Origin of the sequence: Kribbella sp. NPDC048928 (assembly GCF_043197975.1) — a bacterium.
Lineage (GTDB): Bacteria > Actinomycetota > Actinomycetes > Propionibacteriales > Kribbellaceae > Kribbella.
In genome coordinates, this window is the sequence record NZ_JBICUC010000006.1 from 1 (window position 1) to 57,671 (window position 57,671).

Below are 57,671 nucleotides of genomic sequence, written 5' to 3' on the forward strand. Positions count from 1 at the left end.
GCGACCGGGAGGTCGTGGGAGAGTAGGACGCCGCCGGACATTCACACTGTTAAGGGCCACCCCCACGGGGGTGGCCCTTAACATTTCCCCCCACAAACACCACCCCACACCAGCACCCCGGCACCAGCATCCCGCGCCAGCATCCCGCGCCAGCATCCCGGGCCAGCATCCCGGGCCAGCGCCAGCATCCCGCGCCAGCATCCCGGGCCAGCGCCAGAAGCCGGGCCGGCGCCAGCAGCTGGGCCGGCGCCAGCAGCTGGGCCGGCGCCAGCAGCTGGGCCGGCGTCCGTAGGCGCGGGCCAGTCAGCGATCGGCCGGCCGCGACCGCCGCCGGCAATCAGCCGGTGGTCAATCAACTGCTGGGAATCAGCTGGTGGCAATCGCCCGCGGGCAGCCCCGGAAATTGGTCCCGCCGCCGCTCGCCCGCGGTGAGGCCCGGTGGTGAGACCCGGTGGTGAGACCCGGCGATGAGACCCGGCGATGGGCGGACCGTGGCGGTCACCGCCTCAACGGACACCCATCGCAGATCCAGCAGGCCCCTTGGCGCTGCCCGTCGAGAGTGAAACCCTGAGGTAATGCCCGCCACCTACTAGACCGTCCGCGCTGATGCCAGCTCTACGCCCGGCGCGAGACCCCTCCTCGGCGAGTGCAGCCCACCCGACGCCATCCCTCGCGAGCTTCCTCTGCATGGATGACTACGGATGGCTCTGGCACCTGCTCCCATCCGCACCGCCAGGCCAGCCCTAGTTCGACGTACGCGATCGACCGCCAGACTCTCCCTGGATGACCGGGCTAGGCCGACGCAACAGCAGTCGATCCACGACCAATGGCCGCCACGAACGCGGTCGCCCTCGCGACCCACCGCGGCCGCCTGCGCACCAGACCACTTAGCCGCAACGACCACGGTGGTGCCGCACGGCCGGATCGGCCGCAGTGGGCGACCACGTGCCGCGATAGCGCAGGAGTCTGCACGTGCTTACGCACATCGCCGCGCTGCTGACTACCTACACGCCATCCACCCGTGCAGGGATCACTGGGCCAGGCCCTGGCGCGCCTGCCTACCCCACGCGTACCGCTAAGGGCCTACCCGCCCGTGTCTGCCTCCACGCGCAATACCCCGCCCAGCAGTACCTTCGCCCAGCCTGAGCCATCCACCTGTGCGCGGAATGCCGGACACGGCTGGCTCGAACCGCGGGATGCATCGCACCCGCTGCGGGCCTGGTGACCTGCGTTGCCAGCACAACCGCGGGCGCCTCGCCGCCCAACAGGCCTTGGACTGCGAACGCGGCCAGCTCGAACTGCATGACCCTCCCGGCCGCCGTCGACGCCTCCCAGGTCGATCGGCATTCCCGCGGGCCATCGCCGATGTCGCTGGCATGCACCGCGCAACCGGCACGTCCGACCCGGACCAGCGCTTGGAGCAGTTCGCACGACCTGGACGAATACTCCGAGCCTGCCGCGGCGACCGCTTCCTCGTGCACGACGATTGTGCGACTCCACCACGCCACCACCGAAGACTCAACTACCACCCCGGTGACACCACCACATCCGCGCACGACCCCAAGCCCGCACCCGCTCCAAGCCCGCACCGCTCCAAGCCCGCACCGCTCCAAGCCCGCACCGCCCCAAGCTGCAACGACCCGAAGCCCGACCACCTCAAGCCCGAACGACCCCGACCCGCTACTACGTCAGGTCCGCGTGGGCTGGCACCTACCTCGAGCGCGGCGTGCTGGGTGGCGTGAGTCGTGGAAATCGGCTGCAAATCCGGCGATTCCTCAGCCAAAACCCGCGACTCGACAGGCGGCTGGTCGTCGGCTCCGTCGAGTCGTGGCGGATGGTTCGCGGGGCTGGCCTCGAGCCGTGGAAATTGGTTCTGAAAGGCGACCAAATTCCACGACTCGAGGGGGCAGGCTCGCCTCTGGTGGATTGTGGCGATTGGGGTTGGGGTGGCCTGGGAATGTCGGGCTCGGGCTGCGCTGAGGAGTGAGGGGCGACGGCTCGGGCAGTGGCTGATTCACGGCTTGAGCAGTGGCTGGCTTGAGCAGGCGCTGATCCGCGGGTAGGGGGTGCTGCTCGACGAGGCGGAGGGTCGGGCAGGTTGGCAGGCGGCCTGGTGGCGGCTCGTCGTCGGGTTGGCTGTGCCGGTTGGCCGGTTGGCCGGTTGGCCGGTTGGCCGGGTTGCCGGTTGTCGGGTTGTCGGTCGGGTTGGCTGTGCTGGTTGCTGGTTGCTGGTTGCTGGTTGCTGGTTGCTGGGTGGTGGGTTGGGGTGGGGAGCTTGGGGCTGGTGTGGGTGGTGGGGTGGGTGGGGAGTGGGAAGTACTCGATGCGGTGGATCGTTGTGGGGGACGGTAACGTTTGTCCGATTACTGATCTTCAGCATCCTTAGGAGTCACCGTGGCGACGCCACCTCGCAATTCTTCCTCCGGCTCAGGGGACCGTCGCGGTTCCTCCGGAGGCGCCGGCCGTTCCGGCCGTGCCGGTGGTGGACGTTCCGACTCCGGCAATCGCTCGGGTTCTGGGCGCTCGGGGTCCGGTGGATCTGGGGCCGGTGGGTACGGCCGGTCTGGTTCTGGGAGCGGCGGTTCCGGTTCGGGAGCTGGGCGCTCGGGGGCTGGTCGTTCCGGGTCTGGGGGCGGTTGGTCCAAGTCGGGCGGTGGCTCGGGGCGTAGCGGGTCGGGTTCTGGTTATTCGGGCTCGGGCGGTGGCTACTCGGGGTCGGGCGGTGGGCGCTCGGGCTCTGGTGGTGCGCGTGGGGCTGGTGGCGGTGCCGGGCGTTCCGGCGGGTCGTCGGCGCGGCCCAGTGGGTTTGCCGGTGGACGGTCCGGTGGCGGTGGGCGTTCGGGTGGTTCGTCGTACGGCGATCGTGATGGGAGCTCGTCCGAGAACAGGCGCGGGTTCGCCGGCTCGCGTGGGGATGACAAGGGACGGCGCGATCCGTTCGGCGGGCAGCAGGTGTCGGAGGGGCGTGGCGACCGGTCCGGTTACGGGCGGGATGATCGTGGCGGCTCTGGGCGTGGGGCTGGTGCGGGTCGCGGTACGGGCGGTTCTCAACGGGGCGACCGCGCGGGGCGCGACGACCGTGGTGGATACCGCCGGGACGAGCGCGACGGCGACAGCCGCGGTGGGTACGGACGCGACGATCGTGGCGGTGAAGCCCGCGGTGGATATCGACGCGACGATCGTGGTGGTGAAGCCCGCGGTGGGTACCGACGGGATGATCTTGGTGGTGACGATCGCGGTGGGTATCGGCGGGACGACCGTGGTGGTCAGTCTGCTGGTGGGTACGGTCGCGATGAGCGCGGCCGTGACGACCGTGGCGGGTACCGGCGTGATGATCGTGGCGCTGACAGCCGTGGTGATCGTGGTGGGGACAGCCGTGGTGGGTATCGGCGTGATGACCGGGGCGGCGATGGTCGTTCGGCGTACGGCTCGGATGAGCGCGGTGGTCGGCGGGACGAGCGTTCGGGCGGGGACCGCGGTGGGTTCCGGCGCGATGAGCGGTCCGGGGATCAGCGTGGTGGGTATCGGCGGGACGACCGGTCGGGGGATGACCGGGGTGGGTTCCGTGGGGACTCGCGTGGGCGTGGGCCGGCTTCGGCCGGTGGGCCTGGGCGGGGTGAGCGTGGTGGATTCCGGCGCGATGAGCGTGGCGGGGATCCTCGCGGGCGTGGAGCGGGCGCGGACTCGCGTGGGCGTACCGGCGCGGGTGATTCGCGCGGCGGTTCAGGAGCTGGCGATTTCCGTGGGCGTTCTGGATCGGGTGATTCCCGCGGGGGCGATTTCCGTGGGCGGTCTGGGGGAGCGGACTCGCGTGGGCGCGGCGGTGCCGGGGATTCTCGTGGGCGGGATGATCGGCGCGGTGGGTTCCGGCGGGAGGAGCGCGAGGAGAAGGTTGGGCCTCGGCGCGACGACCCGAAGATTCCGGAAGGGATCACCGGAGCTGAGCTCGATCGTGGCGTGAAGGCGGAGCTGCGTTCGTTGCCGCGGACGCTGGCAGATCTGGTGGCGCAGCACCTGGTGGCGTCGGGGCGGTTCCTCGACGACGACCCGGAGCTCGCGTACCAGCATGCGCGGGTCGCGCGGCGGCTCGCGGCGCGGCTTGGTGGAGTGCGTGAGGCGGTCGCGATCACGGCGTACCTGGCTGAGCACTTCGATGAGGCGCTCACCGAGTTCCGTGCCGTACGGCGGATGACCGGGAACCACGAGGTGCTCGCGATGATGGCCGACTGCGAGCGTGCGCTCGGGCGGCCGGACAAGGCGCTGGCGCTGGCGAAGGACAAGCACGTTCGCGACCTGTCGGAGCCGACGCAGATCGAGCTGCTGATCGTGGCGGCCGGAGCTCGGCGGGACAAGGGGCAGACTGCGGCTGCGGTGCAGATGTTGGACGTACCGGAGTTGACGAAGCGGACTCGGGCGGACTGGTTGCCGCGGCTGCGGTACGCGTACGCCGATGCGCTCGCGGAGGTTGGCCGGACCGAGGACGCGCTCGTGTGGTTCCACCGGGCGGCTGGCGTCGACGGTGATGGTGCGACCGGGGCGGCTGAGCGTGCGGCGGAGCTCGAGGGGCTCGAGTTCACCGACCTCGACGGAGACGACGAAGCCGAGGACGACGAGGACCAGTACGTCGATGAGGCAACGGACTCTGAGGCGGACGCTGACGACGAGGCCGACGATGAGGACGATGAGGACGCCGACGACTTCGAGGATGAGTACGTCGACGGGGAAGCCGACGACGAGGACGTCGACGCTGACGACGCGGACGACGCGGACGGCGACGACCTCGACGACGAAGACGAGTACGCCGATGGGGAAACCGACGCGGATGACGCCGACGCCGACGCCGACGACGCCGACGCCGACGACGCGGATGACGCCGACGCTGACGACGTGGGCGGGGAAGTGACCGCGGAGGTCGATGATCTCGCCGACGGGGATGTTGCCGGCGAGGGTGTTGATGGGGGAGCGGGCGTCGGGGGCGATGCGGCGGACGTGGATGGTGGCGCTGAGGTTGGCGATGGTGTTGAGCGTGCGGTGACGGGGGACGAGGAGTAGGCCGTGGGGTTTGGGGGGCGGGGACTGACGGCGGCGGACCCTGTTGGTGTGTTGGTGGCCGCCGCGCTGGTGCAAGGAACGCGGCGGCTGGAGAAGTCGGTCGGGATGGTGGCGAACGGTGAGGACGACGCGATCCACCAGGTACGGGTGTCCTGCCGGCGGTTGCGGAGCGATCTGAAGCTGTTCCGCAGACTGCTGGCGGGCGACTGGGCGACCGAGCTGCGATCCGACCTCGCCGCGCTCGCGCAGGCGTGTGGTGAGGCGCGGGACCTCGAGGTGATCGCGGCACTCGTCCGCGAGTCGATCACCAGCGAGGACAACGAGGAGCACGTCGACACGATCCTGACCGCCCTCACCGCCGGGCTCGACCGCGCGGCGGGCCGCTCCGCCGACGTCGTACTGGGCGACGCCACCAAGGACCTGATCGCGACGCTCGACGCGATCGCCGCGGCGCCGGACCTAAAACCCAAAGCAGACAAGCCCTGCAGCGAGGTGCTGCCGCAACTGCTGCAGTCCGCCACGGAGAAGTTCACCCAGCAGGCCGACCGGCTCAAGCCGTGGTCCGCGGACGACGACTGGCACGAGGTACGGCTGCTGGCCAAGCGAGTGCGGTACGCCGCCGACACCAGCGCCTCCGTACTGGGTGACGAAGCGAAAGCCACCGCGGCCCACGCAGCGACGTACCAGGAGCTCCTGGGCCAGCACCAGGACCACTGCGCTGCAGCAGACGCTCTGACGGCCATGGCGGACGACGCGGCCGCTCAGGACGACCCTGAGCTCTCGTTCACGCTCGGACGGCTCACAGAGCGCCACAGGGCCGCACGGAAGCCACTGCGTGAGCAGTTCCTCAGCCTGTACCACCGGCCCTGAGCCGCACGAGCCCTCGAAAACCAACTGACCTGGCTACGCCCCGCGACTAGGGTCGCGAGGATGAGGGACGAACCCGCCGACATCTCGTGTGACGTGGTGACCGCAATCCTCAGCGAGCACTGGGAGTTCCAGGCTGCCGGCGTGACGTACGCGCCGGTCGGATTCGGCAGTCACCACTGGATTGCCTCCGGTCCGGACTGTCCGCGCTGGTTCGTGACCGCGGATCGGCTCGACCCGCGGGGCAACTGGCTTGGTTCGACCGCTGAGCAGGTGAGAGGCGCGATCGAGGCGGCCGCGGACGTGACGGTTGAGCTGGCGGACCGCGGTAATGAGTTTGTCGTCGCGCCGTTGCCCGATCGCACCGGTCGGGCTGCCCGCGAGGCGTTGCCGGGATGGATGTTCGTGGTGCTCCCGTACTTGCAAGGCTGGAGTACTCAGGACGGTGCCTGGGACGACCTGGCGGAGCAGGCGCAGGTCGCCGGACTCCTCGGCCGCTTGCACACGGCGACTCCTCCGGAAGCCTTGCAGCGCTGGGACTTCGCCGTCCCCGACCGCGACGCCTTACTGGCCGCACTGGCCGATCTCGACCGGCCGTGGTCCACCGGGCCGTACGCCGAACCCACTCGACTCCGGCTGGCCGGGGCGATCGATCATGTCAACGAGCGGCTGGCGCACTACGACGCGCTGGTCCGTGAGGTCGAGGCGTCCGACGAGCCGTGGGTGGTGACCCACGGCGAGCCGCACAGCGCCAACGTCCTCCGCACGACGGACGGCCTGCGGCTGGTCGACTGGGCCACCGTGCAGCTCGCGCCGCGAGAGCGTGACCTGGCCGCGGTCCTCGGTGGCACGACTGACGTGCTGCCGGCGTACCAGGCGGAGGCCGGTCCGGTCGGCCCGCGTCCGGCGGCTACCGAGCTGTTCCACGTCTGGTGGTCGCTGGCCGAGATCGCCTCGTACGTCGAGCTGTTCCGGAACCCGCACTCCGAGTCCGAGGACAGCGAGGAGTCCTGGCGGACCCTGACGATGTACGTACCGGGCTGACCCCTCGACCTACAGCGTCCGGAACAGCAGCCCTACCCGCGGCTTGGGCCCGAACGACGTGGCTTTCTGCGGCAGTACGACTCCGTGCGCAGCGGAACGCAGTACCTGGTCCATTGTGGGCGCTGTGAGCTCCACCGCGAGCTGTTGAGCGTCAGCACGCGCCAGTGCGTCGTCCAGCGTGTGGTGGAAGCTCAGGTCGTCCTCAACGGCTCCCCACGCCGGCAGGAGCTGCTCGTGCAGCAGGGAGACCGTAGGTGCGTCCGACGCAGCGTGCAGCGTCAACCAGCTGGAGCCGTCAGTCACGGAGATGCGGTTCGGGTCGCCCTCTACGCGACCAGGCTGCATCGCAAAGCCCGACGGCGTACGCAGCTGCACCGTCGCCAGGTCCAGCCCCGGTACGACGCGGTGGATCGGGTCCAGCGTCAGCGGGTGCCGTGCGTAGTCCACCAGCATCGCCAGACCGACCTCTGCGCTCTGCCGGTACGGCTCGCGGAGCTGGCGTTCCAGGTACGCCGCGTACCGGTGGTGGCCGTCCGCAATGACCGCCTCATGCTTCGCCAGCTCCGCCTCGATGGCTGCCAGCACCTGTGGGTCGCTGATCCGCCAGATGCGGTGCTCGGCGCCGTTGTAGGTCTCGGCCTCCAGCCACGGCTCCCCGGACCGGGCCGTGTCCACTGCGTCGCTGGCCACACCACCGTCCGCGTACGCGAGCAGAATCGGCTCCAGGTCCGCGTCCGTCGCCTCCATCAGCCGTAGCCGGTCGTCGACCCAGTGCGGCATCACGTTCTCGTGGGGAAGTACTACGTGCCGTGTCGGGTCCAGGTGGAGCGAGCCGACCAGTCCGCACAGTACGGCGGCTCCCAGGCGCTGCTCGTAGACGTACAGAGCAGGCTGCTCGTCCTGCACCACAACACCGTCCCGCTGCCACCCGGACAGTCGCTGCGCGGGTTCGTCGTACCGGGCGGGCCCGAGGTCCGGATCGCGTGGAAGGATGAGCCTCACCATGTTGTGCAGATCAGAGTCAGTCAGCCGCCGGACGATGGCGGGTTCCAGCACGTCGTACGGCGGTGACGTGACGGCGCCCAGCGCGCTCACCTTGCCCGCCACGAACCGCCAGGCCCGCAGGGGATCGAGTCTCAGCACCGCATCCGGCATGCGCGGAATCGTACGGGGTGGAGCATGAGCAAGGAACGAACTGCGCCGGAACCGCTGTCGGCGTGTGACGAAGCGCTCGCGACCCGGTACGACGTGGCGCTGCTGGACCTCGACGGCGTCGTGTACGTCGGTCCGGACCCGGTGCCGGACGCTCCGGAGTACCTGCGCAAGGCGGCCAAGGAAGGCATGCGGATCGGCTTCATCACGAACAACGCGAGCCGGCCGGCGCGGGTCGTTGCCGAGCACCTCTCGTCGTTCGGGCTGGACGTGCTCCCGGATGACGTGGTCACGTCCGCGCAGGCCGCGGCGAAGCTGGTCGCGGCAGAGTTCCCGAAGGGTTCGCCGGTGCTCGTGGTCGGCGGTGAGGGGCTGTACGTCGCGCTCGAGGAGTACGGGCTGACGCCGGTACGCAGCAGCGACGGGCACCCGGTCGCGGTCGTGCAGGGCTTCGACCCGGACGTGAACTGGGTGATGCTCGCGGACGGGGCGCACGCGATCAACGAGGGCGCGAAGTGGTTCGCGACCAACATGGACGAGACGATCCCGACCGCGGCCGGCAAGGCGCCCGGGAACGGCACGCTGGTGCAGGCGATCCGGGCCGCCGTCGACGTCGACCCGGTGGTCGCCGGCAAGCCCGAGCCGCCGCTGCTGGAGACGAGCATCGAACGGCTGGAAGCCAAGCACCCGTTGATGATCGGGGACCGGCTGGACTCCGACATCGAGGGCGCGAACGCGGTCGGGATCGCGAGCCTGTGGGTTGCGACCGGGGTGCACGACGCGTACGACCTGGCGCGGGCGCCGAAGAACCAGCGTCCGACGTACGTCGCGGCCGGGCTCGGTGCGCTCGCGGAGAAGCAGCCGGGGGTGACCGTCGACGGCAGCAAGCACAGCTGTGCGGGCTGGACGGCCGAGATCGTGAACAACGCCGTCTCGGTCAAGGGCGAGGGCGAGCCGTACGACGGGTTGCGGGCGATCCTGTCCGCGGTCTGGACCGCCGTCGATGCGCCCGCCGAGCCGGTCAAGACCGCAAAGGCGACCGCCCGCGGCCGCCGTCCGCGCCCGAAGCCGGCGCCGACAGCCGATGCCATCGCCCTCGACGGCGCCCTGCACCGCATCGGCCTCGCCAACTAGCAACAATCCGACACCAGCTGTCCGGCGCCAGCCACCCGGCACCAGCTACCTGGCACCAGCTACCTGGCACCAGCTACCTGGCACCAGCTACCCGGCACCAGCTACCCGGCACCAGCTACCCGGCAGCCGCCGGTCCGACTCGAGTGGATATCCACTCGAGTCGGGGGTTCTCCCCTCGCATACCAGTGCAGAACCCCCAACCGCGGTGGATATCCACTCGTGTGGTGGGGGCGGGGGGCTGGGTTTGGGTGGGGTGGGTGGTGTTTGGGTGGGGAGGCGATACCGTTGCGGGGGACGATGCTAGGAGGCAGTCATGGTGATGGACGCACTGCGCGGCTACGTACAACTGGCGAACGGGTTGACCGAGGTCACCAGGCAGAAGGCCCAGTCGGCTGCGAAGGCGCTGTTGCAGCAGACGGGGGCGGACTCGCTGACGACCAGGGTGGGTGACCTGGCTGACGAGATCGTTGCCACCAGCAAGAGCAACCGTCAGCTGCTGCAGGCGATCGTGGCGAACGAGGTCGAGGGCGCGGTCGCGCGGCTCGGGTTTGTCCGGACCGAGGAGGTTGCGGCGCTCACCCGGCGGGTGAAGACGCTCGAGACCGAGCTCGCTGATGCACATGCCGCCGCGGCGGAGCGCGTCGCTGAGCCGGATCCGTTCGCGGACGATGTCGTCGATGCGACGGTGGTCGATGAGGCGCCGGCGCCGGTCAAGAAGGCTGCCGGGAAGAAGGCTCCTGCAAAGAAGGCTCCTGCGAAGAAGGTTGCCGCCAAGAAGGTTGCCGCCAAGAAGGCTGCGCAGACGGCTGCGCAGACGGCTGGGCCGGCCAAGAAGGCGGCTGCCGGGAAGGCTGTTGCGAAGAAGGCGGCCAAGAAGGCACCGGCGAAGAAGACTGCGAAGAAGGCCTGAGATGACTGAGCATCCCGGCGAGCAGTTCCCACCGGACGTGGACCCGGACGTCGAGCCGGGCTTCGACCCGTACGAGTCCGAGGAGACGCAGGCTCACCCCGACTACGACACCGAGCCGGGCGCCCAGGACCTGGGACAGGACCTGGACCACGAGGCGGGGCACGAGGCGGGGCAGTCCGGGGAGCATGTGGATCCGGCTGCGGTGGAGTTCGGGCCGGAGTTCGCTCGCGCTCCCGGCGAGGAGCACGAGCACCCATTCGAAGCCACGTCGGCCGAGGACGTCGCCCACGCCGAGGACGTCGCGCAGGCCGAGGGCGTCGCGCAGGAGGATGGGGCGGGTTCGGAGGGTGGGCATCCGTTGGTTGAGGAGACCATGGGGCGGCTGGGTGAGTTGCGGGATCGGCCGGTGAGCGAGCACGGTGAGGTGTACGCCGATCTGCACGAGCGGCTGCAGACCGCGCTGGTCGAGGCCGACGCCGAGCAGAGCGACCGGGCCTGATCGGCTAAAGGCATGCCTCCTGATCTCCCGCCTACTGCGCGGCGCCCGGCACGGCACCTCGCCGTACGGGTGCAAAGGCCACGATGCTCCGCATCGAGACCTTCGCCCCCGCGCGCCGAGCTACCGCACCGAGCACCTGCTCGCTACGGCAGGAGATCAGGAGGCATGCCCTAGTGGCCAAAGGGGTCAAGCGGTCGCGGCTCGACGCTGAGCTGGTACGTCGTGGTCTGGCACGCTCGCGCGAGCACGCGAGTGAGCTGATCGCGGCCGGCAAGGTGAAGGTGTCCGGCACCGTGGCCGGTAAGCCCGCGACCGGAGTCGGTGCGGACGCTCCGATCGTCGTCGACACCTCCGAGCACGAGGACCCCGGGTACGCGAGCCGCGGCGCGCACAAGCTGATCGGCGCGCTCGAGGCCTTCCCGGACGTCCGCGTGCAGGGTCGCCGTACGCTCGACGCGGGCGCCTCCACCGGCGGCTTCACCGACGTACTGCTGCGCAACGAGGCGGCGCACGTGATCGCGGTCGACGTCGGGTACGGCCAGTTGGTGTGGGCGTTGCAGACCGACGAGCGTGTCACCGTGATGGACCGTACGAACGTCCGGACGCTGACGCTCGAGGACATCGGCGGCGAACCGGTCGAGCTTGTCGTCAGCGACCTGAGCTTCATCAGCCTGACGATCGTGCTGCCCGCGCTGATCGGCGTGGTGCGGCCGGACGGCGACCTGATGCTGATGGTGAAGCCGCAGTTCGAGGTCGGCAAAGAGCGGCTGGGCAAGGGCGGCGTGGTCCGAGACCCGGAGTTGCGGGCGGACGCGGTACGCCAGGTCGCCGCCAAGGTGCACGAACTGGGGTGGGGAATCGCCGGCGTGGCGGCCAGCCCGTTGCCTGGCCCGTCAGGAAATGTCGAATACTTCCTGTGGATACGGCGGGAGGCACCGGCTCTCGATGAGACGATGCTCCGGAGTGCCATCGAGAACGGACCGCAGTAGTCGGTCCGGACCGTGACTAGGGAGGCTGGGTTGGCTGAGCACGAGCCACGGCGCGTGCTGCTGGTGACGCACACCGGCCGCGAGCAGGCGGTCGAGGTGGCGCGCGAGGCGCACCGGCTGCTGACCGGCGCCGGGATGCAGGTCCGCCTGCTCAGCGGCGAGGCCGAGGAACTCAAGCTCGACCCGGTGGAGATCGTCGACGACGCGGACAAGGCGGCGAACGAGGTCGAGCTGATCATGGTGCTCGGCGGCGACGGCTCGATCCTGCGCGGCGCCGAGCTGGCCCGCCCGCACGGCACTCCGGTGCTCGGGGTGAACCTGGGCCATGTCGGATTCCTGGCCGAGGCCGAGGTTGACGACCTGGAGCGGATCGTCCAGGTGGTGGTCGACCGTACGTACGCGGTCGAGGAGCGGATGACGCTGGCCGTCGACGTGCGGCTGGACGACGACCTGATCTTCGAGACCTGGGCGCTGAACGAGGCCAGCGTCGAGAAGGCCGCCCGGGAGAAGATGCTCGAGGTCCTGGTCGAGGTCGACGACCGGCCGCTGTCGCGCTGGGGCTGTGACGGTGTCGTGGTCGCCACTCCGACCGGCAGCACGGCGTACGCGTTCTCGGCCGGCGGGCCGATCGTCTGGCCCGAGGTCGAGGCGATCCTGCTGGTGCCGCTGAGCGCGCACGCGTTGTTCTCACGGCCGATCGTGGTGGCGCCGACGTCGCAGCTGTCGATCGAGCTGGTGCCGTCCTGGCACGGACGCGGCGTGCTGTGGTGTGACGGCCGGCGGATGGTCGAGGTGCCGCCCGGTGCCGAGATCCAGGTTCGGCGGGGTTCGGTGCCGGTCCGGCTGGCCCGGGCCCACGAGGCACCGTTCACCGACCGGCTGGTGGCGAAGTTCGACCTCCCGGTGCTCGGCTGGCGTGGAGCCGCCGAGCGCAAACGCAACGGACAACAGGAGTCCTAGATGCTCTCCGAGATTCGTATCACCGGGTTGGGCGTGATCGAGGACGCGACGCTGGACCTCGACCCCGGCTTCACCGCCGTCACGGGCGAGACCGGGGCCGGCAAGACGATGGTCGTGACCGGGGTGAACCTGCTCCTCGGCGGCCGCGCGGACTCCGGTCTGGTACGGCACGGGACGCGCCGCGCGCGGGTCGAGGGGCGGGCGAGCGCCGTTCCGCGGGCGATCGTGCAGCAGGCTGAGGACCGCGGCGGCGAGCTGGACGACGACGAGCTGCTGATCGCGCGTGAGCTGTCGTCGGAGGGCCGTTCGCGCGCGTTCCTCGGTGGCGCGTCCGTACCGGTGTCCGTGCTCGGTGAGGTGTCGGGCGACCTGGTCGCGATCCACGGGCAGGCCGATCAGTGGCGGCTGCTACAACCCGCACGGCAGCGCGAGACCCTGGATACCTTTGCCGGCAAGGCGGTTCTCGTACCGCTGCAGGAGTACTCCGCGGCGTACAAGCGGCACCGTGAGGTCGAGGCGGAGCTGACCGAGCTGACCACCCGCGAGCGTGATCGCCTGGCGGAGGCGGATCTGCTGCGCTTCGGTCTGAACGAGGTCGCGAAGGCGGAGCCGCTGTCCGGTGAGGACACCGAGCTCGCGGCCGAGGAGGAGCGTCTCGCGTACGCCGACGGTCTGCGGACCGCGGCGACGTCCGCCTCGGATGCGCTTGCCTCAGAGGACCTCGATGCCACCCGGCCGAGTGACGTACTCGGCCTGCTGGGGTTGACGAAACAGGTCCTCGACGGCGAGCGCGAGCACGACCCGAAGATCGCCGAACTGGCCGATCGTGCGGGCGAGCTCAGCTACCTGGCGGCCGATCTGGCGCAGGAGTTGTCGTCGTACGCCGCCGACGTCGAGACCGATCCGGCGCGCATGGCCGTGGTGAGTGACCGGCGCGCGCTGCTGCACGGGCTGGTCCGCAAGTACGGCGCCGAGCAGGGCACTGTCGACGAGGTGCTCGAGTGGGCGAAGCGGTCGGCGACCCGGCTCGCCGACCTGGACGGCAGCGATGAACGTGTGGAGCAGTTGACGGCCGAGCTGACGGAGCTGGATGCGCAGCTCGCGGACCTCGGCCGGCAGATGCGCGACGCGCGGATCGAAGCATCCGAACGCCTTGGCGTTGCGGTGTCCGAGGAGCTGACCGGCCTGGCGATGCCGCACGCGAAGCTGACCGTCGAGGTGCACGAGACAACTGCCGGGCCGTTCGGCATCGACGAGGTCGAGTTCTGCTTCGCGGCGAACCCGGGCAGCCCGGCGCGCCCGCTGCAGAAGGCCGCGTCCGGCGGTGAGCTCTCGCGGGTGATGCTCGCGCTCGAGGTGATCCTGTCCGACACGCATCCCGTGCCCACATTGGTGTTCGACGAGATCGACGCCGGGATCGGCGGCCGTGCAGCGGTCGAGGTCGGCAAGCGGCTCGCGCGGCTGGCGGAGAAGGCGCAGGTGATCGTCGTCACCCACCTGCCACAGGTCGCCGCGTTCGCGGATCGTCATGCGGTCGTACTGAAAAGTGACGACGGATCGGTCACGACCAGCGGTCTGGTCGCCCTGGACGACGACGCCCGCCTGAAGGAACTGTCCCGGATGATGGCCGGCCTGGAGAATTCCGACGCCGCACAGGCCCACGCCGAGGAACTCCTGGCCCTGGCGGCGGAGCGTCACAAACCGCGGAAGAAGCGTCGTTCAAAAGGATGATTTGACGCACAGTCACCTTTATTTCAATGCGTGAACGATCCCCGGGCCGGGTAAATGACCGGGGAAGGGGCTCTTGACATGGCAGGATGAGGGTGCGATGAAACTGCCCAGCCTGCGGAGAGCGCGTACCACTGAACTGCCCGGAGTGACCGGCGTGGTCCGGCTGGATCGACGTACCAAGAATCTCACCAAACGGCTGAAGCCGGGCGAGATCGCGGTCATCGACCACGTCGACCTGGACCGGGTGAGCGCCGAGGCGCTGGTCGACTGCAAGGTCGCCGCGGTGGTGAACGTGGCCGATTCGATCAGCGGCCGGTACCCGAACCTCGGGCCGGAGATCCTGGTCGAGGCCGGCATCCCGCTGGTCGACGGCGTCGGCCGGGAGGTGTTCTCGGTCCTGCACGAGGGTGAGCAGGTCCGCCTCGACGAAGGCACGCTGTACCGCGGGCACGAGGCCGTCGCGAAGGGGCTCGCGCAGGACAGCAAGTCGGTCGCGGAGCTGATGGACGAGGCCCGGGCCGGGCTGTCCACGCAGCTCGAGGCGTTCACCGCGAACACCCTCGAGTACCTGCGCCGCGAGAAGGACCTGCTGCTCGACGGTGTCGGCGTACCGGAGATCCACACGCCGATGGAGGGCAAGCACGTCCTGATCGTCGTTCGTGGGTACGACTACCGCGACGACCTGGTCGCGCTGAAGCCGTACATCCGTGAGTACCGGCCGGTGCTGATCGGGGTGGACGGCGGCGCCGACGCCCTGGTCGAGAACGGCTACGTCCCGGACCTGATCGTCGGCGACATGGACTCGGTCAAGGACGAGACGCTGAAGAGCGGCGCCGAGGTGGTCGTGCACGCGTACCGCGACGGCCGCGCGCCCGGCTCCGAGCGGCTCGAGCGGCTCGGCGTGGACTCGATCGAGTTCCCGGCCACCGGCACCAGCGAGGATGTCGCGATGCTGCTGGCCGACTCCAAGGGTGCGTCGCTGATCGTCGCGGTCGGCACCCACAACTCGCTGGTGGAGTTCCTCGACAAGGGGCGCTCCGGGATGGCGAGCACCTTCATCACCCGGCTCCGGGTCGGTGCCAAGCTGGTGGACGCCAAGGGCGTCGGCCGGCTGTACCGCAGCCGGGTGTCGGCACTCCAGGTGATCGCGCTGATGGTGGCCGGCCTGTTCGCCGTCGGGATGGCGATGATCGCCATCGGTGCCGACGACGTCCTCTGGTCGATCCTGCGCGCCCGCTGGAGCGACTTCATCTACTGGATCCGGGAGCTTTTCACGTGATCGACTTTCGCTACCACATCGTCTCGATCGTGGCGATCTTCTTTGCTCTGGGCGCCGGTGTGGTGCTCGGTGCCGGTCCGTTGAAGGGCACCAGTAGCGAGATCGTCGCCAGTCAGGCCGAGAAGGACCGGCAGCAGCTCGCCGACGCGCGCGCCGAGCTCGTGCAGGTGAAGGCGCTGGACAAGTACCGCGACGACTACGTCGCCAAGGTGACCGCGGGCCTCACTGACGGCAAGCTGACGAACAAGAAGATCACCCTGGTCACGATGCCGAACGCCGACAGCGATCTGAGCGACGGCGTCCAGGCCGAGCTCGAGAAGGCCGGCGGCACGGTCTCCACGAAGGTCTCGCTGGACGGGAAGCTGTTCGACAACGGGCAGCGGCAGCTGGTCGAGACACTGGTGCAGCAGCTGGTCACGGCCGACATGGCGGACTTCCCGAAGGACAGTACGACCTACCAGCGCGCCGGGCTGCTGCTCGCCCGCGGCGTCGCCGCGAAGGAAGAGGGCAAGACCGCGGACGCGGACTCGACCAAGGTGATCAGCGGGCTGACCGGAGCGAAGCTGATGTCGCTGAAGCCGTCGCAGGTCAAGGACCGTTCGAGCCTGATCGTCGTGATCGCCGCCAAGCCGCCGAGCCAGGTGCCGGACAACACCTCGTTCACCGACAGCGTCGACTTCATCAAGGGCCTCGACCTGGGCAGCGGCGGGGTCGTCGTCGCCGGTACGCCGGACAGCGCGGGCGACGGCGGACTGCTCAAGGCCTTGCGGAGTGACTCCGACGCCACCAAGATCGTTTCCTCGGTGGACGTGGCCGATCTCCCCTCCGGCCAGATGACGGTGGTCTTCGCACTCGCAGAGCAGCTCACCGGCAAGGCGGGGCAGTACGGCGCGGTCAACGCGAAGAACGGCGTAGCGCCGTCGGCCGTACAGACGAAGGACAACTGACGTGGGAATTCTGAGCGCTGCCGTTGCGGCGGCCGCTACTGCCGGGCTCGAGCGCGCGGCGGAGAAGTTGCCGAAGGAGCAGCGCGAGCCCTTCGAGCGCACCAACCACCGCGGTGAAGCGGTCACGTTGCTCGAGGGTCCGGTGTCGGTCCTCGGTGCGCTGGCCGGCGTACTGGCCGGGCGCGGCAACGGCAAGGTGAAGGCGGCTGCAGTAGTCGCCGGCGCGGTTTCGGGCGCGGTCGGTGCGTACGACGACCTGCGCGGAACCACGCAGGCCAAGGGTTTCCGCGGTCATCTGAGCGCGTTGAAGCGCGGCGAGGTGACCAGTGGCGCGATCAAGATCCTCGGGGTCGGCGCGGCCGGTCTCGCGGCCGCGGCGATGCTGCCGCGGAAGTCGCGCGGCGTGCAGGCGGTCGCCGGGGTCGTTGCCGACGGCGCCTTGATCGCCGGTACGGCCAACCTCACCAACCTGCTCGACCTACGCCCCGGACGCGCGCTCAAGGCCGTGGCCGCGCTGAACGCACCGCTCGCCGCGGTGAACGGCCCGGCCGGCGCTGTCGTCGGTGCAGCCGCAGCCTCGGCCCCGTCCGACCTCGGCGAACGTTCGATGCTCGGCGACTGCGGCGCGAACGGCCTCGGGGCCATCACCGGTACGGCGCTCGCCGCATCGCTCCCGGCTCCGCTCAAGGCCCTCGCCCTGGCGGCGGTGGTCGTTCTGAACCTGGCCAGCGAGAAGGTCAGCTTCACCAAGGTCATCGCCGACACCCCGGCCCTGGACAAGATCGACCAGTGGGGCCGACGTCCCCGGTGAGCGAAGACGGCCGGGGCACGGACCGCCCAGCCGACGCCGGAGGAGCTGACCGCTCGTCCACCACCCCCTCCCCGCAGAGCAGTTCCGGTGGCGCGCGGATCGCGCAGGCGGCGTTGCTGGTGGCCGGGGTCACCGTGCTGGCCCGGATCGTCGGCTTCGGCCGCTGGCTGGTGTTCTCGAAGACCATCGGCGCGGGCTGCCTGGCCGAGGCGTACACGACGGCCAACCAGCTGCCGAACATCCTCTTCGAGGTCGTTGCCGGTGGTGCTCTCGCGGGTGCTGTCATCCCGGTCCTGGCCGGGCCGGTCGCGCGCGGGGACCGGGCCGCGCAGGGGCGGATCGTCGGAGCGTTGCTGTCCTGGTCGTTCGTACTGCTGGCGCCGGTCGCCGTGCTGGCGTGGGTACTGGCCGGCGGCTACACCGACGCGATGCTCGACCCCGGCGCCGAATGCGGTGGCTCCACAGCGACCGCAACCCGGATGCTGGCGATCTTCGTACCGCAGGTCTTCGGGTACGCCGTCGCAGTGGTCGCCACCGCCGTACTCCAGTCGCACAAGCGGTTCGCGGCCGGCGCACTGGCGCCGTTGATCTCCAGCCTGGTCGTCGTCGCGACGTACTTCGTCTTCGCTGCCGCCGCCCCTGACGCGGACTCGGCCTCGCAAGGCGCCACCGACCTGCTGGCCTGGGGTACGACGGCCGGCGTGCTCGCTCTCGCCCTGACGGTGCTCGTCCCGATGCTTGCGCTCCGGCTGCCGATCAAGCTGACCCTCAGGCTGGATCCCGGTGTCGGCCCCGTCCTGCGGAAGCTTGCCCTCGCGGGCCTCGCGGTGCTGATCGCGCAGCAGCTCACGTTCGTCGTCACTACGTACCTGGCCAATCACCGCGGCGTACCGGGCAGCATCGCCGTCTACACGTGGGCGAACGCGATCTACCTGCTGCCGTACGCCGTGCTCGCCGTACCGATCACGACCGCCGTCTTCCCCCGCCTGGCAGCCGCGTTCGACGCGGCGGAGGGCTTCGACCGCTACGCGTCCACATCAACGCGTGCAGTGCTGCTGGCCGGTGGTGCTGGGGCAGCCCTGCTCGTCGGCACGGCGGTCCCGGTCGGCCGGATCTTCGCGTACAACGACGGCGCCGTACAGGAGTCTCAAGCGTCCGCTCTCATCGACGGGCTGCTGTTGTTCGCACCTGCCGCGATCGGCTTCGCTGTGCTCATGCACGTCGGGCGGGTGCTCTACGCGCGGCACTGCGGTCGTGAGGTTGCTGTGGTGACCTCTGCGGCGTGGGTGCTCGTGGCAGTCGCTGGCGTGGTGCTGACGGCTACCTGGGGCGCAGTGCCTGCGCTGGCCGCCGCTATGTCCGTGGGCATGGTCGTAGGGGCTGTCGTACTGCTGCTGGTCCTGCGACGCGAGGCCGGGCCTGCTGTGCTTGCGGGCTTCCCGCGTGCGACGCTGGCTGCGTTGATCGGCGCCGCGCTCGCCGGCGCGGCCGGCTGGGTCGTCTCGGTCCCGGCTGGGGACGCCGGCCCGGGCAAGGCGGTCGTCTTCGCGGTGCTGTCCGGTCTGGCCGTCGTGATCGTGTACGCCGTGGTCGTGCTTGCATTGGATCGCGCGGACGCCCGCGCACTCGTTCGACGGGAGAAAGCATGAGGATCGGGCTGCTGCTCGCGGAGTCGCGGGGCGGGATCGGGCAGCACGTCGCCTCGCTGGTGCCGCGGTTCGTGAGTGCCGGGCACGAGGTGGTGGTGTGTGCCCCACCGGGGACGGCGGAACACTTCGACTTCGCCCCGGCCACCGTCGTCACGCAGGCGGCCGGGCTGCGCGGCTGCGACGTCATCCACGCACACGGCTACCGCGCCGGCATGACTGCGCTGCGGGACAGGTCCCGCCTGCGCCCATTGGTCGTCACCTGGCACAACGCGGTTATCGCACCAGGGCCCCGGGGTCTTGTGATGCGGATGGGGCAGCGACTGGTTGCCAGAGGCGCCGACCTGACGCTGGGTGCGTCCACTGACCTTGTGGAGCTGGCGAAGAGCCTTGGCGCCCGCAACGCTCAGCTGTCACCTGTGGCTGCTCCTGCGATCCCCAGGGTCCGTACGTCGCGCGCAGCCGTGCGCCGCGAGTTGGGGCTCCGCGACCGACCTGTCGTACTCACGGTGGGACGGCTGGCGCCCCAGAAGGACTACCCGACGCTCCTGTCCGTAGCGACGCGCGTACACGAGTCCACGCCGGACGCGGTGTTCGTCGTGGTCGGTGACGGGCCGCTCCGGGACAACCTGCAGGCGCGGATCGACGCGGAGCAGTTGCCGGTACGGCTGCTGGGACACCGCAACGACGTGGCCGACCTCCTCGGCGCCTCGGACGTGTTCCTGCTCACATCGCACTGGGAGGCCCGCGCACTCGTACTGCAGGAGGCGATGCAGGTCGGCGTACCGGTGGTGGCGACTGCTGTCGGTGGTGTGCCCGAACTGGTCGGTGACAGCGCAGTACTGGCGTTTCCAGGCGACGCGGACGGACTGGCGGACGGGGTCCGGGCCGTGCTGGCGGAGCCCGATACCGCGAACGCTATGCGGACACGAGGCCGTGAGTTGGCCGCGCGATGGATGGATGAGGACGCCGTGGCAAAGAATCTGCTCGACATCTACGCGGGTCTCGTCGCGACCGGTGCTTGACAAGAGGTAGGCTGGAGACCCGTGGACAGGGCTTCGACTTCCCAGCAGACCAAGCACGTATTCGTCACCGGTGGCGTGGCATCCAGTCTCGGCAAGGGACTGACAGCGTCCAGCCTCGGCAGTCTGCTGACGGCTCGGGGCATCCGCGTCACGATGCAGAAGCTGGATCCGTATCTCAATGTGGATCCCGGCACGATGAATCCGTTCCAGCACGGCGAGGTGTTCGTCACCAACGACGGCGCCGAGACCGACCTCGACATCGGCCACTACGAGCGCTTCCTGGACCGGGACCTCTCCCAGGTCGCGAACGTCACCACTGGCCAGGTGTACTCGAGCGTGATCGCCAAGGAGCGCCGCGGCGAGTACCTCGGCGACACCGTGCAGGTGATCCCGCACATCACCAACGAGATCAAGGAACGGATGCTCGCGATGGCGGGCCCGGACGTTGATGTCGTACTGCACGAGATCGGCGGCACCGTCGGCGACATCGAGTCGCTGCCGTTCCTCGAGGCGGCGCGCCAGGTCCGGCACGACGTCGGCCGCGACAACGTGTTCTTCCTGCATATCTCGCTGGTGCCGTACATGGCGCCGAGCGGTGAACTCAAGACCAAGCCGACCCAGCACTCGGTGGCCGCGCTGCGGTCGATCGGTATCGCGCCGGACGCGGTCGTCTGCCGGGCCGACCGGCCGATCCCGGAGAGCGTGAAGCGGAAGATCTCGCTGATGTGCGACGTCGACCAGGAGGCCGTGGTGGCCGCCCCGGACGCGCCGTCGATCTACGACATCCCCAAGGTGCTGCACGCCGAGGGCCTCGACGCGTACGTCGTACGCCGGCTCAACCTCCCGTTCCGCGACGTCGACTGGACCCGGTGGGACGAGCTGCTGCGGGTCGTGCACCACCCGAAGGACGACGTCACGGTCGCGCTGGTCGGCAAGTACATCGACCTGCCGGACGCGTACCTGTCGGTCGCCGAGGCGCTGCGCGCGGGCGGGTTCGACAACGACGCCCGGGTGAACCTGCGCTGGATCGCCTCCGACGAGTGCGCCACGCCCGAGGCCGCGGCCCGGCTGCTCGGTGACGTGGACGCGATCTGCATCCCCGGCGGCTTCGGGGTGCGCGGGATCGAGGGCAAGATCGGCGCGATCCGGTACGCCCGCGAACAGGGCATCCCGATACTTGGTCTGTGCCTCGGACTGCAGTGCATGGTGATCGAGGTGGCGCGGGACCTGGCCGGGCTGGACCAGGCGAACTCCAGCGAGTTCGACCCGGACGCCGAGCAGCCGGTGATCGCGACCATGGAGGAGCAGAAGCACATCGTCGCCGGCTCCGGTGACCTGGGCGGCACGATGCGGCTCGGGCTCTACCCGGCGAATCTCGCCGAGGGCTCGATCGTTCGCGAGGTGTACGGCGCCCCGTCGATCCAGGAGCGGCACCGGCACCGCTATGAGGTGAACAACGCCTACCGGGACAAGCTGGAGGCCGCCGGACTGGTCTTCAGCGGTCTGTCGCCGGACCACGAGCTGGTCGAGTTCATCGAGCTCGACAAGTCCGTCCACCCGTACTTTGTGGCCACCCAGGCGCACCCGGAGCTGCGGTCCCGGCCGACCAAGCCGCACCCGCTGTTCTCCGGCCTGGTCGCCGCGGCGCTCGAGCGGCAGCGCGAGTCGCGCCTGCCGGTCGAGGAGCCGAAGCCGGCCGCCGCCAAGAAGACTGCGGTCAAGACCCGATGACCGACTACCCCGAGCTGCGGTTCGGCGCCGGGCTCGCCGACCGGCCGGAGCACTGGCCGGTCTCCGCGTCCGAGGTCGTGCACCAGACCGGCCGGGTGATCTCGGTCCGCCGGGACACGATCGAGCCTCCTGGCGGTACGTCCTTCGTCCGGGATGTCGTCGTACATCCCGGCGCCGTCGGCGTGGTCGCGCTCGACGAGAACAACCGGATCCTGCTGGTTCGCCAGTACCGGCATCCGGTTGGCCACAAGCTGCTGGAGGCTCCGGCCGGCCTGCTCGACGTCCAGGGTGAGCAGTACCGCCTGGGTGCCGAGCGGGAGCTGTGGGAGGAGACCGCGACCAAGGCTGCCGACTGGCGGGTGCTGGTCGACGCGTTCACCTCGCCCGGCCTGACCAACGAGGCGGTCCGGATCTTCCTGGCCCGCGACCTCTCACCGGCCGACGAGACCTTCGAGCGCGAGCACGAAGAGGCCGACATGGAGACCGTCTGGGCCCCGCTGGTCGACGTGGTCGGCGCGATCCTGGCCGGCCACCTCCAGAACCCGATCCTGATCATGGGCGCGCTGGCCGCCTGGACCACCCTCAACGGCCCCGGCATCGACACCCTCCGCCCGGCGGACGCACCCTGGCCGGCGAAAGACCGCTGACCGCGGTGATGTGCAAGTTCGACAGGTAGTACACCGCGATACACCGTACGGAAGAGACCGCCCTGCGCTCAGGTGTACTAGGCGCCGGCTGGCACCTCCTGTCGAGCTGGCCGGGACTGTTGCGGAACCTGCCGGAGTTCTTGACGTGTGGACCGTTGCCGGGTATCTCTGTGTGACAACGATGTCACCCATCCGTGAAGGTTGGTCCGCCCATGCGTCGTTCTGGATTGTCACGGCCTGCCCGGTTTCTGCTGGCTGGGGTGATGGTTGTCGGCCTTGCGCCGGCAGCGCATGCCGCGCCCACGCCGTCGCCCTCGCCCTCGCCGGGGTCCGGATCGGTGGGGCGTCCGACGACTGCGCCGCCGGACGATCCGGTGGCGGCGCGGCTGCGCGGGCCGGAGGCGGTCGGGAGCAGCCGGATCACCACCAGCTCGGTGGATCCAACCGAGCACGTGGATCCGTTGGTGGGTACGTCGAACGCGGGGGACACGTTCCCCGGCGCCGTGCTCCCGTTCGGGATGTTCTCGTTCAGCCCGGAGACGAGCCGGGGGAACGCGTACCGGACCGCGGCGCCCGGCGGCTATCTGTACGACGCGAACAAGATCCGCGGCTTCAGCCTCACGCACATGAGCGGCACCGGGTGCGCCGGCGGCTCGGGGGACATCCCGATCTTCCCGCTCGCCGGTGACGTGACGACCTCGCCGCAGAGCGACGCGAAGGACGAGCTGTACGCGTCGACGTTCAGTCACGCCAACGAGGTCGCGAAGCCGGGGTACTACAAGGTCGGCCTGGACTCCGGCGTCACGGCCGAGCTGGCCGCCACCACCCGGACCGGGTCGGCGGCCTTCACGTTCCCGGCCGACAAGGCCAAGACGCTGATGTTCCGTACGTCGAACTCCGAGGTCGGCTCGAGCGACGCCCAGCTCAGCATCGACACCGCGCACCGGACGATCAGCGGCTCGGTGACGAGCGGGAACTTCTGCGGCTACCTCGCGAGCGTCGGCCAGCGCAGCTACTACACGCTGCACTTCGTCGCGGAGTTCGACCAGCCGTTCAAGAACCAGGGCACCTGGACCGACACCACGGTGACTCCGGGCAGTACGAGTGCCCGCGGCGGGACGACGTACGGGGACGACGGCTGGATGCCCGCGGACAAGGGCTCCGGTGGGTACGTCGGTTTCGACAGCAACCGTGTGACGATGCGGATCGGCATCTCGTACGTGAGCACCGCCAACGCGCTGGCGAACCTGCACGCCGAGAACCCGCGCGGCACGTCGGTCAACGTGACTGCACTGAAGGCCAAGCAGGCCTGGCGGCAGCAGCTGGACCGCATCCAGGTGACGGGCGGTACGACGGACCAGCGCACCACGTTCTACACCGCGCTGTACCACGCGCTGCTGCACCCGAACGTGTTCAGCGACGTCAACGGTCAGTACTGGGGCTTCGACCAGAAACCGCACAGGGTGTCGCACGGGCAGCAGGCGCAGTACGCCACGTTCTCCGGCTGGGATGTGTACCGGTCGCAACTGCAACTAGTTACATTGCTCGAACCGCGGCGCGCGGGAGACATCGCGCAGTCGTTGTTCAACCAGGCCACGCAGAACGGCGGCATCTGGGACCGCTGGACGCACGCCTCCGGCAGTACGTCGGTGATGACCGGCGACCCGTCCGCACCGGCCGTGGCGGGGATCTACGCGTTCGGCGGCACCAACTTCGACGCTCGTGGTGCGCTGCGCTCGCTCGTGAAGGCGGCGACCGTACCGACTGCGAAGGACCTGAGTTCGGCGGGCAAGCCGGTCATGTCGATCGGGCAGCGGCCGTCGCTCGACAAGTACCTGGCGCTGCACTACGTCCCCACGAAGTCCAACGCGTGGGGCGGTGCGGTCGAGACACTCGAGGACGTGACGGACGACTTCGCCCTGGCCCAGCTGGCACAGCGCACCGGCGACAGGTCGACGTACGAGAAGTTCCTGACCCGGTCGCAGTACTGGCAGAACGTGTTCAATCCGGAGAACGGTGGCTACGTCCAGAACCGGGACGACGACGGCGCCTGGCCGGCCTTCACCCCGTCGACGTACGACGGGTTCGCTGAGGGCAGCAGCGCGCAGTACACGTGGATGGTGCCGCACAACCGGGCCGGTCTGGTCGACGCGATGGGTGGTGTGGATGCGGCGAACCAGCGGCTGGACGCGTTCTTCAAGAACCCGGACGGGACCTGGGCGCTGACCGGTGCGGGCGAGCTGCACGCGGAGATGGACAACGAGCCGTCGATCAACACGCCGTGGATCTACAACTACACAGGCCGCCCGTACCAGACGCAGGAGACGTTGCGGCAGGCAATGAACCAGCTGTGGAACACGAGCACCGGCGGGATCCCGGGGAACGACGACCTGGGCGCGATGTCGTCCTGGTACGTCTGGACCGCACTGGGGCTGTACCCGGATGTACCGAGTCGCGCGGAGCTCCAGGTGGCCGCACCGGTGTTCCCGCGGGCAGTGATCAAGCGCGACGGCGGTAAGACGATCCGGATCAATGCACCTGGCGCGGATGCGCAGTACGTGCAGTCGTTGAAGGTGAACGGGAAGTCCTCGAGCAAGCCGTGGTTGCCGGAGTCGTTCGTACAGCACGGTGGCACGTTGGACTTCACGCTCGGTACGACGCCCAACAAGGCCTGGGGTGCGAAGGATGCTCCGCCGTCGTGGCGGACCGGTGAGATCCCGTTCCAGACCTCTACCGACGCCAGCCGTGTTGTGGTCGCTCCGGGCACTACGAGTGCCCCGATCGCTCTCAAGGCGCATCGGCTGAGTGGAACAGCACAGGACGTCACGTACACGGTTAAGACGCCTACTGGACTCACAGCGACTCCTGCCAGTGGGACGTTCCATGTTGACCAGGTGGGTAGTGCAGCCGTGACTATTACTGCGCCGGCTGGTACGCCGGACGGTCGCTACCCGGTAACGGTGCAGATGAAGGCAGCTGATGGAACGGCCCTGCCGCAGGTTGGTTTCACCGTCGTAGTGGGTCTGCCGAACTCGTTCTTCGTACTGCGCGAAGGTGTTGGCATCTCTGACGACAACGGGGACCACACCGAGGCCGACTACGACGGGGGCGGCGTCAGCTACTCACGCCAAGCGTTGGCGGCCGCGGGTCTGACTGCGGGAGGTACTGGAACCGTGCAGGGTCTGAGCTTCACATGGCCTGACGTACCAGCGGGGGAGCCTGACAACGTGCCGGCCGACGGGCAGTTGCTGAACCTCAACCTGCCGGCCGGTACGACGACGTTGTCGTTCATCGGCAGTGCTGTCAACGGGAACCAGCAGACGACCGCGACGCTCAACTACGCGGACGGTACAACCTCGCAGCTGGACCTGTCCTTCAGTGACTGGACGCTCGGCGGTGGTGGCGACACGCTCCACTACGGCAACGTGATCGTCGCGACCACGCCGTACCGCAACGAGTCCGGAGGCGGCCACGACAACGTCACCACCCACATCTTCGCCACAGCTCCGGTGACACTGACCAAGACCCCGGTCAGCATCACCCTGCCCAAGAACCGTGACCTCCGCCTCTTCACCGTCGCTCACTGACCTGGCACCTGATCGCCGGCTTTCCGGAACATAACTGCCCGCTGCTGCAACATTGTTTCCGGAGAGCCGACCCGCTGTCAGGGTCGGCCGAGTTCTAGCGCCTCGCCGCCGTTCTCAGCCAGAGCGGCGGCGACGCGGCGGGCGTTCGCGAGGTGCTCGGCGGCCGGCGGCAGGTTGTCGAGCCGGTAGTGCTCGCGCGACTCGAGGAGCGTGACGAGGGGGAGTCCGGTCGGCCCGAACGTCTTCAGCTGCCACTGCTCGTCCTGCCAGATCACCGACCGGTCCGGATCCGCGCACTTCGGGCAGGGCTTGCCGCCGTCCTCCCCGTTGCGCGGCGGCTCTGGGAGTACCGGTTGGTCCAGTGGTACCGCCTGGACCTCACCCTCGAACGGAAAGAACGGGTGGCCGAGCAACGGTGCAACCGACAGACGTTCGCCGTACGGAAGCCGGCGGTGGTACTCGGAGGGCAGTTCGCTCATGCACCGCACTCTGCCGGACAATCACCCGCCGGAGAAGCCTGACCGGTCGCTAGGCGAGGACGGTCGCGAGCGCCTCGTAGCCGGGGAGCAGGTCGATGCCTTCGTGGCCGAGCAGCTGGATCGCGACGTGGTCGGCGCCAGCGTCCAGGTGTGCCTTCAGCCCGGCCGCGACCTCGACCGCGGAGCCGTGCAGCACCATCGCGTCGACGAGCCGGTCGCTGCCACCGTCGGCGAAGTCCTCGTCGGTGAAGCCGATCCGCTTGAAGTTGTTGGTGTAGTTGCTCAGCTGCAGGTACGTCGCCAGCCGGTCGCGGGCGGTGGTCCGCGCGATCTCCGGATCGGTCTCCAGCACCACCATCTGCTCGGGCGCGAGCAGCACCCCGCCGCCGAGCATCCGCCGCGCCTCGCGCGTGTGCTCCGGCGTGGTCAGGTACGGCAGCGCGCCGGCTGTCCGGGCGCCGGACAGTTGCAGCACCTTCGGCCCGAGCGCGGCCAGGGCGCGGCGGTCCACCGGCACCTTCGCGTCGTCGAGCTCGTCGAGGTAGCTCACGATCGTCGCGTACGGCGACTTGTACTCGCCGGTCGCCTCCCGGTGCCCGATCCCGACCCCGAGCAGGAACCGCCCCGGGTGCTCCTCCTCGAGCCGGTGGTACGAGGCCGCGACGTCGGCCGCCGGCGACTTCCAGATGTTGACGATGCTGGTGCCGACGGCAACCGAACTCGTTGCGGCCAGCAACACCTCGGCATCGCGCAGGCCGGTGTCCGGCGAGCCGCCCAGCCAGAGTGTGCCGTACCCGGCGCGCTCCACTCCCGCCGCGAGCTCCGGGCCGTGGTGCTGGCCGCCGTGCCAGACCCCATAGCGCCCCAGTTCGATCGCCACGCCGTGCTCCTCTCGTCGAACGTCCTGCAACAAGCATCCCTGACCACTACGAGTAGCCGTCAATGATGGTTGCCACGTCAACCAGACCATCCGATCGAGTGGTATGACCACAGCAGGCATACACTCGGCATCGACCTGGCAGCGTCCCCTCAACCGCCGGGCCGCGGACACAACGATGTGGGCCGCACACCTGGATCGTGAAAGAAGGGCAAGTTGTGAAGGTCGGAGTTCCCAAGGAAGTGAAGAACCACGAGTACCGGGTGGCGATCACCCCGTCCGGTGTGCACGAGTTCGTGCGCAGTGGGCACGAGGTTCTGATCGAGCAGGGGGCGGGCACCGGTTCGCTGATCCCGGACGACGAGTTCGTCGCCGCCGGGGCCCGGATCGTCGCCGAGGCGGACGACGTCTGGGCGGACGCGGAGCTGGTGCTCAAGGTGAAGGAGCCGGTGGCGGAGGAGTACCACCGGATGCGCAAGGACCAGGTCCTGTTCACGTACCTGCACCTGGCCGCGAGCCAGGAGACGACCGACGCGCTGCTGACGTCGGGCATCACCGGGATCGCCTACGAGACCGTGCAGTTGCCGGACGGGACGTTGCCGCTGCTGGCGCCGATGAGCGAGGTCGCCGGCCGGCTGGCGCCGCAGTCCGGCGCTTACCACCTGATGGCGCGCGGCGGCGGCCGCGGCGTGCTCCTCGGTGGCGTGTCCGGCGTGCACCCGGCCCGCGTGGTCATCCTTGGCGCCGGTGTCTCCGGGATGAACGCGGCCGCGATCGCGCTCGGCATGCAGGCACAGGTGCAACTGTTCGACCGCAACATCGCGCGGCTGCGGCAGGCGGACCAGATCTACCAGGGCCACCTGCTGACAATCGCCTCGAACGCGTACGAGATCGAGCGCGCCGTACTGGAGGCGGACCTGGTCATCGGCGCGGTGCTCGTCGTCGGTGCGAAGGCGCCGAAGCTGGTCACCAACGACATGGTCCGCCGGATGAAGCCGGGCAGCGTGCTCGTCGACATCGCGATCGACCAGGGCGGCTGCTTCGAGGACTCCCGTCCGACCACCCACGAGGACCCGGTGTACAAGGTCCACGAGTCGCTGTTCTACTGCGTCGCGAACATGCCCGGCGCGGTGCCGAACACGTCGACGTACGCGCTCACGAACGTCACCCTGCCGTACGCGATCGAGCTGGCGAACCTCGGCTGGCGCGAGGCGCTGAAGCAGGACCACAGCCTGGCGCTCGGCCTGAACACGTTCGACGGCCACGTCACGTACGGCCCGGTCGCGGAGGCGCACGACCTGTCGCAGCTGAAGCTGGACGAGGTGCTGGTCTGAGTATCAGCCGGGCGGTCAGTACGTACCTTGACCACCTGACGGTGGAGCGCGGCCTGGCCGCGAACACCCTGGCGTCGTACCGGCGTGACCTACGCCGGTACGGCGGCTACCTCGCCGAAGCGGAGATCGACGACCTCGGCCGGATCACGGAGGCCGTGGTCAGCGGCTTCCTGATGCGGTTGCGGGAGGGGGACGCGGACCATCCGCCCCTGACCGCGTCCAGTGCGGGCCGGACGGTGGTGGCGGTCCGCGGGTTCCACAAGTTCTGTGTCCGCGAGGGCCTGACCGAGGCGGACCCTGCGGCAGCTGTGAAGCCACCTGTGCCACCGCAGCGGCTCCCCAAGGCGCTGTCCGTCGACGAGGTGACACGGATCCTCTCGGCAGCCGCGGGCGCCGACGCGGAACCAGCTGTGCTGGCCACGCGGGACGCCGCGTTGCTGGAGTTCCTGTACGGCACCGGTGCCCGCATCTCGGAGGCGGTCGGGCTGGACGTCGACGACATCGACGTGGAGGCGGCCGCCGTCCTGCTCCGCGGCAAGGGTGGCAAAGAGCGGGTAGTACCCGTCGGTACGTACGCCCGTGAAGCACTGTCGGCGTACCTGGTCCGTGGCCGTCCCGACCTGGTGTTGAGAGGCCGTGGCACTCCCGCACTGTTCTTGAACGCCCGCGGTGGCCGCCTGTCCCGGCAGAGCGCTTGGACGGTGCTGCGTCGCGCGGCACAGCGCGCCGGCATCGCGAAGGAGATCTCACCGCACACGCTGCGGCACTCGTACGCGACCCACCTGCTCGACGGCGGCGCCGACGTACGCGTGGTGCAGGAGCTACTCGGACACGCCTCCGTGACAACCACGCAGGTCTACACGCTCGTCACCGTCGACAAACTGCGCGAGGTCTACGCAACCTCCCACCCGCGAGCGCTCTGAGCCGTAGGGTGCAGCCGTGGCTGACGAAGCTCAGGAACGGCATGCGAGTTGGCTGGAGCTGTTCTTCGACCTGACGGTGGTCGCTGCTGCAGCGCAGATCTCGCACCGGCTGCACAGTGCGGAGAGCGTCGGGCAGATCGCCGCCTGCGGGGCGATGTACTACGCGATCTGGAGCGTCTGGACCACGACCAGCGTCTACGCGAACGTCGCGGGCGAGCGGACCCGGCAACGCGCCGTACTGCGGACCATGCTCGGCATCGCGATCATGGCGGCATCGGTTCCGGGCGTCTGGCCGCAACTGCTGCCGGGGGAGCATCACGACGTACCGGAGCACCGGACGTGGGTGTTCGTCGTGGCCTTCTTGCTCTGCCGGGGGATCGCTTCCCGGTCGGCCGCACGGGACGGGCAGGTGGTGACGTTCTGGCCGGCCACGCAGACCGTTGCGGCGACTCCGTGGGTCGTGTCGCTGTTCGTACCCGAGCCGATCGCGTACGTGCTGTGGGGCGTCGCGATCGCCGTCGACATCGCGTTCTCGATGCTCGGTGCGACCAGTACGCAGATGGTCGAGCGGATGACCCTGCGGGCGCGGCGGCGTCAGGAGGACCGGGACAAGCGCGAGTCCAGGCGGCTGGACGAGCTCATCCGGCGCGGTGTCTCACCGGGCCGGTTGCCGGATGCGTCCCCGACGCTCATCTCGGTCGCACAGGTCGAGCGCGGGCATCTGAGCGAGCGGCTCGGGCTGTTCGTCATCATCGTCCTCGGCGAGGCGCTGGCACAGGTGGTGGCAGCGAACGGCGATCAGGACTGGACGCGCGGCGTGGTGCTCGGGTCGCTGGCCGCGTTCCTGCTGGTGGTGCAGTTGTGGCGGTTGACCTCGGAGTACGGGTTCACGCCGGCGCCCCGACGTACCAAGGCGCTGGAGCCGTGGCAGGCGTTGCCGGCGCATCTCGGTGTCACTGCGGCGATCGTGGCGATCGCGTCCGGCCTGGGCGCACTGATCCCGGAGGCGGCGGAGCATCTGCATGCGAAGGACCGGTGGTACCTGTTCGGTGGGCTGGTGCTGTACCTGCTGACCAGTGTGTTCGCGGGGCTGGCCGGGCGGTCGCCCCTGCGGTGGTACCTGGGCTGGGTGCTGCCGAGTGCGCTGGTGGCGGTGCTGGGCGGGGTCTTCGGCCACCTGGCGCAGGGCTGGGTGCTGGCCGCGCTCGCCTGGCTGGTGCTGGCCTGGTTCGCGTCGTACAACCGGCTGGTGAAGACGGGGACCCCCGGTGCACACGGTTCATGAACGGTGTGCGATCATCTCGTCACGTCCGGTCATCGCCAGCGGGTGACCGGACGAGTTCGGAGCTTTGTCGACAAACCACCCGACCCCGGTGCGGAGTGGCTGGTTGAGAGTGCTTGAATGCACGCTTACAGTCGCATGCGTCGCCCGTATCGGTTGAAAGGTTTGGCGAGTCATGAACGAGTCGACATTCCCGGGCACCGAACACGTGATGGGCCGCCTCTCGGGGCACGTTTCCGACCCGGAGCCGGTCCAGCCGATCAGCACGCCACCCCAGCACAGCACCCCGCCCCGTCCGGCCCCGGTGCCGGCGCGAGCCCTGCCCGACAACTATGCGGAGATGCCGAAGCCGACGGCCAAGCTCACCGCGGAGGATCTTGCACCCGTGAACGACCCGAACGGCCCGCGCCACAAGATCGGGCCGACCGGCCGGCCGTTGCCCGACCTGCCGGAGCCGCAGCCCCCGACCAAGACCGGTCCGGCGCAGGTGATCGCGATGTGCAACCAGAAGGGTGGCGTCGGCAAGACCACCACCACGATCAACCTCGGCGCAGCGATCGCCGAGACCGGTCGCAAGGTGCTCCTGATCGACTTCGACCCGCAGGGTTCCGCCTCGATCGGCCTCGGCGTGCAGCCGCACGACCTCGAGTTGTCGGTCTACAACCTGCTGATGCAGCGCGACATCACGCCGGACGAGGTGATCCAGCCGACCCGTGTGGAGAACCTCGACCTGCTACCGGCCAACATCGACCTGTCCGCCGCCGAGGTGCAGCTGGTCCAGGAGGTGGCCCGCGAGTACACGCTGCAGCGGGTGCTGGACCCGATCATCCCGCTGTACGACGTGATCCTGATCGACTGCGCCCCGTCGCTCGGCCTGCTCACCGTGAACGCGCTGACCGCGTCGAACGGCATCGTGGTCCCGCTGGAGTGTGAGTTCTTCGCGCTCCGGGGCCTCGCGATGCTGACCGACACGATCGCCAAGGTGCAGGACCGGCTGAACCCGAAGCTCGAGATCGTCGGGATCCTCGGCACCATGTTCGACGGGCGCACGACGCACGCCCGGGAGGTCCTCGACCGGGTGGTCCAGGCCTTCGACGAACGAGTCTTCCACACCGTTATCCGGCGTACCGTCAAGTTCCCCGAGACCACGGTCGTCGGCGAGCCGATCACGACGTACGCTCCCTCGTCCCAAGCGGCTACTCAGTACCGCGACCTTGCCAAGGAGGTGCTGGCGCGTTGTCCCGCCGGGTGAGCCTGCCAGGTGCCAGTGAACTCTTCGGGGGTGCGGCACCGAAGCAGACCAGACCCGAGAAGCGCACCACCACCGATGGACCGCCGGACACCGTGCGGTCCAGTACGACGGTCGTCGACGACCGGAAGTCGAGTGGTCGGATCCGGCACGACACGAAGATCACCGTGTACGTGACGGAGGAGGAGCTGCTCGGCCTGGAACAGACCAGACTCGCGCTCCGCGCCGAGCACGGCCTGATGGCCGACCGCGGCCGGATCGTCCGCGAGGCGATCGACGTCCTGCTCGCCGACTTCGTCGACCACGGGCCGGACTCGGTGCTCGTCCGGCGGCTGAAGGCCTCGGAGTGACCGTGTCCGCCACGGACCCGCTGGACCCGCTCGACCTGGACACCGCTGGTGCTGTTGGCGAAGGTGCTGTTGCCGAGGGCAAGGGGTTCAGTGTTCATCTGGAGAACTTCGAGGGCCCGTTCGACCTGCTGCTGCAGCTGATCTCGAAGCACAAGCTGGACATCACCGAGATCGCGCTCTCGGTGATCACCGACGACTTCATCGCGCACATCAAGGCGCTCGGGTCGGAGTGGGACCTGGACCAGACGTCGGAGTTCCTGCTGATCGCCGCCACGCTGCTCGATCTGAAGGCGGCGCGGTTGCTGCCGAAGGGCGAGGTCGAGGACGACGAGGACCTGGCGCTGCTCGAGGCGCGGGACCTGTTGTTCGCGCGGCTGCTGCAGTACCGGGCGTTCAAGCAGATCGCGGCGCTGGTGCAGGACCGGATGGCTGCGGAGTCGAAGCGGTTCCCGCGGGCGGTCGGGGTGGAGCCGCGGTTCGCGGAGCTGCTGCCGGAGGTACTGCTCGGGATCGATCCGGCCGGGCTGGCCGCGCTCGCCGCGCGGGCGCTGGCGCCGAAGAACGACGTACCGCCTGGTGTGTCGCTGGAGCACCTGCACGCGCCGGCCGTCACGGTACGGGAGCAGGCGGTTGTGATCGTGGACCGGCTGCGGAGGCAGCGGAGCGCGACGTTCAGGTCGCTGGTCGCGGACTCGCCGGACACCGTCACCACGGTGTGCCGGTTCCTCGCATTGCTGGAGCTGTTCCGCGAGGCGGCGGTGTCGTTCGACCAGGTGACGCCACTCGGTGAGCTGACGATCCGCTGGACCGGCGCCGACCAGGGCGAGGTCGACGTCAGCGACGAGTTCGACGAGGAACACCAACCGGCCGACGAGTCCGGCGAGGCTCCCCGCGTGGAAGAAGACTCCAGCTTCCTGGAACCAGGCCCCAGCGCCACCGACGAATCCGACATCGAGCCCTCCGCCTCGCCCGCCGACGCATCCAACATCGACCCGGGTCCCGCCCTGGCCCCAGCACCCGACGAGACGGCAAACCAGTGACCGACGAGACCCCCGCTCCCACCCAGGGTGAAGACCACTCCGCACCCGAAGCGCCCCACACCTCAGCCGTGGTTGGGGAGGATCTTCCCCCCGAATCGGCCCAAAATCCTCCCCAGCCTGAGCAGACCACAGCAACCAACGGCCCGGAGCAGTCTGACGCGGCGCAGTCTGACCCGGTGCAGTCTGACCTGGAGCAGTCTGACGTGGAGGCCGGTGCCGGCCCGTTCGCGTACGTCGACGAATCGGGTGACGTGGCGGATGGTGCTGGTGACGATCACTTGCCTGCTGGGCAGGGGATGTTGCCGGTGGGCGACGAGGTTGTTGTCGACGACCTGACCATGCGGCGCGCGCTCGAGGCGATACTGATGGTGACGGACGAGCCGTTGCCGGTGCTCACACTGGCGCGGGCGATCGGGCGTCCTACCGGTGACATTGCGGGCGCGCTGGCGGAGTTGGCGGCGGAGTACACCGAGCAGGGGCGCGGGTTCGACCTGCGTGAGGTGGGCGGTGGCTGGCGGTACTACACCCGCGCCGACGCCGCGCAGTACGTCGAACGCTTCGTCCTCGACGGTCAGCAGTCGCGCATTACTCAGGCTGCGCTGGAGACGCTTGCTGTGGTCGCGTACAAGCAGCCGGTCAGCCGGGCGCGCGTGTCCGCGATTCGCGGCGTGAACGTGGACGGTGTGATGCGTACGCTCGTCGCCCGCGGTCTCGTCGAGGAAGCAGGCGCCGACACCGAATCCCAGGCGACCCTGTACCGCACCTCGACGTACTTCCTGGAACGCATGGGCATGCAGTCCCTCGACGACCTCCCCGAACTGGCCCCGTACCTCCCCGAAATGGACGACATCGAGGAAGAGCTGGCCGCCCAGTCCCTCCCACCCACCACCCCAGAAGCCCCCGCAAACCCCACCACCTCCGAGCCAGAAAACGAGGAGCCCCCAACCACACCCCCCTCGCCCAAAACCTCCCCCACCCCCGCACCCCCCGACCAAGACAACTCCACCGACGCGGACAACGCGGACAACGACTCCACCGACGCGGACAACGCTGAGGACGACTCCACCGGCGAGGGTGCCGAGGCGCTCGCGGGTACGGCGGACGAGGTGGAGGACGACTCCACCGGCGAGGGTGCCGAGGCGCTCGCGGGTACGGCGGACGAGGTGGAGGACGACTCCACGGACGCGGGCGACGCGGGCGACGACTCCGGCGGCGAGGGTGCCGAGGTGCCCGCGGGTGCGGCGGACTCGCCGGAAGCTGCCACCTCCGAGGGAGGGGACGAGCAGCTAGCAGGTGCGGAGTACGCGCCGGAGGCCTCCTCCGCCGACGCGGAGACGGAGGAGCCGGCAGGACGTTCGTACTCGGCGGAAGCATCCTCGGCCGAAGCTGCCGCTGGTGTGAACCAGCCGGAGACCAGTGCCGAGGACAACGCCCCGACCGACAACGACTGGACCGACGACGACTCCACCGACAAGGACTCGACCGACGCGGACGACGTGGAGGACGACTCCACCGACGATGCCGCCGAAGCGCTCGCGGGTACGGCGGACTCGCCGGAAGACGCCGACGCCGACGCGGCGGGGCGTTCGTACTCGGCTGAAGCTGTCGGTGGTGTGGAGCAGCAGGAGTTCGGTGCCGGGGGCAACGACTTAACCGACAGCTACGCGGGCGACGACTCCGCCGGCGCGGACGCGGCGGGGCGTTCGTACTCGGCTGAAGCTGTCGGTGGTGTGGAGCAGCAGGAGTTCGGTGCCGGGGACAACGACTCGGCTGACGGCGGCGCGGGCGACGGCGACTCGACCGATGATGGCGCGGGCGACAAGGACTCGACCGACGAGGGCTCGACCGACGGGGGTGCGGGCGACGGCGAGGATGGCTCTACTGATGGGGGTGACGTGGAGGGTGACTCCGCTGAGGACGTCGAGGTGGATGGTGGGCGCGTAGAGGTAGAGGGCGACGGGGTGGGGTCTTCTGCGGGGGCTGGTGGTTCTGGGTGGGTTGGGGATGGGGTGCGGGACGGTGGATGACGGTATTCGGTTGCAGAAGGTTTTGGCTCGGGCGGGGGTGGCTTCGCGGCGGAGTGCGGAGTTGATGATCGAGGAGGGGCGGGTCGAGGTCGACGGGCGGGTGGTGACGGAGTTCGGGGTCCGGGTGGATCCGGAGACCGCGGTCATCCGGGTCGACGGGGATCGGATCCCGCCGGTCAGCGCGAACGTGTACCTGGTGCTGAACAAGCCGCGCGGCGTCGTCACCACGATGTCGGACCCGCAGGGCCGCCCGTGCATCACCGACTTCGTGCAGGATCGCCCCGAGCGCCTGTTCCACATCGGCCGGCTCGACACCGACACCGAGGGGCTGTTGCTGCTCACGAACCACGGTGAGTTCGCGCACCGGCTGGCGCATCCGTCGTACGAGGTCTCCAAGACGTACGTCGCCGAGGTCGAGGGCAACGTCAAACCGGTCGTACTGCGCGACCTCCTGGACGGCGTCGTACTCGACGACGGCCACGCTCGCGCTGACACGGTGAAGATCGTCTCCACCGTCCCGGGCCGCACGCTGATCGAACTGAGCCTGCACGAGGGCCGGAACCGGATCGTCCGGCGGATGTTCGACGCGGTCGGCCACCCGGTGAAGCGGCTGACCCGGACCGCGATCGGCCCGGTCCGCCGCGGCAACCTGCACACCGGCGAACTCCGCGAACTCAACCCCAAGGAACTAGGCCAACTCCTCGACCTGGTAGAGCTCTAACCCGGCCCACAACACCAACGGATATCCGGCGCTTCTGTCGGATGTGTGGGCGGACGGGCGTGGGCGCCGGACATTTGGACAGGTAGTGCACCCCGAGACACCGTACGCGCACCGCACTTCCACGCTCAGGTGCACTACTCACCGACCAGACCCCAACCGACATGTCCTGTCGAACTGTCCGCCCCGCCACCCCAGACCACACGCAGCCAGCATCCACGCCTCGGAATCGGAGCGGTCGGTCCCCGCACATCGGACGCAAGAGACGGATACCACCGGTGTCGCGGGTTTCTCCACTCGCACACCACCGGAGAACCCAGGCGGGCTCAAGGGGTGATTGCAACACCTGTCGGTTGAGAGGTGTTGTGGTGGTTGGTCGTGGTGGTCGTCCTCGGTTTCCGGTGGAGTTGGAGTACGGGTTCTGGGAGGGGCTGGGTGTGGAGGCGCAAAGCGGGCGGGTGGGGGTGCGGGTGCCCAGGCCATCACAGTTGGTGTTGCGGGGTTTGGGTTGCGCTTAGGGGCGGCGGCGAGGGGCAGATGTGATGGCCTGGGGGTCCGCGATCGGCTACAGGTCGGCTTCTTCGGGTATGACTACGCTGTCGACCATGGCTTGGATGCGGTCGGTGGGGAGGGCGACGGCGATCGCCCAGTAGTAGATGATCAGGCTGAAGACGGCGACTGCGAGGATGTCCCACCAGAGTGGGAACCACGGGTGTGCGAGCGGGCCGAAGTCGCTGAGGAACACGATCAGCCCCATCCCGGCCAGGTACACCGGCAACCACTGCGCCGCGCGCAGGTCGAGTTGTGGGGTGATCGGGTTCAGCTTGAACACCCGGTTCCCGACCAGGATCACGTACCCGATCAGGATCGCGATGCCGAGCTTCCAGTCGGTCGTCCAGCCGGACCACAGGATCAGCAGGTTCGCGACCACGAACGCCAGCGGCGACAACCATGTTGCCCCCGGCAACCGGTACGGGCGGTTCGCCTCCGGTAGGCGCTGCCGGAACACCCCGAGCGACAGCGGCGCGCCGGCGTACATCAGCACGCTGGCGCTGGTGATCAGCCCGACCAGCGACCGCCAGCTCGGGAACGGCAGGAAGCAGACGCAGCCGATCACGAACGCGGTGATCAGGCCGACCCACGGTACGCCGCGCTGGTTGGTCTTCTCGAACACCGACGGCACGTACCCGTTCCGGCTCAACCCGTACGAGACCCGCGAGCTCCCGGTGATGTAGATCAGCCCGGTACCGCCGGGGGAGACGATCGCGTCGATGTACAGGATCGTGGCCAGCCAGCCGAGGCTGGTCAGCGTCGCGACCTGCGCGAACGGACCGGTCAACGTGTTGAACGCCGCCGTCGCCCAGGTGCCCTGCAGCTGTGAGGCCGGCAGCGCACCGAGGAACACGACCTGCAGCGCGATGTAGATCAGCGCACCGATCACGATCGAGCCGATCACCGCGCGCGGGATGTCCCGCCGTGGGTTGCTGCTCTCGCCGGCCAACTGGTCGGCCTGCTCGAACCCGAGCATCGCGAACACGATGCCGCTGGTCGAGACCGCCGAGAGGATGCCCTTCGCGCCGCCGGGGTTGAACCCGTTCGCCGCGGTGAAGTTGCTGCCGTGGAACTGGGCGATCGCCAGTACGAAGATCGTCAGCAACGGGATGCCGACCTTCCACCAGGTCGCGACGCTGTTCGTACGCGCCAGCAGCCGGATGCTGAGGAAGTTGATCGCGGTGATGACCGCCATCAACACGACGGCCACCACGATCCCCGGGCCGGTCAGGATGTGCTGCCCGCCGCTGGTCTTCTCCCAGCCCTTCGCGAACGAGTAGTGCGTGCCGTACGTGATCATCGCGAGCACCTCGATCGGCGCCACGGTCGCGGCCTGCAGCCAGGAGAACCAGCCGAACGATGCCCCGGCGGCGCCGCCGAACGCGTAGTGCGGGAAGCGTGCGGTGCCGCCGGAGACCGGATACATCCCGCCCAGTTCGGCGTGCACCAGCGCGAGGATCAGGATCGCGACGCCGCCGATCACCCAGGAGATGATCGCCGCGGGGCCGGCCGTGGACAGGGCGCCCTGGGCGCCGAACAACCAGCCGGAGCCGATGATGGATCCCTCCGACGCCCAGATCAGGCCGACGAAACCGATGTCACGTCGCAGTCCGGGCCGGCTCCGCTCCGTCGGGGAGTGTGTGGTGGAAGTAGCCATACCGGCACCATCGCCCCGTGGCGCGAGCGGTGCAGTAACGCTGGCTGCAGATCCTCCTACCGGCTAGCCGGTACGGCGATGTTCCGGCCTGCTGTGGCGACGTGGCGGGGTCGCGGATCGCATCCTGGCAGCACCAACCCCTGCGGCGATCGAAGGGTGCACGATGCGTAAACCAGAGCGGGCCGTGATACTGACCTTGGCGCTGATGGCAAGCCTTGTTGCTTGCGGCAACAACAACAAGGCGGCCGGCAGTGCGCCGCCGGCGAACACCAAGGTCGGCGTCCTGCTCCCGGACACCGCCTCGTCGCCCCGCTGGGTCTCCGCTGACCCGAACGAGCTGCGCAAGCAATGCGCGGACAACAAGCTGACCTGCTACATCGACAACTCCAACAACAGCGCGACCAACATGGAGTCGCAGGCGCAGGCGCTGATCAACCAGGGCGTCGGCGTCCTCCTGGTGACCAACCTGGACTCGGGATCCGGCAAGGCGATCGAGTCGCTGGCCAAGCAGCACAACGTGGTGACGATCGACTACGACCGGCTGACCACGGGCGGTACGGCGGCGTACTACGTCTCGTACGACAACGTGAAGGTCGGCGAGGACCAGGGCAAGGCGCTGGCCGCCTGCCCGCAGGTCGCCGGTAAGAGCGCGGTCGGGTACGTCGACATCGACGGCGCCCCGACCGACAACAACGCCACGCTGTTCGCGCAGGGGTACAACTCGGTGCTGTCCAAGCAACCGGGCTGGACGAAGCTCGGCGAGCAGACCGGCAACTGGGACCCGGCGACCGCACAGACCGTGTTCACCACGATGCTCGGCCGGCACCCGAGCCTCGGCGCCGTGATGGTTGCCAACGACACCATGGCGCAGTCGGTGATCAACGTCCTGAAGGCGCAGAACCTGGCCGGCAAGGTCGCGGTCGCCGGGCAGGATGCGACCGCGGGCGGCCTGGACAACGTGATGGAGGGCACCCAGTGCTTCACCATCTACAAGCCGGTCGCCGGTGAGGCGGACGTCGCGATCAAGCTCGCGGGACAGATCCTGTCCGGCCAGAAGCCGACCGCGCCGGCCACGATCAAGGATCCGACGAACGGCCGCGCGGTCCCGTCGTACCTGGCGGCGCCGACCGTGATCACCAAGAAGAACGTGGCCCTGCCGGTGACGGACGGGTACGAGACCGCGAAGTCGGTCTGCCCGACGCCCAGCCTGGTCAAGCTCTGCACCGAGAACGGTATCCACCTCCCGTGACGGCCCTGGAGCTGCACGGTGTCGGCAAGTCGTTCGGGCCGGTGGTGGCGTTGTCGTCGGTGGACTTCGGCGCCGCGGCCGGTGAGGTGACCGCGCTGGTCGGCGACAACGGCGCCGGCAAGTCGACGCTGGTCAAGTGCATCGGCGGCATCCACCGCATCGACGAGGGCGAGATCCTGATCGACGGTACGCCGCAGCAGCTGCACGAACCGCGGGACGCGGCCCGCCTCGGGATCGAGATCGTCCACCAGGACCTGGCGCTCTGCGACAACCTCGATGTCGTCGGCAACATGTTCCTCGGCCGCGAGCGGGTCGGCCGGCTGCACACCCTCGACGAGAACGCGATGGAACGGCTGGCCGCCGAGACGCTGGCGTCGCTGTCGGTCCGGACCGTCCGCTCGGTCCGCCAGAAGGTGGCGAGCCTGTCCGGTGGCCAGCGGCAGACGGTCGCGATCGCGAAGTCGGTGCTGTGGAGCTCGAAGATCGTGATCCTCGACGAACCGACCGCCGCGCTCGGCGTCGCACAGACCGAGCAGGTACTGGAACTCGTCCGCCGGCTGGCGGATCGCGGCGTCGCGGTCGTTCTGGTGTCGCACAACATGAACGACGTGATGCAGGTGGCCGACTCGATCGCGGTCCTGTTCCTCGGCCGGATGGCGGCCCAGGTCCGGCGGTCCGCGGTGACCCAGACGCAGGTCGTCGAGCTGATCACGTCGGGCCGATCGGAGGACCTGTGAGCACCGCAGTCGTGGATCGAGGACACCGGCAGCCGCGCGCGGTGGCGTCGTACGTTCGCGACTATGTCGCCCGGCTGCGCGGCGGTGAGCTCGGTTCGGCGCCGGCCGTGGTCGGGCTGGTCGTGATCACGGCGTTCTTCGCGATCGTTCATCAGGGCTTCCTGAGCGCGTACAACCTGGAGGCCCTGGTCATCCAGGCCGCGCCGATCATCGTGATGGCGATGGGGCTGGTCTTCGTGCTGCTGCTCGGCGAGATCGACCTGTCCGCGGGCACCACCGGCGGACTGTGCTCCGCGATCATGGCGGTGCTGATGCTGCGGCACGGCTGGTACTGGTGGCTCGCGGTGCTGGCCGGCCTCGCGGTCGGGCTGGCGATCGGTTTCGTGATGGGGTGGTTGCGGGCGCGGGCAGGGATCCCGTCGTTCGTGATCACGCTGGCGACGTTCCTGGCGTTCCAGGGCGCGACGCTGATCCTGGTCGGTGGTCAGGGTTCGCTGACCCTGCCGGCCGGTACGCCGCTGATCGGGTTGGAGAACAGCTTCGTACCGCTCTGGCTCGGCTGGACGCTGCTCGGCGTGTTCGTGGTCGGATACGCGGCGATCAAGCTGGCCGATGCGCGGGCGCGCCGCCGTGCCGGGCTGCCGGCGACACCGGTCGCGGTGATCGTGGCAAAGGTCCTCGTGGTCGCGCTGCTCGGGATCGTCTTCACGTACGAGATGGGTCTCAACCGCAACCTGATCAGCAACGCGTTCTTCAGCAACAAGGCGCAGGGTGAGCCGTGGGTCGTCGTACTGCTCACGCTGATGTTCGTCGTGTGGCACTTCACCCTCAGCAGGACGCGGTACGGGCGGCACGTGTATGCGGTCGGTGGGAACGAGGAGGCGTCTCGGCGCGGTGGTGTCGCGGTGTCGCGGATCCGCATCTCGGTGTTCGTGATCTGCTCGGGGATGGCGGCCGTGTCCGGTCTGGTCGCGGCGTCGTTGCTGCAGTCCGTGCAGTCGAACGCGGGCGCAGGCAACACCCTGCTGCTGGCGGTCGGTGCGGCGGTCATCGGCGGTACGTCGCTGTTCGGCGGCCGCGGGCGGATGATCGACGCTGTTCTCGGCGGTCTTGTGGTTGCCGTGATCATCAACGGCATGAGCGATTTGATCCAGGGCGCGAACTCGTCCGGGTACGAGTGGGTTGTGACCGGTGCCGTGTTGCTGCTGGCGGCCGGCTTCGACGCCGTCGTACGGCGCGGAAAGACCGCCTAGCTCTCGAGCAATCGCCGGATCGCCCTGGCGGAGAGGCTCGTTTTCGCGACGAACCCGATCGCCGGGCTGGCGGCGATCAGGTCCGCGTAGTCCTGCTCCGCGTGGCCGGAGATCAGGATCATCGGCGCCGGCTCGCCGTCGGCGCGCAGCCGGGTGATCAGGTCGAACCCGCTCTCGCCGCCGAGGTCGATGTCGACGAGCACGACGTCCGGCCGCAACCGCCCGATCAGGGCGGCGGCCTCGGCGGTCGTGGTCGCCGTACCGACGACTGTGACACCCTCGCGGACCAGCAGACCCTGGGCCGCCTCCAGAAAGCGCCGGCTGTCGTCGACGATCACGCACCGCATGGCACCAGCATCGCAGTGTCGAACGACGGTTGGCATTCCTGCTGCCGGTACTACGACGGCAGTGTGACCGTCAGCGTAGTCCCTTCACCAGAAGGGCTTTCGACGATCAGCGTCCCGTCGAGCGCGGCGATCCGGTCGGCGAGACCGACGAGGCCCGAGCCCTTCGCCGGGTCCGCTCCGCCGCGGCCGTCGTCGTGGACCGACAGTCGTAGTTCACCGTCGGCGTGCCGGATGTCGACCAGTGCGACGGAGGCGTCCGCGTGCTTGACGGCATTGGTGAGAGCCTCGGAGACGACGTAGTACGCGGCCGCTTCGATCGGTGCGGGGAGCCGGTCCGGTACGTCGACCCCGATCTCCACCGGGAGCTTCGCGCGGCGGGCCAGCATCCGTACCGCGGGGACGATCCCGCCCTGGGTCAGGATCGCCGGATGGATGCCGCGGGCAATCTCCCGCAACTCGTCGAGCGTCGCCGCCAGACCGTCCGCAACCCGATCGAGAGCGGTGCTTGCAGAGTCTGCAGGGTCGGCCTGGACTGCTCGTACGTCGAGGGTGAGGGAGACGAGCCGCTGCTGGATGCCGTCGTGCAGGTCGCGCTCGATCCGCCGCCGGGTCTCGTCCGACGCGCGCACGATCCGCGCCCGGGACGCGGCCAGATCGGCACTCGTCGTCCCCAGCGAGGAGGCCATCGTGTTGAACGTCCGCTCCAGCGTCCGGATCTCGCCGACGCCGGTCTCCGGCACCCGGACGCCGAGGTCGCCGGCCGCGAGCCGGTTCGCCATCTCGGCCGTCACCCGCACCGGCCGGACGATCGCCCGCGTCAGGTAACCGGCGAACCCGAGCACGAGGACGACGGAACCGGCGAGCCCGGCCATCGCCGCGATCACCGCACGATCGGCGATCGCGTCCGACTGCCGCTGCTCGCGCGCGGACAGCTGCTGCTCGGACGCGATCAACGCGTCGAGCACCGAACGGATCGCGCCGACCCGCCGCGTACCTTCGCTGATCGCGGCCTCCGTGCGGGCCGAGTCCGGGTCCTGTTGCGCGGCCTCGATCTGCGGCAACGAGTAGTCCTGCAGGTACGACGTGATGCTCCGCCCGGCCGCCTGTGCACGCGTGACCTCGTCCGGACTACCTGCGACCAGTTGCTCCAGCGCGGCGGTCTGCTGCGGCAGCTGGCCCGCTGCCTGCTCCCACGGCTGCAGGAACTTCTGCTGACCGGTGATGACGTAGTCACGCTGTCCCGTGGCCAGGTCCGCGACCAGCCGCTCCACCTGGTGCGCATTGGTCAGTACTGCGGAGGTGTGCTGCGCCTGATGCTCCGACGCCCGCAGCCCCTGTACGGAGATCAGCAACACGACGAACCCGGAGCCGACCAGCAGCATGAGCACCCCGCTGGCGGTCACCACCCGGCCGGCTACACCGCCGCGGGTCATCAGCGACCGTCCAGGTACCTCAGGACGGCCAAGACGCGACGGTGGTCGTCATCGGCTTCCGGGAGGTCCAGTTTGGTCAGGATGCTGCGGACGTGCTTCTCGACGGTCCCTTCGGTCACCCACAGCCGCCGAGCCACCCCGGCGTTCGAGCGTCCCTGGGCGACCAGGGAGAGCACCTCTCGCTCGCGCTCGCTCAGTACGGCTAGCGGGTCGTTGCGGTGCTGCGCGTCGACCAGCTCCTGCACCACGGCCGGGTCCACGACGGCACCACCGCGTGCGACCCGGCGCAGACTCTCCAGGAACTCCTCGACGTCCGTGACCCGGCTCTTGAGCAGATAGCCCACGCCATGCCCTGTGGCCATCAGCTGTAGTGCGTGCTCGACCTCGACGTGAGCCGACAGCAGCACCACCGCCGTGTCCGGGTGCTCGCGTCTGATCACATCGGCCGCGTCCAGCCCTTCCGTGGCGTGGTCCGGTGGCATGCGGATGTCGACAACCACCAGGTCCGGGGCCTGCCGGTGGACGAGATCCAGCAGGCCCGCGGCGTCGCCGGCCGTACCGAGCACAGCGAACCCGGACCGCTCGAGCAGACTGGCAAGCCCTTCGCGCAGCAGCACGTCGTCATCCGCAACAGCCACTCGCGTCCGCGTCACCGCTCCGCCTCTTGATCGCCTGGTAAACCCAGTGTCACCAGCCGATCAAGCCACTCACCCGGCAACTGTTCGCGGGCCCCGGCTCGCCCAGGTGGGCTGGCAAGCGCTTGCCGGAGTGGCATAGGGTGAGGCGGCAGGCATCACGCCGATCCGGGAGGAATGCGTTGTCTTCCACGCAAGCTGTCAGGTTCGCCGCAGTCGGGCTCGACCACGCCCACATCTTCGGTCAGATCGCCGGGCTGATCCGGGCCGGCGCCGAGTTCGTCGCGATGGCCACCGACGATCCGTCCGCCGCCGTCGCGGCCTCGGTCCGCGAGCGCTATCCGGACGTACCGGTGGCCGAGAGCCCGGAGGAGCTGGTCGGCCGGGACGGGATCGACCTGGTCGTGACCGCCGCCGTTCCGGACCGCCGTGGCCCGATCGCGATCGCCGCGCTGCTGGCCGGCAAGGACGTCGTCACCGACAAGCCCGGGTGCGTCAGCCTCGAGCAGCTCGAGGAGATCAAGAAGGCGGTCGACCGGAGCGGGCGGTTCTGGTCGGTCACGTTCTCCGAGCGCTTCGAGGTGCCGAGCGTGATCAAGGCCGGTGAGCTGGTCCGCGAGGGCCGCATCGGCACGGTCGTCCAGACACTCGGCCTCGGCCCGCACCGGATCGGGGACCGCGCGCACCTGTCCGGTGGCGCAGGCCGGCCGGCCTGGTTCTACGACAAGGCGCGGTACGGCGGCATCCTCACCGACATCGCGTCGCACCAGGTGGACCAGTTCCTGTGGTTCACGGGCGCACGGACCGCCGAGGTGGTCGCCAGTACGGTCGGGAACTTCGGCAACGCCGACGAGCCAGGGCTGCAGGACTTCGGCGAGATCCTGCTGCGCAGTGAGAACGCCCAGGGCTACATCCGCGTCGACTGGTACACGCCGCAGGGCCTCAAGACCTGGGGCGACGGGCGGCTGATGATCCTCGGCACCGATGGTTACATCGAGCTGCGCAAGTACGTCGACATCGCGGGACGGGACGGCGGTGACCACCTGTTCCTGGTCAACCAGGAGGGCACGCAGTACATCGACTGCTCGGACGTCCGCACCACGTACTACGAGGACCTGATCCACGACGTACAGGAGCGCACCACGACCGCCGCGCCGCAGGAGCACACCTTCGAGACCATGCGCCTGGCCTTGACCGCCCAGCAGCAGGCAGCCCTCCGCGGCGCCGCCCGCTGAGTCGCTCTAGCTGCCGTAACGCAGGGAGCGCTGGAAGAACTCGCGCACCAGACGCCGTACGACGGGAACACCGCAGCGGGTGGCTCCGACCAGCTTGGCGCGCTGAGCCGGCGTCATGAGCCCGGCAGACTCCAGCTGCGGTGCGAACGCGGCGTAGTCCGTCCAGATCCAGTGGTTGGCTTCGGACACCTGTACGCGTCGTACCGGCCCGCCCTGAGCCATCACTGCGGACCAGGTGCGGTCGAAGCGAGCGTCCCGGAACCCGTCCGTTCCGGCCAGCAGCAGGGGTTTGCGGGCGATCGAGTAGAGCTCACCGTCCAGGGCGTCGAGATAGCCCTCCATGTTCACCGCCGCGCGGACCAGTGGGTGCGACAACACCACTGCGGCCGTAGCGCCACCAGCAGAGTGCCCGTACACGCCCACTCGCCGCAGGTCGATGGAGCTGTGCAGCACGGACAGGTGGTCGAGTACGAACCGCAGGTCCGCGAAGCGGGTGTCCATCATCAGCCGCGACCGCACTGGGTCCGTCTGTACGTCCGGACCGATCTCAATGACGCGCAGGCGCCCATCGGGGAACACGACCTCGCTTGCCTCACCAGGGTGGTCCACCGTCACCACTACGTACCCGTGACTGGCCAGTTCCTCCGCGAGCGAGGTGCCGATAGTCCGCGGGTCCGCACCAGCTGGGCTGTAGAGCAGCGTTGGCCGCCGGCCGGGCAGTGCGGGCGCGTCGACGTACGCGTGAGACAGGGTGGCGCCCCAGTTCACTCCACTGGCCGGGAGCTCTGGGTGAAGGACGCCGGCATCCAGTTGCGTGAAGACGGCTGCCGCGGCCGGTTGGAGCTGGGGCGCGCGCTGGTGGCCGCGTACGACGGTTGCCGGGTAGAAGATCGTCAGCGCGATCTCGCGGTTCGGAGTGCCGTCCCATGGGTCGGAGCGGCGGGTGTCGGTCAGTGCGCGGGTCGTCGTGCCGACGGGCCACCGGCCGGTCAGGGCGGGGAGTCGCAGCGACAGGCTGGTTGCTGCCGACGCTGTCTGGACTGTGGTCAGCGCAGAGGCGGCGGTTACGGCCGTTGTGGTGAGGAATGTGCGTCGTCTCATGCTGGTGACGCTGCCAGCTCCGGTCCGGTACGGGAGGTGATTCGGGCGGATCTCCACCCGGACTTCCAGCTCTGGGTGGAGCATCAAAGGGATAACGCCCGACGACGGCGCGCCTGCGACAGGCCCCGGTTGTCGGAGGGGCGCCGTAGTGTGGGTGATGTGAACCGGCGAATCTTCGGTCTGGAGAACGAGTACGGCGTCACCTGTACGTTCCGCGGGCAGCGGCGACTGACCCCGGACGAGGTGGCCCGGTACTTGTTCCGGCGTGTGGTGTCCTGGGGACGGAGCAGCAACGTCTTCCTCCGCAACGGTGCCCGGTTGTACCTCGACGTGGGCTCCCACCCGGAGTACGCGACCGGCGAGTGCGACTCGGTCACCGACCTGATCGCGCACGACAAGGCAGGTGAGCGGATCCTCGAGGGCCTGCTCGTCGACGCGCAGAAGCGGCTGCACGACGAGGGCATCTTCGGCGACGTCTACCTGTTCAAGAACAACACCGACTCGGCCGGCAACAGCTACGGCTGCCACGAGAACTACCTGGTCAGCAGGCACGGCGACTTCGCGAAGCTCGCCGACGTGCTGATCCCGTTCCTGGTCACCCGGCAGCTGATCTGCGGCGCCGGCAAGGTGCTGCAGACGCCGCGCGGCGCGGTGTACTCCGTGTCGCAGCGGGCCGAGCACATCTGGGAAGGGGTCTCCAGTGCGACGACCCGGTCCCGGCCGATCATCAACACCCGCGACGAGCCGCACGCGGACGCCGAGCGGTTCCGCCGGCTGCACGTGATCGTCGGCGACTCGAACATGTCTGAGACCACGATGCTGCTCAAGGTGGCCAGCACCGACCTGGTGCTGCGGATGATCGAGGCCGGCATCGTGATGCGCGACCTGACCCTGGACAACCCGATCCGGGCGATCCGGGAGATCAGCCACGACATGACCGGCCGCCGCGAGGTCCGGCTGGCGAACGGGCGCGAGGCGTCGGCGCTGGACATCCAGACGGAGTACCTGACCAAGGCGCGCGACTTCGTCGACCGCCGCGAGCTCGGGACACCGGCCGTCGAGCGGGCGCTGTCGCTGTGGGAGCGGACGCTGAAGGCGATCGAGTCCGGCGACCTGTCCGGGATCGAGCGCGAGATCGACTGGGTGATCAAGTACCGGCTGATCGAGCGGTACCGGTCGCAGAACAACCTCGGCCTGGCCAGCCCGCGGGTCGCGCAGCTGGATCTGGCGTACCACGACATCCACCGCCCGCGTGGGCTGTACTACCTGCTCGAGCGCAAGGGCGCGGTTACCCGGGTCGTCGACGACCTGCGGGTGTTCGAGGCCAAGTCGGTGCCGCCGCAGACCACGCGGGCGCGGCTGCGCGGCGAGTTCATCAAGCGGGCCCAGGAGCGCCGGCGCGACTTCACCGTCGACTGGGTGCACCTGAAGCTCAACGACCAGGCCCAGCGCACGGTGCTGTGCAAGGACCCCTTCAAGTCCCACGACGAAAGAGTCGAAAAGCTCATCGCGAGCATGTAGGGAAAGCGGGGATGCGGTGAGGGTCCACGACGAAAGAGTCGAAAAGCTCATCGCGAGCATGTAGGGCTTCGCTAAATCGAGTGCTCGGCTGGTTCCTGATCTCTACAACGTCTGTATGGCGATTGAGATTCGGCCGGTCACTCGGGACGAGGCGACCGAGTACTTGCGTGTTCTGCCGTATGTGAATGGGTTTCCGCAGGAGGAGCCTGAGGCGTCGGCCTGGTACGCCGGTAGCGCGGCGTGGCCTCCGCAGGTCCCGCGGACTGCGGCCGACCTTGAGCGGTATGCGGAGGAGATGCAGGCGGACTGGTTCCGCCCGCAGGCGGCGTTCGTGGACGGGAAGATCGCAGGCGGGTCAGCGATCGTCTCGGTGCAGCTCACCGTGCCCGGCGGTCAGCAGGTAGCGCTCGGCGGCGTGACGTCGACAGCTGTGCTGCCAACGTACCGGCGGCGTGGTCTGCTGCGGAAGATCATGGCCGCGATGCTGGACGACTGCCGGGAGCGTGGTGAGTTCCTGGCCGGCCTGAGTGCCAGTGAGGGCACCATCTACGGCCGGTACGGGTTCTCGCCGGCAACGTTCCAGCACCGCTGGGAAGTGCGGCGTACTGACGTGGCGTTCCGCACCGAGTTCACAGACCCAGGTGGACTGGAGCTGGTTGACGGTGCCGTCGCAGCCGAGCTGTGGCCGGTGCTGCACGAACAGGTACGCGCAGTGCGGGTGGGGGAGATCAGCCCGCTCCCTGGCAAGTGGGACGGGCTCGCGGGCGGTGGGCTGCCGGCGGACGGGTCAGGGCCGGCGCATCACCTGGTGCACCGGGACGCAGGAGGTGCCGTAGACGGCGCCGCGATCTTCCGACTGCCGTGGTCCCCGGACCCGGAGCGTGCCGGCGTACTGCAGGTGGAAGCGTTCGAGGCGCTCACATCCGATGCGTACCGGGCGCTCTGGGAGCTGTTGCTCGACTTCGACCTCACGAAGCAGGTGGTCGCAGCACGCCGCCCCGTCGACGAGGCGCTGCGGTGGATGCTCACGAATCCGCGGGCGCTCAAGCTCACCAGGACCCGCGACAACCTCTGGCTGTGCATTCTCGACGTACGACGAGCTCTCGAGGTACGTACGTACGCCGCGACCGACTCGCTCGTACTGGATGTCCACGGGTCCGGGCGCTGGCGACTGGATGCTGCACCGGACGGGGCGACCTGCAAGGCGGTGGATGAGGACGCGGACGTCAGTCTGACCGTCAACGAGCTCGGGTCGCTGTACCTCGGCGGAGTCCGCGCGAGCGAGTTGGCGTCCGCCGGACGTGTCGCGGAACATGCACCGGGCGCCCTGTCCCGGCTGGACGCGTTGCTGCGACCGGATCGCGCACCCCACAACGCCGTGGGTTTCTGAGTGTTGTGACTGTCCGTGGTGTGACGCAAAGGTGACTCGGCCACCTCCTCACCCGGTTGAACCCGCCAGCTAGGGTGGTCCGCGTCGTTGATCGAAGTCAATCGGCGCACTTGCGTGTGCCGGGATGTTCGAGGTGCTGGTTTCGTGCGCAAGCTGTTGAGTCTGGTCGTTGTCGCGGCGCTGGGGTCGTCCCTGGTGGCGTGCGGATCGGACAAGAAGGACGATTTCGATGCCGCCGGGATCAAGGTGACCTCGGACTTCGGGCAGAAGCCGACCATCACGCACCGCGAGGGTGATCCGGACAAGTCGTTGGTGACCGACGTTCTCAAGCAGGGCGACGGGCCCGAGGTGAAGAAGGGCGAGCTGCTCACCGCGAACTACATCGGCCAGATCTGGCGTGACGGCAAGGTCTTCGACAACTCCTACGACCGCGGCGCGCCGTCGTCGTTCCCGATCGGCGTGGGCAGCGTCATCGGCGGCTGGGACGAGGGCCTGGTCGGCAAGAAGATCGGCAGCCGCGTGGTGCTCTCGGTGCCGTCGGACAAGGGCTACAAGACCGAGGGCAACTCCCAGGCCGGGATCAAGGGCGACGACACGCTGATCTTCGTCGTCGACCTGGTCGGCGCGGCCGGCAACGACACCACCCTGGACGCGTCCCCGGTGAGCCCGTCGACGCCGACCAAGATCACCGTCAGCGGCGCGCTGAACGCCGAGCCGAAGGTGACGGTCCCGGCCGGCACCAAGCCGCCGGCGAAGCCCGGCAAGCCGGTCGTGTTCGCGCTCGGCAAGGGCAAGCCGATCGACAAGGGCAGCCAGCTGATCGGCCGGTACGTCGTCTACGACTACACCGGCAAGAAGCAGGCCAGCACCTGGGACGCCCAGCCCGCCACCCAGCAGAGCCCGGCGCAGCCGGCCGCACCGACCGACCAGCTCCAGGTCGGCCCCGGCCCGAACGGCCAGACCGGCGCGCTCGACGGCCTCGCCGGCATCCCGATCGGCAGCCGGGTCCTCGTCGAGCTCCCGGCTTCCAAGGACCAGGCCGGCAAGACGGTCAACGCCTTCGCCGTCATCGACGTCATGAACGCGTTCCCGGCCCCGAAGCAGACCGGCCAGTAAACACCGCGTACCTCGAAGGACCGGCTCACCAGTGGGGGCCGGTCCTTCGGCGTTTCAGCGGGTACGACGGACGGGCCGCCGGCTGAACCAGCGGTTCGCGTCCGGCTGGAAGGACAGCAGGATCGCGCTGACGACCGCGGTGATGTGTACCAGCCGGATCGCGCCGAAGGCGATGAAGGAGCCGGACCAGTCGAGCGCCCCGAAGTCGCCGTCGCGCAGGAACCAGCTGATCGGGCCGACCACGAGTGTGGCGATGCCGACGGTACCGAGCAGTGCCGTGAGCAGCCAGCGGGACCAGCCGATGCCGTGCCGGAAGTAGCGGTCGATGACGACGAACAGGCCGCCGTACACGATCACGCGGAAGGCGATCTGGACGAGCAGGCCGACGACCGGGGAGCCGTCGGCGACGGCGCCGATGACTCCGAGGACCGACTCGGCCACACCGGCACCGACAGCGGCGAGCCACAGGGTGGTCGCGCCCCGGACGGCGAGCGGCGGCTGCGGCCGGGCAACGTCGTGAATCGTGAGGTCGCGGTGCTTGGTCCTGTTCATACCACCAACTGTGGCCGCAGCGGCCGTCCGGATCAGGAGTGCTGCGACCCCACCCCGGGTAGACCTGGAACCACCGCTCAGCCGCGATCGAGGCTGTTCGTCCGCTCCGGCGGCCGGACCGCCGCCGCCTGCTGCTCGTCAGCGGCCGCGTGCTGCTCGTCGGCGGCCGGCGTCTGTCCGGACACGGTCGAGCGGGTGCGTTCGAAGTGCTCGGCGTACGCCTGCTGGTTCATGGTGTGCGCCATCACGTCGACGTCCTGCGGGATCCGCAGCGCCTCGTCGAACACCCGGGCGTGCGCGGTCACCAGCAGCGTGCGGATCATCGCGTCGCCACCGCGTTCGTACTCAGGACCCTGGTACAGGAAGTACGCCGCCTGGCCGAACTCGCGCCGCGCGCCCGCGTCGGGTGCCTGCCCGGCCGCGCGCCGCTCCTCGAGCCCCGACAGCAGGGCGAATGCCTCCTGCTGCAGGGCGCGCCGGTCGTCCTGCGCGCCGGTCCGGGTGGCGTAGAGCCCTTCGAGCGTGAACGGCATGCCTCGAGCGCTCGATGCGGCCTCGCCGCGCATCAGGAGGTTGCCGTTGATCGATCGGCCGTCCGGCAGGGCGACCCGGTTCTGCAGCACGTCGCTGTCCGGGGCTTCGGCGTCGAACCGGCTCTGGATGATCTCGCCGAGCCGGTCCGACATCCGGCTCCCCGGCGTCTCAGATCCGCCGACGAGCCTGTTGGCGGCGTAGTCGATCCGGACCCCGCCCTCGCTGCGCCATCCGGCACCGTAGACGCCGACCATCGGGCCGTCGGCCGGGATCGGCCGGTGGTACTGCTCGACGTCGGCGTTCGGGCTGCGGCCCTCTTCCCGCTGCCCCAGCTGGTACCGCCACTCGGCCAGGTTCCGGTACAGCTGGACGAAGGCCGCCGACCGCTCGGTGTTCGTCGTCGCGGCGTCGAGGCGCTCGTCGAGCCAGGCGAGCGAGTCGTTGGCCGCCGCGGCCTGGAACCTGGCGAACCCGTCCTGCTGGTCCCACAGCCCCGGATTGTTGGTGGTCTTGATCAGCTCCGGGGTCGGGAAGCTCGCTGCGGTGATGATCACGGTACGTCCACCAATCCGGCCGCGTGCCGGCCTGCCGCGGCTGCGGCCTCGAAGTAGGCGCGGTCCTCGTCCAGGCTGCGGCCCATGGTCGACAACCTCACCGGACCCGCCTGCAGCGCCTCGTACAGTCCTTCGACGCCTACACGGACCACGTGGTGCCGTGCCTTCAGTGGCTCGGCCGCATCGCGTACGGCGTCGCCGAAGTCACCGGCCAGATCCGGTACGACGACATCGGCCCGTTGGAGCGCTACGCGGCCGTACGCGGTCAGGCTGTGGTGGGAGATGCCACGGTGGCGTGGCCGCGGGTCAGCCTCGGAGATCCGCAGTGAGGCGACAGCACGGCCGCCCAGCGTCCCGATGGCGTTGACCGCCTCACCGGACTGCACGCCGGAGAAGCCCCAGCGCGTACCCGTCCCCAGGTTGCCCGGGCCCTGCGTGATGACGACCAACTCGGCAGACAGGACCTGTACGGCAGTCAGCAGACCTGTGTGCACCGTGACAGCCTCACGGTCGCCCCCGTACGCCTGGCCGACTGTGACGGTTCCACTGAGCCACCCGGCGTCCCGCAGGCTCGCGACGCTCCGGGAGAACGCCAGCGGGAGCGCCCCGCCGTCTGTCATCACGTAGACGACCCGTGTGTTCGGGCGGGCCTCGTAGACGCCGGCCAGCACAGCAGGCAGTGCGGAGTGCAGGTCTGCGACAACAACAGGCGTACCGAAGAGGTCGTCAGCATCTCGCAGCACGTCGTGGTCGGGGGAGTCCTGCTCGTCAGCACCCAGCACCATCGCCTGCAATGGCGTGTAGCGCGCCTTCACCAGGTGCCCGCGCTCCGGTGGGTCCTCAGGCAGCCGGTCCGGTACGGCAACAACCAGGGCGTACCCACCTGTCCCGAGACCGCGATCCAGCGCGCCCACGTTCAGCAGCACGCGGTCGCCGGCCACCGGCGTACCGACCAGGTCCGGGTAGGCGAGAGCGCGCACAGACTGTGCGCCGACCGTCACGGTCAGCTCCACCGCCCCGGCCCAGCTCCGCCCGACCTGAGCCACCACACCGTCCCGCCAGCGAATCACGAAGCGACCTTAGCGTGTCGAACCGGTGTTCGAAGTTTCGATGCGGAAAGGCGGGTTTTGGACGCCGGGAGGCCGTAAGGTGGTCGGGTGTCGGCGCGGAAGAGTGAGCGGCTGCTCAACGTAGTCATCTGTCTGCTGGTCGCGCGCACCTACGTGACCAAGGAGCGGATCCGCGAGGTCGTCGAGGGCTACGCGGGGCAGACCGACGACGCGTTCGAGAAGATGTTCGAGCGGGACAAGGACGAGCTGCGCGATCTCGGCATCCCGATCGAGATGGGCACCATCGACAAGTTCTTCTCCGACGACGTCGGGTACCGGATCCGTCGCGACGTGTTCGAGCTCCCCGAGGTCCAGTTGGAGCCCGACGAGGCCGCCGTACTGGGCGTAGCCGCTCGCGTGTGGCAGCACGCCGGCCTGTCCGAGGCAACCACGTCCGCGGTGCTGAAGCTGAAGGCGGCCGGGATCCAGACCGACCAGTCGGCGCTGAGCGCGATCGAGCCGCACGTCGGCGCGTCCGAGCCGGCGTTCGATCCGCTGTGGTCCGCCGTGGTGGCGCGGCAGGTGGTCCGGTTCGAGCACCGGCGCAGTGGGGCCTCCGAGCCGACCACGCGGACGCTGGAGCCCTGGGGGATCGTCTCCTGGCACGGCCGCTGGTACGTCGTCGGCCGCGACCGGGACCGTGAGGCGACCCGGATGTTCCGGCTGTCGCGGATCGGCGGAGCCGTCAAGACTGTCGGGGAGCCGGGCGCGTTCACCGTGCCGGAGGGCACCGACCTGCGCTCGCTGGTGACCGAGCTGGCCCCGCCGCGGCCGACGTCCGAGGCAAAGGTCCGGGCACGGACCGGTTCGTGCGTCAGCCTGCGCCGCCGCGCGAACGCCATCGAGCCGTACGAGGACGGCTGGGACCTGCTGCACGTCCCGTACGCCGACTCGTCCGTCCTGGCCGAGGAGATCGCGTCGTACGGCACGGACGCCGTCGTCGAAGGGCCTGGAGACGTGCTGGACGGCGTCCTCTGGCGACTGCGAACGGTGGCCGGGGCATGAGCAACGCGCGTGACCAGGTGCAGCGGCTACTTGCACTCGTGCCGTACCTGCGGGAGAACGACGGCGCCCGCGTCGACGACGTCGCCAAGGAGTTCGGCGTCCGGCCGAAGCAGATCATCGCGGACCTGAAGGTGCTGTGGTTCTGCGGCCTTCCCGGCGCGCAGATGGGCGACCTGATCGAGATCGACATCGAGGCGGCCGAGGGCGACGGCGTCATCCACATCAACAACGCCGACTACCTCGCACGCCCGCTGCGGCTGGCCGCGGCCGAGGCGCTCGCGCTGCTGACCGCGCTCCGGACGCTGCGCGAGGTGACGGCCGGCACGGACCGGGATGCCGTCGACCGCGCGATCGCGAAGCTCGAGCGGGCGGCCGGCGAGGCCGCGGCGGCGAGCGAAGGCGCTGCGGCGCACGTCCACGTGGAGCCGGCTGCGCCCGAGATCGCCGAGATCGTGAACCGTGGCCTGGCGACCAAGCAACGGCTGCACCTGACGTACGACGTACCGTCCCGCGACGAGACCACCGAGCGCGACGTGGATCCGATGCGGCTCGTGGTCTCGGAGGGCCGTACCTACCTCGAGGCGTGGTGCCGGCTGGCCGAGGACGTCCGGCTCTTCCGGCTCGACCGGATCGCCGGCGTGAAGCTCCTCGACCTGCCGAGCGAGCCGCCGCCCGAAGCGACCCCGCGCGACCTCTCGAACGGCATGTTCCAGCCGTCCGAGCAGGACCTGCTGGCCACGGTCCGGCTCGCACCACCAGCCCGCTGGGTCGCCGAGTACTACCCGAACGAGTCCGTCGAAGAGGGCCCGGAGAACTCCCTGATCGTCAAACTCCGCGTCGCCGACACCAACTGGCTCCAACGCCTCGTCCTCCGCCTCGGCGGCGCCGCCACAGTCCTGGACCCACCCAACCTCACCACCCAAATAGCCGCCACAGCCCGAGAAGCCCTCTCCGCCTACGACGTCTAGCCCCCACCCCGCCGCCACCCCGGCCCGGGTCAGGTGACGCACATCGCGGACGAGGGGATAACCCTCGGTGTACCGGGTTCTCTGGCGGTCTTAGAGGGGCGAACCCACAACACGAGTGGATATCCGGCTCTTCTGACTGATCCGTGGGTGCGGCGCCCGTCCCTCTCCCCATTGCGCCGAGTCGTGGCGTTTGGCTGGACCCCGGATCGCCGAGTCGTGGATCGAGGCTGCAATCGGCCCGCATTTCGCCGCCACGATCCACGACTCGGCGAAAGGTGAGGCAGCACGCGGACAGGCGGGTCGGCAGGGGGGAGGGCCGGCAGGCGTGCGCCCACATGGGCTTCAGAAGAGGTGGATATCCCCTCGGGTTGAGGGTGGCGCGAGGTGGGGGTGGTGGGTCAGCTCTGGCTGAGGTGTTTTTCGAGGGGGGAGCGGAAGCGGGGGGTTACTCGGACGCCGGAGAGCCAGGTGGTCCAGCGGGCGGCTTCGGCTTCGATGTGGGTGGTGGTTTCGGTGCCGACGTCTTCCAGGAGTTGGTAGCGGACCTCGCCGGACTCGGGCTGGCCCCAGCCGCCGACGATGCGGCCGTCGGACCAGATGGTCGGGCCGATGTTGCCGGTGGTGTCGAAGAGCTTGGACTTGTGCGGTCCGAGGAACCAGTCGCGCTGCTTCCAGCCCATCGGCGTCGGGTCGAGCCCGGGCAGGAAGGCGACCCACGGGTCGGCCGGGGCCTCCGGGGCCTCGTCGCCGGGGAGCACGTACCCGGTCTGACCGTCGTCCAGGTCCACCTCGACGGCCTCGACAGCCGCCAGCGCCTTACGTGTCTGGCCCAGCGTCCATCCGGCGTACCACTGCAGGTCAGCCGTCGTGCCAGGACCGAACGAGGACAGCCACGCCCGCGCGAGTGTCACCCGCGCCTCCTCTGCTGTGGGCTTGTCACCGAGCCCGCCGGGCAGCCAGTCCACAGAAGGTGACCACTGGTGCTGGCCGCTCAGCCAGGTGCCCAGCGGGCGCCCCCGGACGATCCGGCCCTCGGCAGACAGTTGGAACAGCACGCGGCTCGTTACGTACGGCTGGGCTGCGTACGCCTTCCCAGTGGCCATGTTCAGCCGCGTCCGCAGCCGCGGCTCGTCTGCAGACAGCTCCTGCGCCGTAGCCGACCCTCGCAGCGCCAGGGCGGTCGCCGTGGACTCCTCGACCGCCGCCAGCCACTGCCCGCACGCCTCTGCGTCCTCCCCGACGCCGGCGTCGGCCAGGTGCTTGACCAGCAGCTTCCGCTGCTTCACCGCGATGTCATCGGTGCACGCGGCCTGAACAACCGGTGCGAACGGCGTCGGTACGACGAACACCGTACGGCGCATGCCCAGCATCCGGATCAGTGTCCGATCGTCATACAACGCACGCTCTGTAGTGGTGATCTCACTGCCTGGCACCCGCGCGGCCACACTCAGGTGCACGGTGGCCGGATCGGTCGCGTGCAGCGCCACCATCGACGCGGCCGCATCGACCGGGCCCGCCGCCTGGCAGCCCGTACCGAGCCGGTGCCGCCGCCCGAGCCGGGCCCGCCGCTCCGCTGCACCGATCCGCATCATCCGTGCTCCTGTCGCAATCTGTCCGGAACCGGCCACGACCGGCTGCCGGTCCCCGCCGTGCCACCCGGTGGGACACCAGTTTTTACCATCACGTTCCGACACCGTTGCCCGCCGAGACGCACCGCGGGTCGTGGCTCGGGGGCCCGGACCGGCTAGGCTCCTGGTTATGTACTGGTTGCTGCTCTTCGTCGGCGTGGTGGTGGTGTGGACGATCGTCCTCGCCCTGCTCGCGATGAAGCTCTGGCGCCAGGGCAAGGCACTGACGCGTGAGTTGGTCGCCGCCCAGTCCAAGCTGGATGCCGCGCAGTCCGAGGCCGGGTCTGGACAGACCCGTGAGGACGCGCACGCTCCGGCGTAGTATTCGGCCACGAACTCAGGCTCGAGTCCCGAGTTGATGTGAAAGGGAGATCGACATGGCAGCACCGCTCATCGGTATGCCCCAAGGCGCGGAGTGGCTCGTCATTCTCGCGATCGTCGTGCTGCTGTTCGGTTCGGCCAAGCTGCCGGCGCTGGTCAAGCAACTCGGCAAGTCGAAGAAGATCTGGGAAGAGGAGGTCGGCCCGAAGAAGAAGGACGGCGAGCTGACCGAAGAGGCCTCGCAGCCGCCGGCGCAGCAGCCGGTCCAGCAGCAGGCCCAGGCCCAGGCACAGCCGAACCAGGCGAACGGCCAGGCGCCGGGCGACGGCCTGCCGCCGACGCACACGGCGAACTGAACAGAACGCCCCACCTGTGTCGATGGTGAAGTTCGGGCGGCGTAAGGACAAGGAAGACCGCCACCCGAAAGACCCAGAGGGTCGGATGACCCTGCGCGAGCACATTGTCGAGCTCCGGAACCGGCTGC

The 57,671-nt window shown here is 69.2% G+C and carries 50 protein-coding genes (1 of these 50 running past the window's edge); 38 read left to right on the forward strand and 12 right to left on the reverse strand.

The genetic code is table 11. The annotated features are described in order from the left end of the window. The first annotated feature begins 2,965 nt into the window (after positions 1-2,965). Genes ACGFI6_RS25280 through ACGFI6_RS25295 form a run of 4 tightly spaced genes read left to right on the forward strand, consistent with a single transcriptional unit; the run spans position 2,966 to position 6,963 of the window. Positions 2,966-3,961 (forward strand): hypothetical protein, encoded by a 996-nt coding sequence (locus tag ACGFI6_RS25280; RefSeq protein WP_393122549.1) that lies wholly within the window; start codon positions 2,966-2,968, stop codon positions 3,959-3,961. Continuing rightward, positions 3,958-5,052 (forward strand): hypothetical protein, encoded by a 1,095-nt coding sequence (locus ACGFI6_RS25285; protein ID WP_393122551.1) that lies wholly within the window; start codon positions 3,958-3,960, stop codon positions 5,050-5,052. The genes ACGFI6_RS25280 and ACGFI6_RS25285 overlap by 4 nt, the downstream gene beginning before the upstream one ends. A gap of 48 nt (positions 5,053-5,100) precedes the next feature. Then, positions 5,101-5,922: a CHAD domain-containing protein gene (locus tag ACGFI6_RS25290; RefSeq protein ID WP_393122553.1), complete on the forward strand. Its 822-nt coding sequence runs from the start codon at positions 5,101-5,103 to the stop codon at positions 5,920-5,922. Between the two features lie 60 nt (positions 5,923-5,982). Then, on the forward strand, positions 5,983-6,963 hold the full coding sequence (locus tag ACGFI6_RS25295; RefSeq protein ID WP_393122555.1) for a phosphotransferase: 981 nt from the start codon (positions 5,983-5,985) through the stop codon (positions 6,961-6,963). Positions 6,964-6,972: 9 nt separating this feature from the next. On the opposite strand, the gene ACGFI6_RS25300 is transcribed toward ACGFI6_RS25295, so the two are convergent. Continuing rightward, the gene (locus ACGFI6_RS25300) at positions 6,973-8,118 is read right to left on the reverse strand and encodes a DUF1015 family protein (RefSeq protein WP_393122557.1); all 1,146 of its coding nucleotides are present in this window, start codon (positions 8,116-8,118) and stop codon (positions 6,973-6,975) included. 24 nt (positions 8,119-8,142) lie between these two features. Between ACGFI6_RS25300 and ACGFI6_RS25305 the strand changes: the two genes are divergently transcribed. The 14 genes from ACGFI6_RS25305 to ACGFI6_RS25370 all read left to right on the forward strand — a co-directional run bounded on the left by ACGFI6_RS25305 (position 8,143) and on the right by ACGFI6_RS25370 (position 26,011). Further along, positions 8,143-9,249 carry an HAD-IIA family hydrolase gene (locus tag ACGFI6_RS25305; protein ID WP_393122559.1) on the forward strand — a complete coding sequence of 369 codons (1,107 nt, stop codon included), beginning with the start codon at positions 8,143-8,145 and terminating at the stop codon, positions 9,247-9,249. Positions 9,250-9,562: 313 nt separating this feature from the next. After that, positions 9,563-10,159 carry a polyhydroxyalkanoate synthesis protein PhaF gene (locus tag ACGFI6_RS25310; RefSeq protein ID WP_393122561.1) on the forward strand — a complete coding sequence of 199 codons (597 nt, stop codon included), beginning with the start codon at positions 9,563-9,565 and terminating at the stop codon, positions 10,157-10,159. A 1-nt stretch (position 10,160) separates the two neighbouring features. Next, a complete protein-coding gene (locus ACGFI6_RS25315) occupies positions 10,161-10,658 on the forward strand; it encodes a hypothetical protein (RefSeq protein WP_393122563.1) in 498 nt (165 codons plus the stop codon). Positions 10,659-10,831: 173 nt separating this feature from the next. Next, a complete protein-coding gene (locus tag ACGFI6_RS25320) occupies positions 10,832-11,647 on the forward strand; it encodes a TlyA family RNA methyltransferase (RefSeq protein ID WP_393122564.1) in 816 nt (271 codons plus the stop codon). A gap of 30 nt (positions 11,648-11,677) precedes the next feature. After that, complete coding sequence (locus ACGFI6_RS25325) at positions 11,678-12,607, forward strand: NAD kinase (RefSeq protein ID WP_393122566.1); 930 nt, start codon at positions 11,678-11,680, stop codon at positions 12,605-12,607. Further along, complete coding sequence (gene recN, locus ACGFI6_RS25330; RefSeq protein WP_393122568.1) at positions 12,608-14,338, forward strand: DNA repair protein RecN; 1,731 nt, start codon at positions 12,608-12,610, stop codon at positions 14,336-14,338. 97 nt (positions 14,339-14,435) lie between these two features. After that, positions 14,436-15,617, forward strand: coding sequence for a putative cytokinetic ring protein SteA (gene steA, locus ACGFI6_RS25335; RefSeq protein ID WP_393122570.1), 1,182 nt, complete (start codon positions 14,436-14,438; stop codon positions 15,615-15,617). After that, positions 15,614-16,564, forward strand: coding sequence for a copper transporter (locus ACGFI6_RS25340; protein ID WP_393122572.1), 951 nt, complete (start codon positions 15,614-15,616; stop codon positions 16,562-16,564). The genes steA and ACGFI6_RS25340 overlap by 4 nt, the downstream gene beginning before the upstream one ends. A gap of 1 nt (position 16,565) precedes the next feature. Beyond that, positions 16,566-17,375 (forward strand): hypothetical protein, encoded by an 810-nt coding sequence (locus tag ACGFI6_RS25345; protein ID WP_393122574.1) that lies wholly within the window; start codon positions 16,566-16,568, stop codon positions 17,373-17,375. Next, positions 17,354-19,024, forward strand: a complete 1,671-nt coding sequence (gene murJ / locus ACGFI6_RS25350) for a murein biosynthesis integral membrane protein MurJ (RefSeq protein ID WP_393122576.1) — start codon at positions 17,354-17,356, stop codon at positions 19,022-19,024. The genes ACGFI6_RS25345 and murJ overlap by 22 nt, the downstream gene beginning before the upstream one ends. Then, complete coding sequence (locus tag ACGFI6_RS25355) at positions 19,021-20,046, forward strand: glycosyltransferase family 4 protein (protein ID WP_393122578.1); 1,026 nt, start codon at positions 19,021-19,023, stop codon at positions 20,044-20,046. Before murJ ends, ACGFI6_RS25355 begins: the two co-directional genes overlap by 4 nt. Positions 20,047-20,067: 21 nt before the next feature. After that, a complete protein-coding gene (locus ACGFI6_RS25360) occupies positions 20,068-21,777 on the forward strand; it encodes a CTP synthase (RefSeq protein ID WP_393122580.1) in 1,710 nt (569 codons plus the stop codon). Continuing rightward, positions 21,774-22,424, forward strand: a complete 651-nt coding sequence (locus tag ACGFI6_RS25365) for an NUDIX domain-containing protein (protein WP_393122582.1) — start codon at positions 21,774-21,776, stop codon at positions 22,422-22,424. Before ACGFI6_RS25360 ends, ACGFI6_RS25365 begins: the two co-directional genes overlap by 4 nt. A gap of 338 nt (positions 22,425-22,762) precedes the next feature. After that, on the forward strand, positions 22,763-26,011 hold the full coding sequence (locus ACGFI6_RS25370) for a GH92 family glycosyl hydrolase (RefSeq protein WP_393122584.1): 3,249 nt from the start codon (positions 22,763-22,765) through the stop codon (positions 26,009-26,011). A 77-nt stretch (positions 26,012-26,088) separates the two neighbouring features. Here ACGFI6_RS25370 and ACGFI6_RS25375 read toward each other — a convergent pair whose 3' ends face one another. Both ACGFI6_RS25375 and ACGFI6_RS25380 read right to left on the reverse strand, forming a co-directional pair. Beyond that, positions 26,089-26,490 (reverse strand): hypothetical protein, encoded by a 402-nt coding sequence (locus tag ACGFI6_RS25375; RefSeq protein ID WP_393122586.1) that lies wholly within the window; start codon positions 26,488-26,490, stop codon positions 26,089-26,091. Positions 26,491-26,539: 49 nt separating this feature from the next. Further along, complete coding sequence (locus ACGFI6_RS25380; RefSeq protein ID WP_393122588.1) at positions 26,540-27,370, reverse strand: LLM class F420-dependent oxidoreductase; 831 nt, start codon at positions 27,368-27,370, stop codon at positions 26,540-26,542. Between the two features lie 215 nt (positions 27,371-27,585). On the opposite strand from ACGFI6_RS25380, the gene ald reads away from it, so the two are divergent. The 8 genes from ald to ACGFI6_RS25420 all read left to right on the forward strand — a co-directional run bounded on the left by ald (position 27,586) and on the right by ACGFI6_RS25420 (position 36,293). Beyond that, complete coding sequence (ald, locus tag ACGFI6_RS25385; RefSeq protein WP_393122590.1) at positions 27,586-28,701, forward strand: alanine dehydrogenase; 1,116 nt, start codon at positions 27,586-27,588, stop codon at positions 28,699-28,701. Next, positions 28,698-29,624 carry a site-specific tyrosine recombinase XerD gene (gene xerD, locus ACGFI6_RS25390; protein WP_393123675.1) on the forward strand — a complete coding sequence of 309 codons (927 nt, stop codon included), beginning with the start codon at positions 28,698-28,700 and terminating at the stop codon, positions 29,622-29,624. Before ald ends, xerD begins: the two co-directional genes overlap by 4 nt. A gap of 16 nt (positions 29,625-29,640) precedes the next feature. Beyond that, positions 29,641-30,909 (forward strand): low temperature requirement protein A, encoded by a 1,269-nt coding sequence (locus ACGFI6_RS25395; RefSeq protein WP_393122592.1) that lies wholly within the window; start codon positions 29,641-29,643, stop codon positions 30,907-30,909. 337 nt (positions 30,910-31,246) lie between these two features. Then, on the forward strand, positions 31,247-32,158 hold the full coding sequence (locus ACGFI6_RS25400; protein ID WP_393123677.1) for a ParA family protein: 912 nt from the start codon (positions 31,247-31,249) through the stop codon (positions 32,156-32,158). Beyond that, entirely contained in the window at positions 32,143-32,505 is a 363-nt protein-coding gene (locus ACGFI6_RS25405; protein WP_393122594.1) for a hypothetical protein, read from the forward strand. Before ACGFI6_RS25400 ends, ACGFI6_RS25405 begins: the two co-directional genes overlap by 16 nt. A gap of 2 nt (positions 32,506-32,507) precedes the next feature. Further along, positions 32,508-33,545: a segregation and condensation protein A gene (locus ACGFI6_RS25410; protein WP_393122596.1), complete on the forward strand. Its 1,038-nt coding sequence runs from the start codon at positions 32,508-32,510 to the stop codon at positions 33,543-33,545. Between the two features lie 176 nt (positions 33,546-33,721). Then, entirely contained in the window at positions 33,722-35,572 is a 1,851-nt protein-coding gene (gene scpB, locus ACGFI6_RS25415) for an SMC-Scp complex subunit ScpB (RefSeq protein WP_393122598.1), read from the forward strand. Beyond that, entirely contained in the window at positions 35,550-36,293 is a 744-nt protein-coding gene (locus ACGFI6_RS25420; protein ID WP_393122600.1) for a pseudouridine synthase, read from the forward strand. The genes scpB and ACGFI6_RS25420 overlap by 23 nt, the downstream gene beginning before the upstream one ends. 562 nt (positions 36,294-36,855) lie before the next feature. On the opposite strand, the gene ACGFI6_RS25425 is transcribed toward ACGFI6_RS25420, so the two are convergent. After that, positions 36,856-38,499, reverse strand: a complete 1,644-nt coding sequence (locus ACGFI6_RS25425) for an APC family permease (RefSeq protein ID WP_393122602.1) — start codon at positions 38,497-38,499, stop codon at positions 36,856-36,858. Between the two features lie 205 nt (positions 38,500-38,704). Between ACGFI6_RS25425 and ACGFI6_RS25430 the strand changes: the two genes are divergently transcribed. The 3 genes from ACGFI6_RS25430 to ACGFI6_RS25440 are packed head-to-tail and all read left to right on the forward strand — an operon-like array spanning position 38,705 to position 41,738. Next, positions 38,705-39,748, forward strand: coding sequence for a sugar ABC transporter substrate-binding protein (locus tag ACGFI6_RS25430; RefSeq protein WP_393122604.1), 1,044 nt, complete (start codon positions 38,705-38,707; stop codon positions 39,746-39,748). Then, the gene (locus ACGFI6_RS25435; protein ID WP_393122605.1) at positions 39,745-40,485 is read left to right on the forward strand and encodes an ATP-binding cassette domain-containing protein; all 741 of its coding nucleotides are present in this window, start codon (positions 39,745-39,747) and stop codon (positions 40,483-40,485) included. The genes ACGFI6_RS25430 and ACGFI6_RS25435 overlap by 4 nt, the downstream gene beginning before the upstream one ends. Then, positions 40,482-41,738, forward strand: a complete 1,257-nt coding sequence (locus tag ACGFI6_RS25440; RefSeq protein WP_393122607.1) for a sugar ABC transporter permease — start codon at positions 40,482-40,484, stop codon at positions 41,736-41,738. Before ACGFI6_RS25435 ends, ACGFI6_RS25440 begins: the two co-directional genes overlap by 4 nt. Here the strand turns inward: ACGFI6_RS25440 and ACGFI6_RS25445 are convergent. From ACGFI6_RS25445 to ACGFI6_RS25455, 3 genes are read right to left on the reverse strand one after another with little or no spacing between them, the layout of a single operon-like run. Further along, a complete protein-coding gene (locus ACGFI6_RS25445; protein ID WP_393122609.1) occupies positions 41,735-42,085 on the reverse strand; it encodes a response regulator in 351 nt (116 codons plus the stop codon). The two genes, ACGFI6_RS25440 and ACGFI6_RS25445, sit on opposite strands and share 4 nt — an antisense overlap. A 50-nt stretch (positions 42,086-42,135) precedes the next feature. After that, entirely contained in the window at positions 42,136-43,518 is a 1,383-nt protein-coding gene (locus ACGFI6_RS25450) for a CHASE3 domain-containing protein (protein WP_393122611.1), read from the reverse strand. Next, positions 43,518-44,171 carry a response regulator gene (locus ACGFI6_RS25455; protein WP_393122613.1) on the reverse strand — a complete coding sequence of 218 codons (654 nt, stop codon included), beginning with the start codon at positions 44,169-44,171 and terminating at the stop codon, positions 43,518-43,520. Before ACGFI6_RS25455 ends, ACGFI6_RS25450 begins: the two co-directional genes overlap by 1 nt. A 164-nt stretch (positions 44,172-44,335) precedes the next feature. Here ACGFI6_RS25455 and ACGFI6_RS25460 point away from each other — a divergent pair, with 164 nt between their 5' ends. After that, entirely contained in the window at positions 44,336-45,388 is a 1,053-nt protein-coding gene (locus ACGFI6_RS25460) for a Gfo/Idh/MocA family protein (protein WP_393122615.1), read from the forward strand. 6 nt (positions 45,389-45,394) lie between these two features. Here ACGFI6_RS25460 and ACGFI6_RS25465 read toward each other — a convergent pair whose 3' ends face one another. Continuing rightward, positions 45,395-46,489, reverse strand: coding sequence for an alpha/beta hydrolase (locus ACGFI6_RS25465; protein WP_393122617.1), 1,095 nt, complete (start codon positions 46,487-46,489; stop codon positions 45,395-45,397). A gap of 159 nt (positions 46,490-46,648) precedes the next feature. Between ACGFI6_RS25465 and pafA the strand changes: the two genes are divergently transcribed. From pafA to ACGFI6_RS25480, 3 genes are all read left to right on the forward strand, one after another. Beyond that, the gene (gene pafA, locus ACGFI6_RS25470) at positions 46,649-48,010 is read left to right on the forward strand and encodes a Pup--protein ligase (protein ID WP_344202029.1); all 1,362 of its coding nucleotides are present in this window, start codon (positions 46,649-46,651) and stop codon (positions 48,008-48,010) included. 115 nt (positions 48,011-48,125) lie between these two features. Further along, a complete protein-coding gene (locus ACGFI6_RS25475) occupies positions 48,126-49,400 on the forward strand; it encodes a GNAT family N-acetyltransferase (RefSeq protein ID WP_393122619.1) in 1,275 nt (424 codons plus the stop codon). Between the two features lie 144 nt (positions 49,401-49,544). Beyond that, the gene (locus tag ACGFI6_RS25480; RefSeq protein WP_393122621.1) at positions 49,545-50,516 is read left to right on the forward strand and encodes an FKBP-type peptidyl-prolyl cis-trans isomerase; all 972 of its coding nucleotides are present in this window, start codon (positions 49,545-49,547) and stop codon (positions 50,514-50,516) included. Positions 50,517-50,570: 54 nt separating this feature from the next. Here the strand turns inward: ACGFI6_RS25480 and ACGFI6_RS25485 are convergent, their stop codons facing one another. From ACGFI6_RS25485 to ACGFI6_RS25495, 3 genes are all read right to left on the reverse strand, one after another. Next, positions 50,571-51,068, reverse strand: a complete 498-nt coding sequence (locus ACGFI6_RS25485) for a hypothetical protein (RefSeq protein WP_393122623.1) — start codon at positions 51,066-51,068, stop codon at positions 50,571-50,573. 77 nt (positions 51,069-51,145) lie between these two features. Further along, complete coding sequence (locus ACGFI6_RS25490) at positions 51,146-52,156, reverse strand: hypothetical protein (RefSeq protein WP_393122625.1); 1,011 nt, start codon at positions 52,154-52,156, stop codon at positions 51,146-51,148. Continuing rightward, positions 52,153-53,226: a DUF3866 family protein gene (locus tag ACGFI6_RS25495; protein WP_393122627.1), complete on the reverse strand. Its 1,074-nt coding sequence runs from the start codon at positions 53,224-53,226 to the stop codon at positions 52,153-52,155. Before ACGFI6_RS25495 ends, ACGFI6_RS25490 begins: the two co-directional genes overlap by 4 nt. 87 nt (positions 53,227-53,313) lie before the next feature. Here ACGFI6_RS25495 and ACGFI6_RS25500 point away from each other — a divergent pair, with 87 nt between their 5' ends. Then, entirely contained in the window at positions 53,314-54,270 is a 957-nt protein-coding gene (locus tag ACGFI6_RS25500; protein WP_393122629.1) for a helix-turn-helix transcriptional regulator, read from the forward strand. Then, positions 54,267-55,238: a helix-turn-helix transcriptional regulator gene (locus ACGFI6_RS25505; protein WP_393122631.1), complete on the forward strand. Its 972-nt coding sequence runs from the start codon at positions 54,267-54,269 to the stop codon at positions 55,236-55,238. The genes ACGFI6_RS25500 and ACGFI6_RS25505 overlap by 4 nt, the downstream gene beginning before the upstream one ends. A 398-nt stretch (positions 55,239-55,636) precedes the next feature. Here ACGFI6_RS25505 and ACGFI6_RS25510 read toward each other — a convergent pair whose 3' ends face one another. Continuing rightward, positions 55,637-56,830: a winged helix DNA-binding domain-containing protein gene (locus tag ACGFI6_RS25510; RefSeq protein ID WP_393122633.1), complete on the reverse strand. Its 1,194-nt coding sequence runs from the start codon at positions 56,828-56,830 to the stop codon at positions 55,637-55,639. Positions 56,831-56,996: 166 nt separating this feature from the next. Between ACGFI6_RS25510 and ACGFI6_RS25515 the strand changes: the two genes are divergently transcribed. The 3 genes from ACGFI6_RS25515 to tatC form a co-directional block, all read left to right on the forward strand. After that, on the forward strand, positions 56,997-57,188 hold the full coding sequence (locus ACGFI6_RS25515; RefSeq protein ID WP_393122635.1) for a hypothetical protein: 192 nt from the start codon (positions 56,997-56,999) through the stop codon (positions 57,186-57,188). A gap of 55 nt (positions 57,189-57,243) precedes the next feature. Next, entirely contained in the window at positions 57,244-57,543 is a 300-nt protein-coding gene (locus ACGFI6_RS25520) for a twin-arginine translocase TatA/TatE family subunit (protein ID WP_393122637.1), read from the forward strand. 85 nt (positions 57,544-57,628) lie between these two features. Next, on the forward strand, positions 57,629-57,671 hold the beginning of the coding sequence (gene tatC / locus ACGFI6_RS25525) for a twin-arginine translocase subunit TatC (protein WP_393122638.1). The gene runs 713 nt beyond the window's last position; only the first 43 of its 756 coding nucleotides appear in the window; its start codon is at positions 57,629-57,631; its stop codon lies off the right edge, out of view.

Bases quoted from the DNA above. Each gene is read 5' to 3' on its own strand.
- ACGFI6_RS25310 (WP_393122561.1), top strand. From the start codon at position 9,563: ATGGTGATGGACGCACTGCGCGGCTACGTACAACTGGCGAACGGGTTG.
- ACGFI6_RS25375 (WP_393122586.1), bottom strand. From the start codon at position 26,490: ATGAGCGAACTGCCCTCCGAGTACCACCGCCGGCTTCCGTACGGCGAA.
- ACGFI6_RS25420 (WP_393122600.1), top strand. From the start codon at position 35,550: ATGGGGTGCGGGACGGTGGATGACGGTATTCGGTTGCAGAAGGTTTTG.
- recN (WP_393122568.1), top strand. From the start codon at position 12,608: ATGCTCTCCGAGATTCGTATCACCGGGTTGGGCGTGATCGAGGACGCG.
- ACGFI6_RS25515 (WP_393122635.1), top strand. From the start codon at position 56,997: ATGTACTGGTTGCTGCTCTTCGTCGGCGTGGTGGTGGTGTGGACGATC.
- ACGFI6_RS25520 (WP_393122637.1), top strand. From the start codon at position 57,244: ATGGCAGCACCGCTCATCGGTATGCCCCAAGGCGCGGAGTGGCTCGTC.
- ACGFI6_RS25485 (WP_393122623.1), bottom strand. From the start codon at position 51,068: ATGAACAGGACCAAGCACCGCGACCTCACGATTCACGACGTTGCCCGG.
- ACGFI6_RS25315 (WP_393122563.1), top strand. From the start codon at position 10,161: ATGACTGAGCATCCCGGCGAGCAGTTCCCACCGGACGTGGACCCGGAC.
- ACGFI6_RS25355 (WP_393122578.1), top strand. From the start codon at position 19,021: ATGAGGATCGGGCTGCTGCTCGCGGAGTCGCGGGGCGGGATCGGGCAG.
- ACGFI6_RS25505 (WP_393122631.1), top strand. From the start codon at position 54,267: ATGAGCAACGCGCGTGACCAGGTGCAGCGGCTACTTGCACTCGTGCCG.
- ACGFI6_RS25445 (WP_393122609.1), bottom strand. From the start codon at position 42,085: ATGCGGTGCGTGATCGTCGACGACAGCCGGCGCTTTCTGGAGGCGGCC.
- ACGFI6_RS25365 (WP_393122582.1), top strand. From the start codon at position 21,774: ATGACCGACTACCCCGAGCTGCGGTTCGGCGCCGGGCTCGCCGACCGG.
- ACGFI6_RS25475 (WP_393122619.1), top strand. From the start codon at position 48,126: ATGGCGATTGAGATTCGGCCGGTCACTCGGGACGAGGCGACCGAGTAC.
- ACGFI6_RS25450 (WP_393122611.1), bottom strand. From the start codon at position 43,518: ATGACCCGCGGCGGTGTAGCCGGCCGGGTGGTGACCGCCAGCGGGGTG.
- ACGFI6_RS25300 (WP_393122557.1), bottom strand. From the start codon at position 8,118: ATGCCGGATGCGGTGCTGAGACTCGATCCCCTGCGGGCCTGGCGGTTC.
- ACGFI6_RS25295 (WP_393122555.1), top strand. From the start codon at position 5,983: ATGAGGGACGAACCCGCCGACATCTCGTGTGACGTGGTGACCGCAATC.
- ACGFI6_RS25465 (WP_393122617.1), bottom strand. From the start codon at position 46,489: ATGAGACGACGCACATTCCTCACCACAACGGCCGTAACCGCCGCCTCT.
- ACGFI6_RS25510 (WP_393122633.1), bottom strand. From the start codon at position 56,830: ATGATGCGGATCGGTGCAGCGGAGCGGCGGGCCCGGCTCGGGCGGCGG.
- ACGFI6_RS25425 (WP_393122602.1), bottom strand. From the start codon at position 38,499: ATGGCTACTTCCACCACACACTCCCCGACGGAGCGGAGCCGGCCCGGA.
- ACGFI6_RS25400 (WP_393123677.1), top strand. From the start codon at position 31,247: ATGCCGAAGCCGACGGCCAAGCTCACCGCGGAGGATCTTGCACCCGTG.
- ACGFI6_RS25305 (WP_393122559.1), top strand. From the start codon at position 8,143: ATGAGCAAGGAACGAACTGCGCCGGAACCGCTGTCGGCGTGTGACGAA.
- ACGFI6_RS25430 (WP_393122604.1), top strand. From the start codon at position 38,705: ATGGCAAGCCTTGTTGCTTGCGGCAACAACAACAAGGCGGCCGGCAGT.
- steA (WP_393122570.1), top strand. From the start codon at position 14,436: ATGAAACTGCCCAGCCTGCGGAGAGCGCGTACCACTGAACTGCCCGGA.